The sequence below is a fragment of the Embleya sp. NPDC025285 genome (genome assembly GCF_055558835.1).
On sequence record NZ_JBVHLU010000031.1, the window covers coordinates 56,633 to 106,787 of the forward strand.

Genomic DNA, 50,155 nt, shown 5'->3' on the forward strand with positions numbered 1-50,155 from the left:
TGGCGGCACTGTTTGTCGCTCCCCGACAAATGGCCGCGGAGGCGACCCGTTCCCAACCCTTCCGGCGGTGCCACCGAGACCCCGGACGATATGCGTGCGAACCTGTACAAGTGAGCGACCAAGGCAGTATCCGGGTATTCCTCCTCGATGATCACGAAGTGGTGCGTCGGGGTGTACACGAGTTGTTGTCACTCGAGGACGACATCGACGTGATCGGCGAGGCCGGCACGGCCGCCGAGGCGCTGGTGCGCATCCCGGCGACCCGACCGCAGGTGGCGGTGCTCGACGTGCGTCTCCCGGACGGGAGCGGGGTCGAGGTGTGTCGCGAGATCCGCTCGCAACTGCCGGAGGTGCGCTGCCTGATGCTCACCTCGTTCGCCGACGACGAGGCGCTGTTCGACGCGATCATGGCGGGCGCCTCCGGCTACGTGCTGAAGGACATCCGCGGCTCCGACCTGGTCGGCGCGGTCCGCGACGTGGCCGCCGGCAAGTCGCTGCTCGACCCGGCGGCCACCGCCCGCGTCCTGGAACGCCTGCGCGGCGGCACCCGAGGCGACGAGCGCCTGGCGGCCCTGAGCGACCAGGAGCGCCGCATCCTGGACCTGATCGGCGAGGGCATGACCAACCGCCAGATCGGCACCGAGATGCACCTGGCCGAGAAGACGGTCAAGAACTACGTCTCCAGCCTCCTCGCCAAGCTCGGCATGGAACGCCGCGCCCAGGCAGCGGCATACGTGGCCCGCCAGAAGGCGGAACAGGGCCGATAGCCCGTTCGACGCGGTCGGGAAACGTCGGAGCCGGACCCGTGAGGGGGCCCGGCTCCGACGGTGATGGGGTGGATCAGTTGTCCGGGGTCTTGGTGAGGGCGAGGTCCGGGTGGTCGGGGGTCGGGTCCGGGTCCGCCTCCACCTCGATGCGAACGGATTCCCTGACGTCGATGGTGGGGGCCGGCTTGGCGGGGGCGGGGTTGGTGGCGGCCAGGAGTTGGCGGGCGATGCCCAGACCGGTGCCGCCCATGGTCAGGGCCTTGGCGAACAGGTCGCCCATGCCGTCGCCGCCGTTGAGCAGGACCATGTGGTCCACGTTGCCGAAGGCCTCGGCACCGGCCCGGACGATCTCCGGCCAGTTCTCCGCGAGTTGTTGGGCGACGACGGCCTCCTGGTTCTCGGCCAGCGCCGCCGCGCGGGCCGCGATCGCGGCCGCCTCGGCGAGGCCCTTGGCCTTGGCCGCCTCGGCCTGCGCCTTGCCGGTCGCCAAAGTCGCCTCGGCCGCGGCCAGACCGCGCACCTTCGTCGCCTCCGCGTCGGCGATCGCCGCCAACTCGGTCTCCCTGGCGCTCGCCTCGGCCGCCGAGATCCGCGCGTCGCGCTCGGCCTGGGCCCTGGTCCGGGTCTCGTACGCCTTCGCGTCGGCCGGCTTGCGTACGTCCGCCTGAAGTTGCTGCTCGCGCCGCATGGCCTCCAACTCGGCGACCCGGGTCTCCTGGACCACCACCTCCTGCTTCGCGGCGGCGTCCGCGAGCGGGCCCGCCTGGCGCGAGCGCGCGGTGGCCTCGTCCCGCTCGGCCTGGTATCCGGCCTGCTGGATCTCGCTGTCCCGGGTGGCCTGGGCCATCCGCGCCTTGGCGTCCTGCTCGGCCTCGGTGGCCTTGCGGGTGGCCAGCGCCTCGGCGATCCGCGCGTCCCGGATCACCGCGGCCGTGTGCGGCGCGGCCATGTTCTTGATGTAGCCGGTCGGGTCGTCGATCTCCTGGATCTGCAGGCTGTCCACGATCAGCCCGAGCTTTTCCATGTCCGATCCGGAGGCCGCGCGCACGTGCGCGGTGAGCTTCTCCCGGTCGCGGATCATGTCCTCGACGGTCAACCCGCCGACGATCGAGCGCAGATGGCCGGCCAGCACCTTACGGACCCGGGACTCCATCTGCTTCTGCTGGTCCAGGAAGCGACGGGCCGCGTTGGCGATCGAAACGTAGTCGTCGCCGATCTTGAAGATGACCACGCTCTGCACGCGCAGCGGGATGCCCTGGGTGGTGACGCATTCGACCGAGAGCTCCGCCTCGTTCAGATCCAGCGAGAGCTTGCGCACGGCCTGCACGAACGGCAGCACGAGCGTGCCGCGTCCGGTGACGATGCGAAATCCCATGCCCTCGCCCAGGCCCTCGGTGTGGTGCCGGGAGCCGGAGATGACGAGCGCCTCGTTGGGTTCGGCGACGCGCCACATGAGTTTGAAGACCACGATCAGGATCACGAGCAGACCGAGCACGGCGAGCACGGTATAGAGCACGGAGCATTCCCCCTTTGGCCTGTTCCGGAGTGTCCTCGCCCCCGGAGTGCGCGCCAAGAGGGAGCTCCCCAGGGGCAGTTGCACCCCGCCGGCCGGTCGGGGCCGGTCCCTGCCGGTCGCGCTCAGCCCGAGGTCGTCGCCGTGACCACGCCCACCGCGTGCTCGCGCTCCAGCAGTTCCCGGAACGGGCCGGGGGCGGTGCTCACCTGCGCCCACGTGCCGCGTTGCAGCACTCGGCCCTCGGCCAGCACGAGGATCTCGTCCACCGCGTCCAGGCCGGTGAGTCGGTGGGTCACCAGCAGTGTGGTGCGGCCACGGGTCGCGTCCAGCAGGTCGGCGGTCAGCGCGTCGGCCGTGGGCAGGTCGAGGTGTTCGGCCGGCTCGTCCAGCAGCAGGATCTCGAAGTCGGCGAGCAACGCGCGGGCCAGCGCGAGTCGTTGCCGCTGACCGCCGGACAGTCGCGCGCCGTGCTCGCCGACCATCGTGTCCAGCCCCTCGGGCAGCGTGTCGACCCAGTCCAGCAGCCGGGCGCGGGCCAGCGCCGCGCGGATCGCGTCCTCGTCGCAGTCCGGGCGGGCCAGTCGCAGGTTCTCCCGCAGCGAGCTGTCGAAGACGTGCGCGTCCTGCGCGCACAGCCCGACCACCCGCCGCACGTCGTCCCCGGCCAGATCGGTGATCGGCACGCCGGCCAGGGTCACCGAGCCTGCGGCCGGGTCCAGGAAGCGCAGCAGCACGTTGGCCAGCGTGGTCTTGCCCGAGCCGCTCGCCCCGACCACCGCGAGCCGCTTGCCCGGGGTGAGTTCGAGGTCGACGCCGGCCAGCGCGGGCGGGCCGTCCGGCGTCCAGCGGGCGTGCAGGTCGCGCACCACCAGCGGGCGCGGCGCGGCGGGCAGCCCCAGCGGAGCGGCCGGCTCGCCCACCGGTTCCGGCGCGTCGGTCACCTCGAACACCCGCGCCGCGGCCCGGCGCGAGCTCTGCAGGTGTCGGCCGGCGGCGGGCAGCACGACGGTGGCCTCGAACGCGGCGAGCGGGGTGAGCACCACCAGCGCGAGCAGCACGCCGCTCAACCGGTCGGCGTGCACCGCCGCGACGCCCACCAGCGCGGATGCCCACACCGTCGCGCCGGACACCAGCGCGGCCAGCCCGGCCCCGACGCCCGCGCCCCGGGCCTGTCCCGCCTCGGTCGCACGCAACCGCGCGTCCACCGCGTCCACCTCGGCCAGCCGGGCGGGCGCGCGGCCCGCCGCGATCAGTTCGGGGGTGCCGCGCAGCAGGTCGACCACGGCGCCGGCGAGTTCGCCGCGGACCGCGGCGACCCGGCGTTCGGCCCGCCGGGCGACCCGGCCGGCCAGCCACGGCACCAGGATCCCGGCGGCGAGCAGGCCGAGCAGCAGGACGCCGCCGGCCTCGGGCAGCACCAGCGCGACGGTGAGCACCGCGCCCGCGCCGACCACGGCCGCCACACACGCGGGCAACAGCGCGCGCAGGAAGAAGTCCTGTACCGCGTCCACGTCGGCGACCAGTCGCGAGAGCAGGTCGCCGCGCCGGAACGCGGGCAACCCCGCCGGCGCCAGCCGCTCGAGCCGCTCGTAGACCCGCACCCGCAGCCGGGCCAGGACCCGAAACGCCGCGTCGTGGCCGATCAGCCGCTCGGCGTAGCGGAACACCGCGCGCGAGACGCCGAACGCGCGCACGCCGGTGACCGCGACCATCAGGGTCAGTACCGGCGGATGCTCCGAGGCACGCGAGATCAACCACGCCGAGGTGGCCATCAGCCCGACCGAACTGCCCAGCGCGAGCACCCCGCACAACACCGCGAGCGCGAGCCGTCCGCGCAACGGTCGGGCGAGCGCGAGCAGTCGGCGACCGGGACCGATCCCGGCGCCGACCGACCGGTCCGCCGAAGGCTGCTCGAAGGGCGTCCGGAAGGGCTCCTTCGGGGATGGCTCGACGGGCTGCCCGACCGCCGGCACCTCCCCGGACGCCTCCGACGCCCGCGCGGCCTCGACCCGCGCCCGGGCCGCGACCGCCGCATGCGCGCCCTCCGAAGCCCCCGCACAAGCCCCCGCGCCCACGGCCACCACCCGGTCGGCCAACGGCAGCAGCGCCGGCCGATGCGCGACCAGCACGACCGTACGCCCGACCGCCAACCGCCGGACCGCGTCGACGATGTCCGCCTCGCCGGCCCCGTCCAGGTTCGAGGTCGGCTCGTCCAGGAGCAGGATCGGCCGGTCGGCCAGGAACGCCCGGGCCAGCGCGAGGCGCTGCCGCTGCCCGGCGGACAGGCCCGCGCCGTCCTCGCCGAGCGGCGCGTCCAGGCCGCCCGAGGCCGCCACGAATTCGGCCGCCCCGGCCGCGACCAGCGCGTCGTGTACCTCGGCGTCGCCCGCGTCCGGTCGGGCCAGGCGGACGTTGGCCCCGATCGTGCCCGCGAACAGGTAGGGCCGCTGCGGGACCCACGCGATCCGGGCCCGCCACGCGTCCGGGTCCAGCTCGGCCAGGTCCACGCCGCCCACGGTGATCCGGCCCGCCGTCGGCCGGACGAAACCGAGCAGCACCGCGAGCACGGTGGACTTGCCGCACCCGCTCGGCCCGGTCAGCGCGATCGTCTCGCCCGGTCGCACGGTCAGGTCCAAGTCGGCCGGCGCCGCGTCCGGGCGGCCTGGCCGGCGCACGCTCAGGCCGGTCAGTACCAGCTCGGCCGAGTGCGGGTCGGGCACCGGCGCGGTCCCGGCGGGTGCGTCCGGTGTGGTCTCCAGGACCGCGAACACCCGCTCGGCGGCGCTCACTCCCTCGACGCTGGCGTGGTACTCGGCGCCGACCTGACGCAGCGGCAGGTATGCCTCGGGCGCCAGGATCAGCACCACGAGCGCGGTCTCCAGGCTCAGATCGCCGTCGACCAGGCGCAGGCCGACACCGACCGCGACCAGCGCGACCGAGATGGTGGCGAGCAGTTCGAGTGCGAACGAGGACAGGAACGCGATCCGCAGCGTCTTCAGGGTGGCCCGACGGTAGTCGTCGGTGATCGTGCGGATCGACGCGGCCTGGGCCTTGGCCCGGCCGAACACCTTGAGCGTGGGCAGCCCGGCGACCACGTCCAGGAAGTGTCCGGCGAGCCGGTTCAGCACGCTCCACTGCCGGTCCATGTACTTCTGGGTGGCCATCCCGATCAGCGCCATGAACAGCGGGATCAGCGGCAGGGTGATCACGATCGTCACCGCCGAGATCCAGTCGCCGAACACCACCCGCGCGAGCACCGCCACCGGCACGGTGACGGACAGCACGAGCTGCGGCAGGTAGCGCGCGAAGTAGCCGTCGAGCGCGTCCACCCCCCGGGTGGCCAGCGTGGTCAACTCGCCCGAGCGCTCGTTGTCCAGCCAGGCCGGGCCGAGCCGGACCACGTGCGCGAGCAGTCGCGAACGCAGTTGCGACTTCACCGCCGCCGAGGTGCGGTGCGCGATCACCTCGGTGAGCCAGGAGATCGCCGAGCGGGCCGCGACCACCGCGGCGAGCAGGCCCAGCTCCGGCCACAGGTCGGCGACCGCGGCCCCTTCCTCGAAGGCCGCCACGATCACTCGGGCGAGCAGGCCCGCCTGGACGAGCACGAGACCCGCGCCCGCCGTGCCCAGCACCACGGTCAGGGCCAGAAAGCCCCGGGTGGCACGGGCGTGGGTCAGCAGGCGCGGATCTACAGGCTTCACGAGCCGCTCTTTCGTCGGTGCGTCTTCGGCGCGGTCCTACACGGTGCCGTGGTCGGCTATTTGCCGACCAGGTCGGCCGCCGCGGCACCGAAGGCCGGCTTGGTCGGGATGCTCTTCGTGCTGATCCGCTTGCGGAACACCCAGTACGTCCAGGCCTGGTAGCACAGCACGATCGGGGTCATGAAGGCGGCGACCCAGGTCATGATCTTGAGCGTGTACGGCGTCGAGGACGCGTTGTGGATGGTCAGGTTCCACGCCGAGTCCAGGCTGGAGGGCATCACGTTCGGGAACAGCGACAGGAACAGCATCGCCACCGCGGCGATCACTGTCACGCCCGACAGCGCGAAGGCCCAGCCCTCACGGCCGATCCGGTTCATCGCCAGCGCGGCGACCAGGGCGAGCACCGCGACGATCAGCGCGGCCAGGGTGCGGCCGTTGCCGTGCTGGGCCTGGGTCCAGATCAGGAACGCCGCCGCGAGCACGGCGGTGGCCAAGCCGACCTTGCCGGCCAGCGCGTTGGCCCGGGCCCGGATGTCGCCGTCGGTCTTGAGCGCGACGAACACCGCGCCGTGGAAGGTGAACAGCACCGTGGTGACCACGCCGCCCAGCAGCGCGTACGGGTTGAGCAGGTCGAGCAGGTTGCCGACGTACTCCTTCTCCGCGTCGATCTTCACCCCGCGGGTGATGTTCGCGAAGGCCACGCCCCACAGGAACGCGGGCACCAGCGAGCCCCAGAAGATCGCCTGTTCCCAGCCGCGCTTCCAGCGGTCCTCGTCGCGCTTGGCCCGGTACTCGAACGCGACCCCGCGCAGGATCAGCGCGACCAGGATCAGCAGCAGCGGCAGGTAGAAGCCGCTGAACAAGGTGGCGTACCACTCGGGGAAGGCCGCGAAGGTGGCCCCGCCCGCGGTGATCAGCCAGACCTCGTTGCCGTCCCACACCGGGCCGATGGTGTTGATCAGCACCCGGCGCTCGGTCTCGTTGCGAGCCAGCACCTTGGTCAGGATGCCGACGCCGAAGTCGAAGCCCTCGAGGAAGAAGTAGCCGATCCACAGGACGGCGATCAGCAGGAACCAGAATTCGTTGAGTCCCATGACACTCTCCCCTTAGTACGCGAAGGCGAGCGGACGTTCGGCGCCCTCGCCGTCGCCCGACGGATCGTCGGAGTCCTTGCTCACGGGCGGCTTGATCGGCTCGGGACCGGCCTTGACGTAGCGCCGGATCAGGCCCAGTTCGACCACCGCGAGTGCCCCGTACAGCAGCGTGAACACGATCAGCGAGGTCAGCACCTCACCGGTGGACACGCTCGGCGACACCCCGGCCTCGGTCTTGAGCACGCCGAACACCAGCCACGGCTGGCGGCCCATCTCGGTGAAGATCCAGCCGAACGAGTTGGCCGCGAACGGGAACGCGATGGTCCACAGGCCGATCCGGTACACCCACGGGTTGGTCGGCAGCTCGCGCTTCCGCCGGGTCAACCACAGGCCGACCAGCCCGATGCCGGCGGTGACCATGCCGACGCCGATCATCAGCCGGAACGACCAGTAGGTGACGAAGATGTTGGGGCGGTAGTCGCCGGGGCCGAACTTGACCACCGACTGCTCCTGGAGGTCGTTGATCCCGGGCAGCTCGGCGTCGAGATCGTTCTTGGCCAGGAAGGACAGCGCGCCGGGGACCTCGATGGCGACCTTGTTGTGGCCCCTGTTGACGTCGCCGTAGGAGAAGATCGAGAACGGCGCCGGCTTCGAGGTCTCCCACAGCGCCTCGGCCGAGGCCATCTTCATCGGCTGCTGCTCGTACATCAGCTTGCCCTGCATGTCACCGGTGAGCGCGAGGCCGATGCCCGCCAGTACCGAGACCCACAGGCCCAGCCGCAGCGACGGGCGGAACACCGCGACCTCGTTGCGCTTGCGCAGGTGCCAGCAACTGATCCCGATCAGGAAGCCGCCGGCGACCAGGAACGCGGCCGGGAGGATGTGCAGGAACGCGGCGATCGCGGTGTTGTTGGTGAGCACCGCAACGAAGTCGGTCAGCTCGGCGCGGCCGGTCTCCGGGTTGATCCGGTAGCCGACCGGGTGCTGCATCCACGAGTTCGCGGCCAGGATGAAGTAGGCCGACAGGATCGTGCCGATCGCGGCGGCCCAGATGGTGGCCAGGTGGATCTTCCTCGGCAGTCGTTCCCAGCCGAAGATCCACAACCCCAGGAAGGTCGACTCGAGGAAGAACGCGACCAGGGCCTCGATCGCGAGCGGGGCGCCGAAGATGTCGCCGACGAAGCGCGAGTAGTCGGACCAGTTCATCCCGAACTGGAACTCCTGCACGATGCCGGTGACCAGGCCGAGCGCGAAGTTGATCAGGAAGAGCTTGCCCCAGAACTTGGTGGCCCGGAGGTAGTGCTCCTTCCCGGTGCGCACCCACGCGGTCTGCAGACACGCGACAAGGATGGACAGACCCATCGTGAGCGGGACGAAGAGGAAGTGGTAGACGGTCGTGACGCCGAACTGCCACCGGGCTACGTCGAGTGTTTCGACGGCGAGGTCCATGGGCCCCTCATTCCTCCTGATCGCCGGTCGTGTCTCGCACGCGAGCGCACGTTTGGTTCACGATGCACACGGCGCCTCCGCGCATCCCGCCCGACACTTGGTCGAACAAACCCGGACGAACCGGGCGTGAAGCGCGGACCCACCACGGCAAAACTTTGTGAATGGGTTCACAAAGTCGAGCTTGTGCATCCGTTCACAAACACTAGCGAGCCCCCTCGGGGACCCCTTGAGGGGGGTACCCGAGAGGGCTCGAAGTGGTCCGAACGGACCCAAACGACGACGGCTCGCCGACCGCGCCGGCAGCGCGCTAGGCGGACATGAACCGCGCGGCCTGCTCCAGGAAGATCGTGTTCGCCTCGGTCTCGCCGATGGTGATCCGGCAACCCTCGCCCGAGAACGGACGCACGGTCACCCCGGCCGCCTCGCACAGCGCGGCGAACTCGTCGGTGCGCTCGCCCAGTCGCAGCCAGACGAAGTTGGCCTGGGAGTCGAAGACGGTCCAACCCTGGCCGATCAGCGTCTCCAGCACCCGCTCCCGCTCGGCGACCAACGCGTCGACCCGCTCCAGGAGTTCGCCCTCGGCGCCGATCGAGGCGATCGCTGCCACCTGGGCCAGCCGGTTCACCGAGAACGGCATCCCGGTCTTGCGCAGCTCGGCCGCCACCGGCTCGTGCGCGATGGCGAAGCCCACCCGCAGGCCGGCCAGACCGTACGCCTTCGAGAACGTGCGCAGCACCACCACGTTGGGCCGGTCCCGGTAGACGTCCACCCCGTCCGGGACCTGCTCGTCCCGGATGAACTCGCGGTACGCCTCGTCGAGCACGACCAGCACGTCACGCGGCACCCGGTCCAGGAAGCGCTCGAGCTCGGCGCGGTGGATCACCACGCCGGTCGGGTTGTTCGGGTTGCACACGAAGATCAGCCGGGTCCGCTCGGTGACGGCGGCGGCCATCGCGTCCAGGTCGTGGCTCTCGTCGGCGAGCAGCGGCACCGGCACCGGCGTCGCGCCCGCCAGCAGCACCAGCAGCGGGTACGCCTCGAAGGAACGCCACGCGAAGACGACCTCGTCGCCCTCGCCGGCCGTCGCGTTCACCAACTGCTGCGCCACCGTCACCGATCCGGTACCGGCCACGATGTGCGACGCGGGCACCCCGAATCGCTCGGCCAGCGCCTCGGCCAACTCCGCGTTGCTCGGGTCCGGGTAGCGATTTATCTCGCCGACGGCGTCGGCCACCACCTTGTGCACGCTGGGCAGCGGCGGGTACGGGTTCTCGTTGGAGGCGAGCTTGTACGACGGCAGGCCCTCCTCCACCACCGGCGCCCTGCCCGCCTTGTAGACGGGCACCCCCGCCAGGGCCGCCCGGAACCTCACAGCGGCGCCGTCGTCCTTACCTGGGGCGTTGTGCTGGGTCACGCCCGTCCTCCTCGCATACTGGTCGGGGTGCCTGGGCGCACGTCCCGGTCGTGTCAACTCTATGGTCCGCCGGCCGGGGAGGGCATTGTCGGGCCGCACGAGTCGGTCGCCGAAGGTTCAGCGGTAGGTATGGGGCGATACGTTTCTTCGTAAAGCAATGACATGAACCCGGCCAGGGCGGCGCATTCGGCCTAGTGTCGGGACGATGACAGCGCCAGATGTACCGCGTGTGGGGCGGCGGATCCGGGTGGGCATCCGGGACGTCGCGGCGGCCGCCGGGGTGTCGATCACGACCGTCTCCGACGCGCTCAACGGCAAGGGCCGACTGCCCGACACGACCCGACTGCACGTGCGCGAGGTCGCGGATCGGCTGGGCTACCGGCCCTCGGCCGCGGCGCGCACGCTGCGCACCGGTCGCTCGGGGCTGCTCGGGCTGACCACGACCATGCGCTCCACCGAGCCGTTCGCGCTCACCGAGTTCGCGTGGTTCGCCGAACTGGTCCGCTCGGCCACCGCGACCGCCCTGGACCTGGGCTACGCGCTGGTCGTGCTGCCCGCGTCCTCGCCGCACGACGTGTGGGGCAACGTCGCGCTGGACGGCACGATCGTGGTCGATCCCGCGGACGACGATCCGCTCGTGCACGAGCTGCTGCGCCGGGGGGTGCCCGTGGTCAGCGGCGGTCATCCGGGCTCCACCCCGGTGTACGGCTGGGTGGACAACGACCACGTGGCCGCGGTGTGTTCGGTGCTCGACCACCTCGCCGACGCGGGCGCCGCCCGGATCGGGCTGCTGGCCGCCTCGGACGGCCCGGGTGCGGCCAAGGGCGTCGCGGGCTACCGCGCGTGGTGCGCGGATCGGGGTGTGTCGCCGATCACCGAGGAGTACGAGGCGCGTACGCCCGGCGCCGGTCGGGCCGCCGCGACCCGGCTGCTCGACCTGGCCCCGGACGCGGTCTTCGGGCTGCACGAGGGGTGCGCGGCCGAATTGCTCACCGCCGCCCGGGCACGCGAACTGCGGGTGCCCGACGACCTGCTCCTGGCCTGCTGCGGCGAGGGGGCCGATCCGTCGGTGACCTCGCTGAGCCTGCAACCGGCGCTGGCCGGCGCGTGGGCGGTGGAACTGCTGGTGAGCGTGATCGACGATGCCGGGGCCGGGCCGCTGCTGCCCGCCCAGCGCACCGTGCCCACCCGGCTTTCGGTGCGCGACTCGTCCACTCGCCGCTGACCGCCGGGCACCCGCGCGGCCCGGTCGGCTCGGGTCGGGGCCGCCCGGTGGGACGGGCACCGCTGCGCGCACAATTGAGCGTGGTCCGTTCCGCCGTGCCCGCACGAGAGATACGGTCCAGGAATCATCCGAATCGGACCGGGTGAGCCGCAGCCGAACCCGGCCCGCGTGCGTCTTGGTTCACGACGGGTGTCGGCATCGCCGCCGTACGGTGGTGCGGATCTGAAGAAAGGACCCTTCTGGTGAGCAACGTCTCGGCTACACCGGCCCCGATGGGCGCCGCAGCGGAGCTGGACGCCCCGCTGTACGTGGTCGGTGACGTCCACGGTCATCTGGAGGAGCTCAAGGCCGCCCTGCGCGCCCGGGACCTGATCGACGCGGACGCGCACTGGTGCGGCGGCCGGGCCCGGCTGTGGTTCCTCGGCGACTTCACCGACCGCGGCCCGGACGGCATCGGCGTGGTCGAACTGGCGATGGCGCTGGCCCGCGAGTCCGCCGAGGTCGGCGGCAGCACCCGGATGTTGCTGGGCAACCACGAGATCCTGCTGCTGGGGGTGTTCCGCTTCGGCGACCACCCGGTGCCGGTGGCGGGCGGCTCGACCACGTTCCGCGAGATCTGGCTGCGCAACGGCGGCATGCAGTCCGACCTGGACCGCTTCACCGACGAACAGGCCGGCTGGCTGGCCGCGCAGCCGGTCGCCGCGGTGGTCGACGGGCACCTGCTGATCCACTCGGACAGCAACGCCTACCTCGAATACGGCGACACCATCGAGGAGGTGGACGGCGCGGTCGCGGACATACTGCGCGAGCCGGATCCGCTCTCGTGGTGGGACCTGTTCCGTAACCTGACCCGTCGCGGCGCCTTCATGGGCGAGGTCGGCCCGTACGCGGCGGCCGACCTGTTGAGCGAGCTGGGCGGCCGGCGCATCGTGCACGGCCACACCCCGATCCCGTACCAGACCGGCGAGGACCCCACGACGATCGTCGAGCCGCGCGTGTACGCGGACGGACAGGTGGTCAACCTGGACGGCGGGATCTACCTGGGCGGCCCGTGTCTGGTCGCGCGCCTGCCGCTGACCGCCACGCCGCCGAGCGCGGCGGCCGGTTCGTTGGAGGAGACGCAGGGTCGCGAATACGACCTGGGCGCCCTCGGCGGCAACACCGGAGACGAGCCGCGGTCGTAGGGAACTCCCTGCCCAAAAGCGGGGGATGCACCCTATCATCAATAAGTATCCGCCTCGACACCGTCAGGTGCTTTTGCGGGTCGTTGATCCACCGACAGCTTGCACGGGTCCCCTGACGGGCCCGGCGGACGCGGGACACGCCCGCGCGGCCTCATTCGGGGGATCCGATGCAACACTGGTTTGGAAGTGACGAGCACCGCCGTCAGTACGAGCAGTTCGTCGATGACGCGCTGCACCTGGAGGAGACCCTCTCCGGTCTTGCGGCGGTACCCAACCTGAACGTCGAGCAGTTGCGGACGGCCACGTTGGACGCGACCCCGTCGATCGCGGACGCGGCACGCGACGAGTACGACCGCTACGAACGTACAGAGCAGCGTTTCGAGTCCGGGATCCGACAGGACTTCGGCGCCTCGATGATCGAGGCCGGCGAGAGCTTCGGCTGGTTCGCGCTCGCCACCGCCATGGCGGTGATCGTGGCCGGCATCTCGGCGGTCGTCTTCCTGATCGTGGGCTACGTGCTGTTGCCGCTCACGATGGACGACTCGTCCATGCAGCACACGATGCAACTCGCCTCGATCGCGGCCGTGGGCATCTCGCTCGGGGCGGCGGCGATCGGGGGACTCGCGATGCTGGCGGTGGCCGCGCGCAATCGGGCCCGGCCGACCGGCGAGGTCGAGGTGTACCTGGCCCGCGAGGAATGGCGCCGGGCGATCCTGCACCGGGGCATCCTGCCGTTCATGCGCTCGCGTCTGCGCGAGGTCTCCGACGAGGGCACCACCCTCCTCGGCTGACCGACCGTCGGCGCCGGCTCTCCCACCCGCCCGGGGCGGGAGAGCCGGATCACGCCGTCCGGGGCGGGCCGGGCCACACAATGGTCGACATGGTCGGCAAACGCGGGAAGGTCACCGGGGGAATCGGTCCCGGATTGGTGGGCGAGGTCATGATCGAGGTGCGCGGCGGCGTGGAGGCGTTCCTCGCGTACCCGGCGCTGCCGGGCGAGGAGCACCCGGTGGGTTCGTTGGTGGTGATCGTGGAATACCTGCCGCCCCGCACGGTGTACGTGGCGGGGGCTTTCGGCTGAGCCGGGGCGGCGGGCATTGGCGCGTGCATCCGCGTGTGCGGACCGGTAGGCGTGCACCGTGCGAGGGGATCCGTACGCGTGTCCGGGGTGATTTGGTGGTTTCATCCGGATTTGCCCACGTAGGCTGCGTTCATGGTGAACGCCACCGGCAGCAGTGCCGACAGCGCCGACGAGCCCGGCGGGGCGGGTCGCTCCGATCCCACGCCCGGACCGGCCGCGCCGGCCTCGCTCGGTCTGGACGACCTGGTGGCCGAGGTGGTGGAGCGGCTCGGCTCGGCGGCGGCGGCCGGGGAGCGGCTCCAAGGGCTGCTCGAAGCCGTGATCGCGGTCGGCGCCGACCTGGACCTGCACACCACGCTGCGCCGGATCGTCGAGGCCGCCGCCGATCTGGTGGACGCGCGCTACGCCGCGCTCGGCGTGATCGGCACGGAGAACAACCTGTCCGACTTCATCACCGTCGGCATCGCCGACGCGGATCGCGAGCGGATCGGCGAACTCCCGCACGGGCGAGGCATCCTGGGCCTGCTGATCGAGCACCCGGAGCCGCTGCGCCTGGACGATCTGGCCCGACACGCGGCGTCCTACGGCTTTCCGCCGAACCACCCCGCGATGCACTCGTTCCTGGGTGTGCCGATCCGGGTGCGCGACGAGGTGTTCGGCAATCTGTACCTCACCGAGAAGCGCGGCCGACCGGGCTTCAGCGCCGAGGACCAGCAGGTCGTCCGGGCCCTCGCGGCGGCGGCCGGGGTGGCCATCGAGAACGCGCGCCTGTTCGAGAGCGCGGCCCGCCGGGAGAAGTGGATCATGGGCTCGGCGGACGTCACCACGGCGCTGCTGACCACGCAGGACCCGGACGAGGCGCTCGCGGTGGTGGCCGAACGCGCGCGCAGCCTGGCCGAGGCGGACTTCGCCGCGATGTACCTGCCGCAGCCGGACGGCTCGTACCTGGTCGAGGTCACCTCCGGCGAGGACCTCGCGGGCCTGGGCGGCACGGTGGTCGCGCAGGGCAGCCCGGTCGCGGAGGCGATCAACACCGGGCGCAGCATCTTCATCGCGGACATGAGCACCGACCCGAACGTGATGCTGGACCAGTCCCGCTGCTTCGGGCCGGGCCTGTTCGTACCGCTGATCGCCAACGAACGCATCCTCGGCGCGCTGGAGTTGGACAAGCGGATCGGCGCGGTGCCGTTCAACCGGACCGAGCGCTCGATGGCCCAGGCGTTCGGCGGCCAGGCGGCGATCGCGCTGATGCTGGCGAGCGCGCAGCGCGACCGGGAGCGGCTGGCGGTGTTCGAGGACCGCGATCGGATCGCCCGGGACCTGCACGACCTGGTCATCCAGCGGCTGTTCGCGACCGGGATGATGCTCCAGGGCGCGGCCAGACTGGCGCGGGTGCCGGCGGTGACCGCCCGGATCAACCAGGCGGTGGACGAACTCGACGCGACGATCCGCGAGGTGCGCAGCACCATCTTCGCGTTGCAGAACCCGCCGCGTGAGGGGACGACCGGGGTCCGCGGCCGGGTGTTGCGCGAGGCGAGCACGTCGGCCGCCACGCTCGGCTTCGAGCCGACGGTCACCTTCACGGGCCCGGTCGACTCGACCGTCCCGGACGAGGTCGCCGAGCAACTCCTCGCCGCACTGCGCGAGGCCCTGTCCAACGCCTCCCGCCACGCGCACGCGTCCCGGGTCGAGGTGAGCCTCGCGGTGACCGGCGGCACGGTCGAGCTGACGGTCACCGACGACGGTGTGGGCATCGCTCCCGGCGGTCGGCGCAGCGGGCTGGTCAACCTGGCCGCCCGCGCGGAGGAGTTGGGCGGTCAGGCGGCGTTCGGACCGGGGCCGGAGGGCCGCGGAACCACGGTGACCTGGTCGGTGCCGCTCCAGCGCGGGTCCTAGCCGGGAGACCCCGACCGATGCTTGGACACCCCCGCCTCGCCCACACAAGGGATTCCGTCATGCGCCTGAACCGCTCCCTCACCAACCCGTCCCACTGGGCAAGCGCCACCCTGATGACCACCCTCGCCCTGGGCACCTCGACCTCCGCCCGCCCCACCTCCCGGGCCCCACACCCCCACCCCGAGCCACCCGCACCCCATCACCCGGGACCCGCCCCCGCCCATGACCCCGGACGCCCACGGCCGGCTACGCCGGGATGTCGCGGATGTTGCGTTGCACAACGTCGGGCAGGACGCCGGCCGCGGCAACGAAGTCGTTGTCGTCGTGCAGCACGACCAGCCCGTGATGGGCCGCGATCGCACAGACCATCAGATCCGCGGACAGCGCCCGAACGGCGCCTCCGGCCGGCCGGCTCCTCCTTCGGTGGCAGGTCGGGTTTGATCTTTTGGCTGAGGACCGGGAGATCGGTGGCGTCGATGCTCTCGGTATGACTTCGGTGCCATCACCGACCGCGGCGATCGCGGTCCACGAACTGACCAAGCGTTACGGGCGGACGACAGTGGTCGACCGGCTCTCCTTCACCGTGCGGGAGGGCGCGGTGACCGGGTTCTTCGGTCCCAACGGGGCAGGCAAGACGACCGTGTTGAAGACGATCGTCGGGCTGGCCAGGCCCACCGCCGGTCACGTGTCCTTTCAAGGCGGCCCGGTGCCCGCCGACGCCCGGGCGCTGGGTGTGCACATCGAGCCGTGCGGAGCCCATCCCGGCCGGACCGGCCGGGCCCACCTGCGAGCCCTGGCGCTGCTTGCCGGGCTGCCGGCCGGCCGGGTCGACGAGGTGCTGGAAACCGTCGGGCTGGAGCAGGCCGCCGGGCGGCGGGTCGGCAAGTACTCGCTGGGCATGCGCCAACGCCTCGGCCTGGCCGGCGCGTTGCTCGGTGATCCCGAGGTGCTCGTCCTGGACGAGCCGGTCAACGGCCTGGACCCCCAGGCGATCCGCCGGCTGCGCACCCTGCTCCGCGACCGGGCCGCTCGCGGTCGCACCACCCTGCTCTCCAGCCACATGCTCGGCGAGGCCGCGCAGACGGTCGACGACGTCGTCGTCATCGACAAGGGTCGGCTGATCCACACCGGCACGATCGGCGATCTCGACCAGGGCGCCCTCTCGGTACGCACCCCCGAGCCCGAGCGGCTCTCGGCACTCGTCGAAGGCGCCGGCGGACGAATCCGGCCCGCGGACACCGGCGGGTTGTGGATCGAAGGGCTCACCGCCGCGGAGGTCGCCGGGCTGGCCCTGCGCGAACACATCCCCTTGGAGGAGATCACCGCACGGACCGCCTCCCTGGAGGACGTGTTCTTCGATCTGACCGAAGGCGGGACGCAAGCTCCGACGAAGGGCCGAAGCGCATGAGCCGGCTGTTGCGAGGCGAGTTGCTCAAGACCCTCACCACCCGCTCGATCCACGGCTTCGTGGCCGGCGGCGTCGCGTTCACCGTGCTCAACGTCGTGATCGTCGCGGTGGCGTCGGGCCGGCTGGACGAGGTGGCCGAGAAGGAGGAGGCGCTGGCCGGGCTGCCGGTCCTGTTGATGTTGTGGGGACTCGTCGGCGCGGCCGGCGAGTACCGCCACCGCACCGCCGCACCCGCGGCGCTGGTGGCCCGGCGCGACCGCGGCCTGGTCCTGCTCGCCCGGATCGGCGCCTACGCGGTGACGGGTCTGTCGATCGGGGCACTGCTGGTCGCCGTGTCCGTCGGGCTCGCCCTGCCGCTGCTCGCCGACCATCCGGGAGCCGACCTCGCCCCGGGGGAGGTCGCCTCGGTCGCGGCGGGCAACCTGGCCGCGTTCGTGCTGTCTGCGATCATGGGTGCCGCCATCGGGGCGATGGTGCGCAGCCCGGTCGTGGGGGTGGTCGTGGTGTTGCTGGTGAACTTCGCGGTGCTTCCGCTGGTCGCCGATGTCGCCGAATCCGCCGCCAACTACACGCCGTTCGGGGCCGCCGGTGTGCTGGCGCGGTCGACCCACCACACGACGCTGTCGGCCGGTGCCGCCGCGGTGGTCCTCGGCGCCTGGGCGGTCGCGCTGGTGATCGCGGCCGTCGCCGGCGAGCGTCGGCGTGACCTGGCATGAACCCGGTTCTCCGGTACGTGCGAGCGGCGCGCCGGTGGATCCGAGCGCGCCGCTCGGCCGTGTTCGACGCCGTCGTCGCGGTGGTGACCACGAGCGTCGAGGTCGGACTGACCTTCGAGGACTCGACACCCGTCCCGACGCTGCCCCTCGCACTCGTCTTCCTCACCGGTGCGCTCCTGCTCGCCCGACGGCGCGCGACCCTCACCGTGCTGGTGCTCGTCTGCTCGATCGAGGCGCTGCTCGCGGCGACCGGCGCCTACCCCGGCGGGGCGCCGGTGTTGGTGGCCCTCTACACCGTCGCCGAACTGCGGAATCGGCGTGTTTCGGTGGCCGCCCTCGCGCCGACGGCGCTGGTCCTGATGCTGGCGAGCATCGCCTCGATCCCCGTCTCCGTCGTCGCGTGGGGCCTGGGCACCTACGCGCAGACCCGACGGCGCTACACCGAGGCCCTGGAGGAGCGCACGACCCACCTGGAGCGCGAGCGCGAGCAGCTCTCGGTGATCGTGGCGCAGCGCGAGCGCGCGGCGATAGCCCGCGAACTGCACGACATCATCGCCCATTCGGTCACCGTGACCCTGGTGGGCGTACGCGGTGCGCGCGACGTACTGCGCACCGCGCCGGACGTGGCCGACGACACCCTGGGGCGGGTCGAGAGCAACGCCGAGCAGAGCCTGGTCGAGTTGCGCCGGATGTTGCTCCTGCTGCGCGAGCCGGACCAGGGTGTGCGGATGCGTCCGCAGCCCTCGCTGGCCCAACTGCCCGCGCTCGTCGCCTCGTACGGCGAGGCCGGGCTGCCCGCGCGCCTGCAGGTCACCGGCACGTCCCGACCGCTGGCCGGCGGCGTCGAGCTGTCGGTCTACCGCATCGTCGAGGAGGCACTGACCAACGTGCTCAAACACGCCCGCCCCACGCACGTCGCGGTAACGCTCGACTTCGACCGCACCCATCTGCGGGTCGCGGTCGTCAACGACGGCGAGCGGGTGTCCGCACCCTCGTCCGGCGGCCACGGCATCGTCGGCATGCGCGAGCGGATCGGTGTCCTCGGCGGCGAACTGGAGGCCCGGCCCGGCGCGAACGGCGGGTTCGAGGTGGCGGCCCGACTGCCGCTGGGGGATCCCGCATGAGCATCCGCCTGCTCATCGTCGACGACCAGGAGCTGATCAGGACCGGCCTTCGCCTGTTCCTGCAGACGCAGGACGACCTCGTCGTGGTCGGCGAGGCCGAGGACGGCGACGAGGCGATCGAACTGGCGGGCGCCCTGCGTCCGGACGTGGTGCTCATGGACATCCGGATGCCGCGGATGGACGGCGTCGAGGCCACCGCCCGCCTGCACGCCGCCGGCATCTCGCCACCGCCGCGCGTGCTGATCCTGACCACGTTCGACCTGGACGAGTACGTCTTCGGCGCGTTGCGCGCCGGCGCCGCGGGGTTTCTGCTCAAGGACGCCTCGCGCGCCCGCCTCGTGGAGGCCATCCGCGTCGTCCACGACGGGGAGGCGTTGCTCTCGCCCTCGATCACCCGCCGCCTGATCGAGAACTTCGCCACCCGCACCGAACCGCTCCGCTCCTCGCCCGCGCTCCTGGCGGGCCTGACCCCGCGCGAACGAGAAGCCCTGTTCCTGGTCGCCCGCGGCCTGTCCAACAGCGAGATCGCCGCCCGTCTGGTGGTCACCGAGGCGACCGTGAAGAGCCATGTGGGCAGCATGTTCGCCAAACTGGGCCTGCGGGATCGCGCGCAGGCGGTCGTCTTCGCCTACGAGCACGGCGTCATCGTCGCCGGCGAGAGCGACCGGCCCGGACCGGCCTGACGACGCCCCGGAAGCCGGCCCGCTCCCGGGACGTCGCCGACGCGTGCGTCAGTCGGCCAACGGCAGATAGACGCGGTTGCCCGAGGCGGCGAACTCCTGCGACTTGGCCCGCATCCCGGCCTCGGCGTCCACCTCCGACGCGACGGCACCATCGCCGTGCTCCGCGCGGATGTCGTGCGAGATCCGCATCGAACAGAACTTCGGTCCGCACATCGAGCAGAAGTGGGCCGTCTTGGCCGGCTCCGCCGGGAGCGTCGCGTCGTGGTAGGCGCGCGCGGTGTCCGGATCCATCGCCAGGTCGAACTGGTCCTGCCAACGGAACTCGAAACGGGCGTCGGAGAGCGCGTCGTCCCAGGCCTGCGCACCCGGGTGCCCCTTGGCCAGGTCCGCCGCGTGCGCCGCGATCCGGTAGGCGATCACGCCCGCCTTGACGTCGTCGCGGTCCGGCAGGCCCAGGTGCTCCTTCGGCGTCACGTAGCAGAGCATCGCAGTGCCCCACATGCCGATCATCGCCGCGCCGATCGCCGACGTGATGTGGTCGTAGCCGGGGGCGACGTCCGTGGTCAGCGGACCGAGTGTGTAGAACGGCGCCTCGTCGCAGATGCGTTGCTGGAGGTCGACGTTCTCCTTGATCTTGTGCATCGGCACATGGCCGGGGCCCTCGATCATCACCTGGACGTCCATCGAACGGGAGATCCGGCCCAACTCGCCCAGCGTCTCCAACTCGGCGAACTGCGCCGCGTCGTTGGCGTCCGCGATGGAGCCCGGGCGCAGACCGTCGCCGAGCGAGTAGGTCACGTCGTACGCGCGCAGGATCTCGGTCAGCTCGGCGAAGTGCGTGTAGAGGAAGTTCTCCCGGTGGTGCGCCAGGCACCACGCGGCCATGATCGAGCCGCCGCGCGAGACGATCCCGGTCTTGCGACGGGCCGTCAGCGGCACGTAGCGCAGCAGCACGCCGGCATGCACCGTCATGTAGTCCACGCCCTGCTCGCACTGCTCGATCACGGTGTCGCGGTAGAGCTCCCAGGTGAGTTCCTCGGGCTTGCCGTTCACCTTCTCCAGTGCCTGGTACAGCGGCACCGTGCCGATCGGGACCGGCGAGTTGCGCACGATCCACTCGCGCGTGGTGTGGATGTCCTTGCCGGTGGACAGGTCCATCACCGTGTCCGCGCCCCACCGGATCGCCCACACCAGCTTGTCGGTCTCCTCCTCGATCGAGGAGGTCACCGCCGAGTTGCCGATGTTCGCGTTGACCTTGACCAGGAAGTTCTTGCCGATCACCATCGGCTCGATCTCCGGGTGGTTGATGTTCGCGGGCAGCACCGCGCGACCGGCGGCGATCTCGTCCCGGACCAGCTCGGGCGTCAGGCCCTCGCGGATCGCCACGAACTCCATCTCCGGGGTGACCAGTCCGCGCCGTGCGTAGGCGAGTTGGGTCACCGCCTCGGCCCCGGACGCGCGCCTGGGCCGGGCCCCGGCGCCGGGCACCGCGAAACCGGCCGGGGTGAGCGCGCCGATCCGCCCGTCGTAGCGGACGGTGTCGCCGCGCTCCTCGATCCAGGCCTCCCGCAGCGCGGGCAGGCCGCGCCGCACGTCCACCTCGAAGGCGGGGTCGGTGTACGGGCCCGAGGTGTCGTACAGGCGAACCGTCTCGCCGTTGGTCAGATGCACCGTGCGTACCGGAACGCGCAGGTCCTCGCGCGATCCGGGGACGTAGCCGCGGTGGTGGGCGGGGGAAATCGGTCCGCTGGTGACCGTGTCCGCGGCGGCCGGGTCGGCAACCGGGACAGCGGGCAGCGATGTGTCGTGCGAGGTCATGGAAAGGCTCCCTACGCCGGCATTACCCGGTCAGGTTCTGCGGTCGGCGCGGCCTCAGCGCCCTCTCAGCCCGGTGCCCCGAGCTCCCGTGTATCTCCGTGTGGTGCGCCCCTACCCTGACACACCGCCGGTCGCACGACCAGCGTCGGGTTTCAGCCGAGCGGATCCCGCGGTTCGCGGCCGACCACCGCGGTACGCGCGAGCACGACCATCCCGACCGTGACGAGCAGCCCCACGACACCCTTGACGATGAGCATCAGGAAGGCCGAGAACAGCCAGATCAGCAACCAGCACAGCAGCACCAGCGCGAGCACCGGCACACCGACCCGCACCCACTGCGGCCATGTCTCCATCGTTCAACCCCCAGTCACGCGATCCCACGCGAGACGTGCGTGCGGGGACCACATTCCCCGCAAGGACACGTCGTATCCGGGCGGACCGGTTCCGGCCGGACCGAATCCGGCCGGCCGGGCGTCGCGACGACCGGCCCGATCCGCTCAGACCGGCCAGCGCTCGCCGCGCCACGCGGCGTCCCAGAACATCCACTCGTAGCGGGCCGTGGTGGTGAAGTGTTCGATCATCCGAGCCCGCTCGGTCGCCGAGAGGTCCTCGCCGATCCGGTCCACCAGATCGAGCACCGCGCGCACCGTCTCCTGGAACTCCTCGGCGCCGTAGGTGGCTATCCACCGCCCGTACAGCTCGTCGGGCGAGCCCTTGGCCAGCAGCGCGTCGCCCACGCGGGCGTAGATCCAGTAGCAGGGCAGCACCGCGGCCACACCTTCGGCGAACGAGCCGTTGTGCACGGTGGCGAGCAGGTAGCTGACGTAGGCCCGGGTGCTGGGCAACACCGGCTCGGTCGCGGTCGCGTCCGCCACCGAGCTGCCGAAGTCGACCATGAAGCCCTCGTGCAACGAGCGCTCGGCGGCGATCGCACCGGCCGCGTCGCCGGCGAACTGCACGGTCGTCGCCTCGTCCGGCGCCTTGGCCGCGCACACCGCGAGCGCCTTGGCGTAGTCGCGCAGGTAGTGCGAGTCCTGCACGACGTAGTGCCGAAACGCCTCGCGCGGCAGCGTGCCGTCGGTCAGCCCGTGGATGAACGGGTGCTCGAGGATCGCCGCGTAGACGTCCTCGATCGCGGCCCAGAGCTCGTCGCGCAGCGCCATCAGGTCTACTCCCGATCGTCGGATCCCGGGATCCGAATCCCGGATCCCAAGATGCGATTGTCGTACACGGGTCCGGGCCCGCCCGTGGGTGCGCCCCTCGCGCGCGCCGCGCGCATCGCGCTCAGCCCTCCGGCGGCGAGAAGAACACCAACACGCGCAGCGGCTCGGTGATCCGGTGGAAGTGGTGCCGCACGCCGGCCGGTACGTACACGACGCTGCCGCGCGCGACGTCGGTGGACTCGTCGCCGACGGTCAGCGTGGCCCGACCGCTGATCACCACGTACGCCTCGTCCTGACGGTGCGGCTTCTGCGTGTCGGTCTCGCCCGGTTCGAGGGCGTACAGGCCCATCGAGAAGTTCCGCTCGCTGAGGAACTTCAGGTACGCGCCCTGCTCGAACGCGCGCTCGGCGTCCAGATCATCGAGGCGAAAGACCTTCATGTGACCAAACTCCTTACCGACACGAACAGACTTTCCCATCATGCTCAAGCGGGAGGCATCCACCGGATGCCAGCATCAAGATATGAAAAGCCTGGTCGTCAAACTGGTTGTCAACGCGCTGGCCATCTGGTTCGCCAGCTGGTTCGTACACGGAATCGATCTCGCCGACGGTGCGTCGGCCGGCAGCAAGGCCAAGACGATAGTCGTGGTCGCGCTCATCTTCGGGATCGTCAACGCCGTCATCAAACCGCTGGTGAAGCTGTTCTCACTCCCACTGTTCGTGCTCACCCTCGGACTGATCACGTTCGTGATCAACGCGTTGATGTTGTGGCTGACCGAGGCGATCTCGAACAAGCTGGACCTCGACTTCCACATCGACGGCTTCTGGGCCGCGCTGCTCGGCGCCCTGGTGATCAGCATCGTGAGCTGGTTCCTGAGCCTGATCCTGGACCGCGACTGAGGTCCGCGGGCGCGGTCTCGGCACGGCGTCGCCCGAGGGCACGCCGAGGAGCCGCGCAACGTTTCACGTGAAACAGGCAGCGAAGGAGTCGTGATGGCCACCGAGTGGAGCGACGGTACCCGGGCGGTCCGGGCCGGCAGTCCGGGCCACGCCCCCGGCGACCCCTTCCTGCCCGGACCCGTCTTCGCCGGTACGTACCACCTGCCCGGCGAGGTGAACGGTCCCTACCAATACGGGCGTTACGCGAACCCGACCTGGACCGGCCTGGAGGCGGCGATCGGCGACCTGGAGGGCGCCGCCGACACCGTCACGTTCGCGTCCGGGATGGCCGCCGTCTCGGCCGTCCTGATCGGGCTCACCACGCCGGGCGACGTGGTCGTACTGCCGTCCGACGGCTACCCGGCCACCCGCACGCTCGGCGAGCACCTCGCCGCACGCGGGATCACCGTGCGCCTGGTGCCGACCGCCGGCGCCGAACTCGAAGGGGCCCTGCCCGGCGCCCGCCTGGTGTGGCTGGAGACACCGAGCAACCCGGGCCTGGACGTGTGCGACATCGAGCGGATCGCCACGCTCGCCCACGCGCGGGAGACCCTGGTGGCCGTGGACAACACGCTGGCCACCCCCCTGGGCCAACTCCCGCTCGCGCTCGGCGCGGACATCTCCGCGGCCAGCGGCACCAAGGCACTGACCGGGCACAGCGACCTACTGCTCGGGTACGTCGCCTGCGCGAACGCCGAACTCGCCGCCCGCGTGCGGTCCTGGCGCTCGCTCACCGGCGCGGTGCCCGGGCCGATGGAGGCCTGGTTGGCGCATCGCTCGTTGTCCACCCTCCAGTTGCGGGTGGACCGCCAGGCGGCCAACGCGCTGGCCGTCGCCGAGGCGCTGCTCGGCCGCACCGACGTCGCCGACGTTCGGCACCCCGCACTCGCGGGCGATCCGGCCTACGATGTGGCAACCCGTCGGATGCGGCGGTTCGGCTGCGTCGTGAGCTTCACGCTCGCCGACGCGGACACCGCTCGCCGGTTCCTGGGCGCCCTCGAACTGGTCGCCGACGCCACCAGTTTCGGTGGCGTGCACAGTATGGCCGAACGTCGCGCGCGCTGGGCCGGCAACGATGTGCCGGAGGGATTCGTCAGGTTCTCGGCCGGTTGCGAGGACACCGCGGATCTCATCGCGGACATCCTGCGCGCCCTGGACGCCGCCTCCCCGGGCTGACCTGCGACTTCGGGCAAGATCACGTGATGTCCCCGACTCTCGGGAGTGGTCGGGGGACACGAGACGGGGGACCCGTGGACCTGACGCTGTTGCGCACTTTCCTGGCCGTACACCGCGCGGGTTCGTTCACCCGGGCCTCCGCGTCGCTCGGGCTCTCGCAGCCGGCGATAACCGCGCAGATCCGCACGCTGGAGAAGCAGGTCGGCAAGCAGTTGTTCGAGCGGCTGCCGCGCGGGGTCGCGCCCACCGGCCCCGCCGACGAGCTCGCCCGCCGGCTCGCGCCGCACCTGGACGCGATCGAGGAGATCGCGGCCCGCGAGGTGCGCGGCGTGGACCCGATGCGGCGCACCGTGCACCTGGGCGGCCCGACCGAACTGACCGCCCTGCGTGTGCTGCCGTCGCTGGCCGACCTGGTCCGGCGCGGTCTGCGGTTACGGGTGACCCTGGGCCCCGGCGACGTGCTGCTCACGGGCCTGGCGGCGGCCCGGCACGACCTGGTGATCTCCGACGTGCGACCGCGGGCACGCGGGATAGTGGGGACGCCGCTCACCGACGAGGAGTACGTCCTGATCGGCGCGCCGCACTGGGCCGCACGGCTGCCGCAGAGCCGGATCCTGGCCCAGGGGCCGACCGCCCTGGAGGGGGTGCCGCTGGTCTGCGAGGCGGAGGAGCAGCCGCTGATCCGGCGCTACTGGTCGACCGTGTTCGACGCGAAGCCCACCGCCCCGGCCGCGGTGACGGTGCCCGACCTACGTGCCGTACTGGAGTGCGTACGCGCCGGGCACGGCATCGCGGTGCTGCCGCGCTATCTGTGCGCCGAGGCGCTGGACCGGCGCGCGGTGGTCGCCCTCCTGGAGCCGGAACTGCCGCCACTGCACACGGTGTTCCTGGCGGTGCGGGAGGGTACTTTGAGCCAACCGCACATCGCGCACCTGCACGGCGAGCTGATCGCGCGCGCCGCGCGCTGGGCGTGATCCCGAACGTGCGGCCGGGCAGGCATAAACCCCCCGTGTCGCCGGAAAGGGAGACTTCAGACGGGGGCAACGCCGCAAGAAAGCAGAGGGCACCGACGATGCGTTCAGTGGTGAAGCGGACGGCACGCGCGATCCTGCTCGACGACGAGGATCACATGGTGCTGATCAAACGCACCAAGCCGGACAGCCCCCCGTACTGGATCACCCCCGGCGGCGGCGTCGAGCCCGAGGACACCACGGTGTCCGAGGCGTTGCGGCGCGAGGTGTTCGAGGAACTCGGCGGCAAGATCGGCCGTCCGGTGCCCGCGTTCGTGGACACCGTGCCCGAGCCGGGCGGGGTCAAGGTCCAGCACTTCTTCGCCTGCCGGCTCGAATCGATGGATCCCGCGCTGCGGCACGGCCCCGAGGTGGACGAACCGAACGGCGAGTACGACATCGTCCGGGTGCCCTTCACCCCCGCCGGGCTGGCCTCGGTGGGCCTGGTGCCGGCGAGCCTGGCGGCCTACCTGCGGGCCAACATCGAGGGCATCCACACCCTGCTCGCGGGCGACCTGGGCTAGAGCGGTCCGGGTCCCGCCCCGGGAGCGCAGCGGGGCGCGGTGCTCAGCCGCGTCCCGGCCGGACCATGCCCGACTCGTAGGCGATCACCACGAGCTGCGCGCGATCGCGCGCGCCGAGCTTGACCATCGCCCGGCTGACGTGGGTCTTGGCGGTCAACGGCGAGACGAACAGGTGCTCGGCGATCTCGTCGTTGCTCATCCCGGCCGCCACCAGCGAGAGCACCTCGCGCTCGCGGTCGGTGAGCGCCTCCAGCCGGTCCGGCGCGGCCACCTTGGGCTCGGGCTGGGACAGGAAGCGGGCCACCAGCGCGCGGGTGGCCCCCGGCGAGAGCAACGCGTCGCCGGTCGCCACGGTCTTGATCGCCTTGAGCAGGTCCTCGGGATCGGTGTCCTTGACCAGGAAGCCGCTGGCCCCGGCCCGCAGCGCCTCGAAGACGTACTCGTCCACCTCGAACGTGGTCAGCACCAACACCCGTACGCCCGCGAGCTCGTCGTCGTGGACGATCCGGCGGGTGGCCTCCAGGCCGTCCATGCCGGGCATCCGGATGTCCATCAGCACCACGTCCGGCCGCGTCTCCTTGGCCAGGGTGAGCGCCTCGGCGCCGTTCGCCGCCTCGCCGACCACCTCCAGCTCGGGGTCGCTGCCGACCAGCACCTTGAAGCCCGACCGGACCAGCAGTTGGTCGTCCGCGATCAGCACGCGCACCGTCATGAGGAATCTCCGTCCCGACGCGCGGTGAGCGCGCCCTTGTGGTGCGGCAGCACCGCGTGTACCGAAAAACCGCCATTGGGGCCGGGTCCCACCGCGAGCGAACCGCCGACGGCGACCGCCCGTTCCCGCATGCCGAGCAGCCCGTGTCCGGTGCCGTCGGCGCTCTTGCCCCGTCCCGTCTGGGGCGTGCCCCGGCCGTCGTCGAGCACGTCGACCTCGACCGCGTGCTCGCCGTACACGACCCGCACGATCGCGGACGCGCCGTCGCCGCCGTGCTTCATCGCGTTGGTCAGCGACTCCTGGACGATCCGGTACAGCGCGAGGCCGACCGGCGCGGACGGGGTCCGGGCCTCGCCGGACTCCTCCAGGAGCACCGGCAGACCCGCGTTGCGGTAGGACGCCACCAGCGCGTCCACGTCGTCCACCCCCGGGGTCGGTTCGGTGGGCAGGTCGTTGTCGCCGTCCTGGCGCAGCACGCCGAGCGTCGTGCGCAGCTCGGCCAGCGCGTCCCGGCTGGCCACCTTGATGTGCACCAGCGCCTCCTTGGCCTGCGGCACGTCCCGGTCGATCACGTGCGCGGCCACGCCCGCCTGGATGTTGATCATCGCGATGCTGTGCGCGACCACGTCGTGCAACTCGCGGGCGATCCGCATGCGCTCGGCGGTGACCCGGCGTCGGGCCTCGTCCTCGCGCTCGTGCTCGGCGCGGGCCAGTCGCGCCTGCACCTCGGCCCAGTAGGCCCGCTTGGCGCGGACCGCCTCGCCGATCGCGACCGGCAGGTACATCCAGATCCCGGAGAGGTACTTCTCCGGGGACAGGAACCCGTCCGGGGTCAGACCTATCCGCATCCCGGTGTGCACCACCGCGACCGCCGAGGCGATCAGCACCGAGCGGCGCAGTTGCCCGCTGGCCGCCACCGTGTACAACGCGACCATGGTCGGGATCAGGATCGGGCCGTCCAGGCCGTCGGCGGCCAGGTAGAACACCTGGCCCGCCTCGGTCAGCGCCAGCACCGTGAGCGGCCACCGCAGCCGGCCGAACAGCACCAGGCAGGTGAGGCCGGCGATGCTCAGGTTGAGCGCGTCGGGGTGCCCGACGTTGTGGTCCTGGGTGGAGCCGCCGACCGAGCCGCCGATCACGCACATCAACACCAGCGCGACCAGGCACACCTCGCCGACCCAGGGTCGACAGGGCAACCAGCGCGCGAAGGTCTTGGGCGCCGGCAGCAGCCAGGGCTCGACCGGCTCGCTCGTACGGGGGCCCGCCGCGGACGCGGGAAGGCCCCGCACGGCGGCTCGCGCGGGGCCTTCCTTGGGCATGCGTTCTCCTCGGTCCACCGGGTCAGCGGTCCCCGGTGAATACCGGCTCCCTGTCCTCGTCGCCTCGGCCCACCGGCTTCGGCGCACGATCGGCGTGTCCGGGCCACCACGCCGCGTGCCCGATCAACGCGGTCACGGAGGGAACCCGGAACATCGACACCACGAACGCCGAGACGCAGATCCCGACCGAGACCGCGAAGCCCATCCGGGTCAGCATGTCGATGCCGGCCATCCTGGGCGACGCGAACGTCCCCGCCAGGATGACACCTGCGGCGGCGGTCGGTGAAGGACGCGGTCCGGCCGCCGACCATCGCCCGGGTGCCGTCGGGCCGGTGCGCGTGCACGAAGTCGCGCAGATCGGCGCGAACACCACCCGGGCCCTGCGGCCATCAACCGGCCGGCGGTGATCTTCCAGGGGTTGTGAACGACGAGTCGGCCCAGTCGCCCGAACATCGGTCTCTCCTCGGTTGCGTGCGCGATCCCACGGTGTGACCGGCCCCCGAGCACACCTTGTGATCGAATTCACAAAGCGCCGATCGCGCACGAGCCGAGAGAACGCCGGTGGTGTCGGCCTCGACGGTAGGCGGGCCGGAACGGACACTTCAATTGAAATCGGGGCCGCGCACACAAGTTCCGCCCCCGGGACTACAAGGGTGCACCGCCCCCGCAGACGTGGGAGTGGCGGCGTACTACAGCGGGAGTATCGAAAATTCGCGCCCGGGGATGCACGACATGTACTCGTCCCGGTGGGCGAACCACGCGGGCCACCGGCCCGCGGCGGCCCGAAGAACGAAAAGGGCGCGGGGCCGGGACCGACCGCGACAGTGCGCGCCAAGCCGGCGCCCATTCGATCCCAAGCGGCGCCGACCATGATCGAAGGCATGCGGCGGGCCCGGCAACCCCGTGATCGGGCCCGCCGCACCGGGAGCGGTTCGGAGCCTTCCGAGGGGGGAGGGGCTCCGGACCCAACTCCCCGGCACCCGCCGCCCGCCGAGACCCGGCCACGCCCGCCGCCGCCCACCGGGACGGGGATGTCCGGCGGGCGGCGGTTGCGGTGCTTGCGGTGGCGGTGGCAGTGCCGGCGGGGCGACGACCCTGGCGCCGAATCTCCCCGCGGGGTCCATGATCGCGATGTCCTCTCGCCGTTGCCCCCGCGAGACCACCTCGGCCCCACATCGACGAGTCTGCCGGTGCGCCGTGCGGCGAACACTGCGCCGAACCCTCGACCCGAGGTGGGTCCAGATCCACTCCCGCTAGGCGCACCCGCCCGGGCCCCGGTCCATGGCGTGGCCGCCCCATGGCGCGGATCCAGAGCTGCGCCGGCCCGCGCCTCTGCCGAAAGTCGTGCTGGAGCCCTGTCGAACGAGCGATGCCGCGCCCCGAGGCCGGCTCCTAGCGTCGTCCCGGACGACAAAGGAGCACGATGATCAGGCTGGAACGACTGACCAAACGCTACGGCGCACACACCGCCGTCGACGCACTCACGCTCACCGTCGAGGGCGGACTGGTGACCGGCTTCCTGGGTCCCAACGGCGCGGGCAAGTCGACCACGATGCGGATGATCCTGGGCCTGGACCGACCGACCTCGGGACACGCCTCGATCGACGGCCGCCCGTACGCCCGCCTGCACCGCCCGCTGCACGAGGTCGGCGCGCTGCTCGACGCCAAGGCGGTGCACCCCGGGCGGACCGCGCGAGCACACCTGCGCACGTTGGCGCGGACCCACGAGATCCCGCTCCGACGGGTGGACGAGGTCCTGGACCGGGTCGGCCTGACCGAGGTCGCGAACCGCCGCGCGGGCCTGTTCTCGCTCGGCATGAGCCAACGGCTCGGCGTGGCCGGCGCACTGCTCGGCGACCCCCGGACGCTGATCCTGGACGAGCCGATCAACGGCCTCGACCCGGACGGCGTGCGCTGGATCCGCGAGCTGATCCGCTCCCTCGCGGCGGAGGGGCGGGCGGTGTTCGTCTCCAGCCACCTGATGAGCGAGATGGAGCAGACCGCGGATCGGCTCGTCGTGGTGGGCCGGGGACGGCTGATCGCCGACGCGCCGATCGCCGAGGTGATCGACGCGGCCGGTGCCTCCGGGGTGCTGGTCCGCAGCCCGGACCGGGCGGGTCTGGACCGGCTGACCGAGTACCTGCTCGAAACCGGCGCCCGGATGGTGCCGACCGACGAGGACTCCCGCGGCTACACCGGCGCCTCGATCGAGGAGGTCGGCCGGGCCGCACACGCACTCGGCGTGCCGCTGTACGAACTGAGCCACCGGCGGGCCTCGTTGGAGCAGGCATACCTGGAACTGACGGCGAAGGCGGTGGAGTATGCGGCAGGCTGAGGCGCGAACCCGGGTTTGGGAACAGGGTCGGGGCGGGCCGCTCGCGCTGCGCTCCGCGGTGGGCTCGGAATGGATCAAGCTGTGGTCGGTGCGCTCCACGTGGTGGTCGGTCGCCGCCTCGGTGTTCCTGATGACCGTGTGCGCGGGAATCATCGGCATGGACTTCGCCAACGACGTGGAGCGCGGGGAGACCAAGGACGGTCTGACCATGGCCGTGGGCGAACCCGCGACCGGCTCGGTCCTGCTCGCCCAATTCGCCGTCGTCGCACTCGCGATGGCGGTGATCACGGCCGAGTTCGCGACCGGGTCCATCCGCACCACACTGACCGCCGACCCGCGCCGGGGCAGGATGCTCTTCGCGAAGACGGCGGTCGTGGTCGCGGTGACCACACCGCTGGCCGCGCTGCTCGCGGTCGCCGGCGTGGGCATCGGCCGCTTCACGCTCGGCTCGTACGCCATCACCTCGTCCGGCGCGGTGGCCGGCGACATCGCCGCGATCACCGCCTACCTGGTGCTCACCGCGATCCTGACCGTCGGCCTGGGCGCCCTGTTGCGCAGCCCGGTGGCCACGCTGAGCGTCGTGCTCACGATGATGCTCGCGCTCCCGATGCTGATCGCCACCGAAGCCGCCGACATCCTCCCCGGCCGCGCCGGAATGAACCTCCTCGACGGCGACGCCACCGCCGCCGCGATTCTCGCCGCCTGGGCCATGGCCGCCCAAGTCGCAGGCTGGGCAGCCCTGCACCGCCGCGACATCTGACCACCGCCGCGCCGACCGACCCCCGCCCCGGGCACGCCTGGGGTGGGGTCGTCCCGTCCCTCCAGTCAGCTCTGCGCCATGTCCACGAACCGCGAATAGTGCCCCTGAAAGGCCACGGTGATCGTCGCCGTCGGCCCATTACGGTGCTTGGCCACGATCAGGTCCGCCTCCCCGGCCCGCGGCGACTCCTTCTCATAGGCGTCCTCGCGGTGCAACAAAATGACCATGTCGGCATCTTGTTCGATAGATCCTGATTCACGAAGGTCGGAAACCATCGGCTTCTTGTCGGTGCGCTGTTCCGGGCCACGGTTGAGCTGGGACATCGCGACCACCGGGACCTCCAGCTCCTTGGCCAGGAGCTTGAGGTTCCGCGACATCTCGGAGACCTCCTGCTGGCGGTTCTCGGCCCGCCGCGAGCCGCCCGACTGCATGAGCTGGAGGTAGTCGATAATCACCAGCCGCAGGTCGTGCTTCTGCTTGAGCCGGCGACACTTGGCCCGAATCTCCATCATCGACAGGTTCGGCGAGTCGTCGATGTACATCGGCGCCGCCGTGACCTCACCCATCTTGCGCGAGAGCCGCGTCCAGTCGTCGTCCGTCATGCTCCCCGAGCGCATGTGGTGCAACGCGACCCGAGCCTCCGCCGACAGCAGACGCATCATGATCTCGTTGCGCCCCATCTCCAGCGAGAAGATCACACTCGCAAGATTGTTTTTGATCGAACACGCACGTGCAATGTCCAATCCGAGGGTGGAATTGTGGGTGGGAATCCACGAGCGGCCCGCCAGGTAGAGGTGGCTGTCGTTGTCCACCTCCACGCAGCGCACCGGTACCGAGTCGACGCGCCGCACCGCGCTGATGTAGCGCAGCCGAGTGGTCGGGTAGGCCAGGGTGCTCTGCCGGGCGATCTTGCGCGGCAGCCGGAAGACCTTGTCCGCCGGCGTGAAGTTCACTTGGTAGCAGACCGACGATTCGGCAGTGCGGCCCTTGACCGGCTTCGTACGCATCGTCGCGCGATAGCCCAGACTCAGCACGAGTTCGAGAACACCCTTGGCGAGCCTGCGGCTGGTCACCGCGAACTGCACGGTGCCGCTCGGGCTCACGTACCCGTCGGTGTCGAGCAGTCCGGCGAGGAGATCGCGCCGCTGCTGTTCGGAGGCCCGCAGGTAGACCTCGGGAATGTGCTTGTCGTGCAGGACACCAAGCGTGCGCAGGATGGCCGGAACCGTACCGTGTCGGTCGCGGCAGGACTGACACCGCAGCAATCCGCTGGAGGGTCCTCCACAGTCGGGGCAGGACGGATCGCCGACCGGCGCCGAGACCGCCTTGGCCTTGCCACCACAGGACTTGCCGCACGAGCGCACCTGCGAGGTGCGGGGCACGAACGGCTTTCCGCAGACCACGCACGCACGTTCCTCGACGGCCGCCGGTTCCGGAAGGCGTAGGTTGTACAGCAGGGGACTCCCGGTCGGGACGGCTCGAATGCCGCTCCGCTCGATGTTGTCGATTATTTCCGGATCTGCCGTGGTGAACCGGCTCCCCGCGCTGTGCCCGTCGCCCAACCAGGCCCCCAGCACATAGGGCGGCAACATCAGGTCCCGCTCCGGGAAACGCGCGGGCGCGGCCACCCGCACGGCATGGTTCAACCGCCGGTCGGCCGTCTCGCACCGCACGGTGGCCGCGATCTCCTCGGTGGTCCGGACCGTCCCGGCTACCGCCGGCGCGTCGGTCCGGCCGTGGACCGCGCGACGCTCGGCCCGGGTCTGGGTCACCCACTGGTGGGCGCCGTCCGCAACGATCACCGCACCATCGGAGAACTCGACCTCGTAGCACGGTCGATCGATCAACATCTCGGTCGCCGCCACCACCCGGGTCGGCGCCCCGTCGGCTCCGATCAGCAGGTCGCCAACCCGCACCTCACCCATCGTGGTCCACCCGGTCGGCGTCGGTAGGGGAGTGTCCAGCGCCAGCGCCTTGCCCATGGCCGGACGGGCGGCGATGACGATCATCTGGCCGGAGTGGAGGCCGTTGGTGAGGGAGTCGAGGTCGGTGAAGCCGGTGGGGATGCCGGACATCTGGCCGCCGCGAGAGCTGATCGCCTCGATCTCGTCGAGCGCGCCCTCCATGATGTCGGCCAGCGGCGCGTAGTCCTCGGTGGTGCGCTGCTCGGTGACCTTGTAGACCTCGGCCTGGGCGTTGTTGACGATGTCGTCGACCTCGCCGTCGGCCGCGTAACCCATCTGCACGATGCGCGTGCCCGCCTCGACCAGGCGGCGCAGCACCGCCTGTTCGCGCACGATGCGGGCGTAGTACTCGGCGTTCGCCGCCGTGGGCACCGACGAGATCAGGGTGTGCAGGTACGGGGCGCCGCCCACCCGGCCGATCTCGGTGCGCTTGGTCAGTTCGGCGGCGACGGTGACCGCGTCGGCCGGTTCGCCCCGGGCGTACAGGTCCAGGATCGCGTTGTAGACGAGTTCGTGGGCGGGCCGATAGAAGTCGATCGGCTTGAGGTTCTCCACGACGTCGGCGATCGCGTCCTTGGACAACATCATGCCGCCGAGGACCGATTGTTCGGCGGCGATGTCCTGGGGTGGGGTCCGCTCGAATCCTTCGCGGGCCGGCTCGGGCCTGGCCTCTTCGAACTCGGAGACGCTCATGCCCGGGGTCTCCTTTCACAAAGGCTCGCGCGAGATCGCACCGCAATACACCGTGTCCTTCATACGCCACACGGCCGACAGTTCCGCCGCACGACGCGGCATGCGGCCCTTCACCGTACGGGTGGACCCTGGGACCGCCAAGACGGTCATACACAGGCCCTGTGGATAACTGTGGATAACCTGTGGAGAGAGGCGGGTCGAGCTGTGCACAAGCTGTGCGCAGTCGACCGCCAACGCTTCGCAATCATGTGCACAAACCCGGTCTGACCTGCGATTTCTCTATCCACCGGCTGTGTATGTGAAAAACTGTTGGGCGAATCATGCGGCTATCGCCCCACGTGTGCACCCGCGTACGCCCCGCGCTCGCCGGTAATGACCAGGAGCGCATTGTGACCCTTACCTGTGGATGACTACGGTGGACGCGTGCCGTCCACGGTCCCGTCCCCACCCCCAGAGCCGCCCACCGGCGAGCCGCCCGTCCCCGAGCGGCTCGGCACCGGGGATCGCGGCACCGAGCAGCCCACCCGCGAGCCCGCGACCCCGCCGGCGCCCGCCGACCGGGCCCGGCGCCGCGCACACGACCGCGACATCTTGCGCCTGGCGATACCCGCCTTCTTCGCCCTCGTCGCCGAGCCGCTGTTCGTGCTCGTCGACTCGGCGATCGTCGGCCGCCTGGGCACACCCCAGTTGGCCGGCCTCGGCGTCGCGGGCGCGGTGCTGACCACCCTGGTCAACCTGTGCGTGTTCCTCGCCTACGCGACCACCGCCGCCGTCGCCCGCCTGATCGGCGCGGGCGACCCGCGCGCCGCGATCCGCCAGGGCCTGGACGGGCTGTGGCTGGCCGCACTGCTGGGCACCGCCCTGCTCGTGGTCGGCTTGGTCGCCGCCCCGTGGGTGGTCGCGGCGTTCGGCGCCTCGGACAGCGCGACGCCGCACGCGGTGACCTATCTGCGGATCGGTTCGCTGGGCATCCCGGCGATGCTGATCGTGCTCGCCGCCACCGGCGTGCTGCGCGGGCTCCAGGACACCCGGACCCCGCTCGTGGTCGCGGTACTCGGCTTCGGCGCCAACCTGCTGCTCAACATCGTGTTCGTGTACGGCCTGCACTGGGGCATCGCCGGATCCGCGTGGGGCACGGTGCTCGCGCAGACCGGGATGGCCCTGGTCTACCTGGTCCGCGTCGTCCGCGGCGCCCGCCGACACGGCGCGTCGTTGCGACCGGACCCCGCCGGCATACGCGCGTCCGCGAGCGCCGGCGCGCCGCTGTTCGTACGCACCGTCAGCCTGCGCGCGATCCTCGTCGTGGCCACCGTGGCCGCCACCCACATGGGCGACACCTCGATCGCCACGCACCAGGTCGCCTGGCAGGTGTGGACCTTCCTCGCCTTCGCGATGGACGCCCTGGCCATCGCGGCCCAGGCGATAGTGGGCCGGGCGCTGGGCGCCGGGGACGCGGCCGGGGCCCGCGCGGCGACTCGCCGGATGCTGGTGTGGGGGGTCTGGACCGGCGTGTCGTTCGCGATCGTGGTGGTCCTGGCCCGCCCGCTGTACATCCCGCTGTTCACCGCCGACCCGGCGGTGCGCGACCTGCTGGCGGGCACGCTGCTCGCGGTCGCCGTGCTCCAGCCGCTCGCCGGCGCGGTGTTCGTGCTGGACGGAGTGTTGATAGGCGCGGGCGACGGCCGCTACCTCGCGCTCACCATGCCGATCGTGCTGGCCGTCTTCTGCGCGGTGCTGGGCACCGTACTGGCCCTGGGCGGCGGCCTGATCGCGGTCTGGTGGTGGGCGATCGGCACGTTCATGCTCACCCGCCTGGTCGTGCTCGGCCGGCGCGCGCACGGCGACGCGTGGCTGGTGACGGGCAAACGCTGAGGTCGGGCACACCCTGGCGGCACGCACGGCGGTCGGGCCGAGAGCGGCCGGACCGGGCTTCGCGAACATCCGACCGGGGCCGGAAGGCCGGACCTCGACGCGCCGCCGACTCCCGCACCCCGTCCCCGTCGCGTCCCCGACGCCGGGCATGCCCGCCGTCGACGTGAACCGGCGCAGTCGCGGTGGGTTGCCGACCACGAACACCGCTGGCTCGGACTCACGCCCCGACGACCTCGTAGCCCGCCTCCACGACGGCCGCGCGCACCGCGTCCGCGTCCACGGGCGCCTCGGAGGTCACGGTCACCAGGCCGGAGGCCAACTCGACCTTGACGTCGGTCACGCCCGAGACCTCGGAGACCTCCTCGGTGACCGACGATACGCAGTGGCCGCAGGTCATCCCGCTGACGGTGAAGGTGGCGGTGCTCATGACGGTGATCCTTTCGTCGATACGAGGACCATGATCGGCCCCACGACGATGAATTTATACCCCCCTAGGGTATCCAGGCAAGTCGCCGGACCCACCCGTCCGTGGGATTCCGACCACCCCACCGCCCGAACTCCACCGCCCGCCCGGATCACGCCCGCCCACCCGGTGTCGCCCCCGCTCAGTCCGTCCGCCGCGCGGACCGCACCGGTTCCCGCACCGGCCGTCCGACCCGAAACACCGCCCACGGAACCGCCCCCACCCGATCCGCCAACTCCCCGCAGGTGCGCCCGCAGTCGATGAGCTGGCTGAGCGGATGCGTCGCGTACCCGTGCCGGGCCAACGTCAACCAGCAGCGCAACAGCCCCCGCCCCGCTTCGAGCAGGTGCTTCGGCTCTGCGGGCACCGTCGGCGCGGTCACCACCAGCACGGTTCCGTCGTAGCGCATCACCCCCCGCGACGCCGCCGCCAACGCCCGGGCCAACCCGACCCGGCGCAGCACCCGATGGGCGGCCGGACTCAGCGCCGCGCGCAACGCCCGCTCCTCGACCCGGGACAGCGCGAGCGCCGGCCCGGTCAGCCCGTCCCGCGCGTCCGGGTGCCCGGCCGGCACCGGCCGCAGCCGCAACCACCGCCGCAACTCGGCGACCAGCGCCGGATCCGCGAACAACCACCGGTCCGCCTCCTCCGACAACGGCGCCAGCGCCCGGGTCCCGCCGCGCCACAGCCCGGCCGACCCGGCGAACGCGTCGCCCGCCTCCGCGAACACCGCGTCCGGCAGCGCCCCCGGCTCGTACGCCCCGCGCGCGCTGCGCCGCCCCGCCAGGTCCGCCGCCGTGAACGGCGTCGGATGACACTCGTACGCCCGCACGAAACGAGCCACCGGGCCCCGCTCCGACGCGCCGGTCCACTCCACCCGCAGCGGCACGCCCAGGTCCGCCGACGCGATCAGGAACGCCTCCGTGAACGCCCCGAGTGCCAGGAACAGGTCCCGCCGGGTGGGGTCGCCGACCGGCAGCTCGCGCGCGGCGTCCCAGGACAGCGCGTAACCCAGGGCGCCGCTCGGCGACACCGTCCACGGCTGGGTGTTGTGCGCGCTCGGCGCCCGCCCGGCCGCCCTCAACAGCTCCTCGAGTTGCCCGCTCACGACGCGCTCCCCAGCGATCGCACGTAGAACGTATGCCCGTGCAGCTCGCGTCCGCCGATCCGGCGATACTGCGCCGCCGAGGCCTTGTTGTCGTCCTCGACCCAGGTGCTGCGCAACGCGTGGTAGCCGCCCGCCCGCAGCGCCCGGTACTGCTCGCGCGCGAGCAGCGTCAGATAGCCGCGCCCCTGGGCCGCCGGCACGGTCCCCTTGATGATCAGCACGGCCTCGCGGCGATGGCGCCCGCGCGTGGCCAGCAGACGTAGCTGGTTGCCCAGGTGCAGATCGCCGCCGATCCGCATCAGGAACTCCGAGATGTCCGGCACCGCGAGGGTGAACGCGATCGGCTCGCCCGCCCGCTCCAGCCACAGCAGCAGCGACTCGTCCAACAGATGCGCCAAGCCGTCCGTCTGCGCCCGCAGTTCGTCGAGTTCGATCGGCGTGTAGTAGCCGAGCTGCCCGAAGCTCGCGTTCAACATCGAGTGCAGGATCGGCAGTTGCTCGGCCAGCCGACGACGTGATCCGCGCCGGATCACCAACCGCTCGGTGGCGATCCGCGCGTCGTCGAACACGTACGTCTCGTCGGGGTCGTCGGTGCGCTCGCGCAGATCCGGGCAGATCCAGGTGGAGGCGGAGAACCTCCTCGCGAAGCCGGCCCGTTCGTAGGTCTCGGGATAACGCGCCGGATTCCACGCCGAGTCCACGAAGCCGCGCTCGGTGAACCCGGAGGTGATCACCCCGCCGGTCTGGTTCGGCAACAGCGCCACCGGTCCGAACAGGCGGTCGCGACCGGCCCGCGCGGCCCGCCGCTCCATCAGGTCCACCAGGACGGCGAACACCTCGGGATCGTCGCTGAACTCGGTGAGCCCGAAGAGCTGATGCCGCCCGCGCAATTTGGCGTCGAAGCGCCCGTCGGTGTGCAGGCAGGTCCGCCCCACGACGCGCCCGGCCCGATCCCGCACCACGTACAACTCGATCCCGGCCCGCTGCCACTGCCGCACCTGACCGCGCAAAACCGGTACGTAGCGGTCCTTCGGGTGCAGCCGCAGCGGGAGTTCGCAGAAGTCGCGCAGCGCGCGCCGGGACTCGACCCGCTCCACCGTCGGTATCACGACTTCGCCTTCCGGTGCACCGGCGCGCCGGTCTCCTCGCGGCCGATCGGGGTGAACTCCTCGATGTGCGCCATGCCGTCGCCCTCGGCCCGCCACTCGCCGTTGCTGTAGCCGGCCGGCTGCGCGTCGAAGAGCCGGATGAAGCCCGCCGTGCCGTTGCGGTCGTCGTGATCGGTCATCCAGCACATCAGGTCGCGGTGCGCCTTGGAACGGGCGAACCGCAACATCGCGTCTTGATCCGCGAACACCGCGACCGTACCGAGTGTGAACGGGCCCTGGCGGTAGACCTTGTGCCAGCGGTAGCCCTCCATGCGCTTCATCGTGCGCACCATCCGCAACCACGGCCGGGCCAACGACAACAACGACCGCAGCCCGCTGTAGTGCGTGGCTCCGATGAACAACGCCTCGCCGCGCGCCTGCGGCGGTGCCGCCGAGAAGTCGGTGGTCCTCATCGCTGCTCCCCCTCCACGAGGTAGACGTTCTTGATCTTGGTGGTGCCGTGCAGGAACGGCCCGGTGCCGAAGTCGTGTACGAGCACCCGCACGTCGGCCGCCGTCGGGTCCTCCGCGAGCGACTGGGCGAAATCCCGGCTGACCCGGGCCAGATGGCGCACCACACCCTCCCGGCACACCCGGGCGAGCTTCTCCCGGTCCGCGTCGTCGAGCGAGGTCCCGTCGCGCAGTTGGAGGTTGACCACGGGCCGGCTCTCCAGGTCGGCGTACTCGTCGACGGTCAGGCAGAAACCCTCCAGGTGCGCCGCCATCGGGTTGTCCTGATAGAGCCCGTACTCGACGTCCTGCGGATAGATGTTGGCGCCCATGTAGGAGATCGTGCTGTCCTTGCGCCCGAACAGCAGCAACATCGGCAGCCGCATGCCCTCGACCCGCGCCGCGCGTTCCCAGCCGACCCAGGCCTGCGCGTCCGGCCGGATCATCTCCTCGACCTCGGCGAAGGTCAGCAGCCGGCCCTCGTCGCCGATGTTGTAGCGCACCTTGGGACTCATCACCGCGGTCGAGTTGATCGTGCAGATCACCTCGTCGTCGGCGTTGGTCTCCAGGTACGTCTCCAGCGGGTTGTACTGGAACACCATCGGCACCCGCCCCTCGTCCGGCCCGAGCACGCGCGCCCGCAGCCGCTCGTCGGTCAGCAGCCGCTTGCGCAGCCACACCGTCGCGTCGCTCTCGCCGGCCATCCCGATGGTCAGGTCCGAGGCCCCGTAGCCCGAGCGCACCTTGACGAACCGCTCCTCCAGATAGTCGCGCAACGCCTCGGTCATGCCCTCGCCGCCGACGAAGCCGTACATCGCGTGCCGCCGCCAGTCGAAGCCCTCGGCGTCGAGCCGGTCGCGCAGATGCTTGAGGAAGGGCGGGTACGCGGTGACCAGGTAGGTGAAGCGCGGCCCGAAGTGGCGCAGCGTGTCCACGATCTTGTCGATGTCGGGCCCGGTGTTCTTGACCATCGCCACCCGGGCCATCGCGATGCCGGTGTTGGTCCCGGTGGCCCACGCGCCCATCGAGTAGGCGTTGATCACGAACAACTTGCGTCGGGGGAACACCAGCGAGGTGTAGCCGGCCACGTTGCGGTGCACCGACTTGAGTTCGCGCCGCGAGCGCAGCCAGTTGTGCGGTGTCCCGGAGGAGCCGGAGGACTCGTCCACGACCGTCCCGGCCACCTCCAGCGTGCCCAGCCAGCACCGGGTGTCCTCGGGGTACGCCTTGACGTAGTTCTCCTTGGACGTCTCCGGGTAGGAGGTGAGGTCGAACCAGCGGAAGCGCCAACGGTGCCGGCGCAGGAAGTCGCGGTACGCGGGCACGTCGAGCGCGGCGAACTGGCAGGTCATCCACGCGTGCCGGCGGGCGAACCGCTGCATCCACGGCCGATAGTTGCGCGCGGTCCAGCGCCAGACGACGGGATGGACGCGGTAGAGCTGATACAGACCGGTCAGCGCGAAGCTGACCACACGCAGCAACCACTGTCGGATGAACCTGGCCATGACCGTCCGCCCCTTTGCCCCGCCGGACCGCCCGGCGTGTGTCTCCAGCGTGCGACGGAAGGGGTGTTCGGGACATGAGTACCACTACTCAGTCGACTACTCGGAAACGCCGAACGGCCCGACCCCGGAAGGGGTCGGGCCGTTCGGGTGCTTCAGGTCAGGCGGGCACGACGTCGAGGTCGAGCGCGGCCGAAACCTCCTGGTGGAGGCGGACCGTGATGCGGTGCGACCCGACGGTCTTGATCGGCGTACCGATCTCGACGCGACGCTTGTCGATGTCCGGACCGCCGGCGGCCTTGATGGCCGACACGACGTCCGCGACGGTGACCGAGCCGAAGAGTCGGCCCGTCTCGCCGGCGCGCGTCTGGAGCGTCACCTTGAGACCCGCGAGCTGACCCTTGACCTCGGCGGCCTGGTCGAGCGTGCGGATCTCGCGGACCTTGCGGGCGCGACGGATGGCCGCCACGTCCTTCTCGCCGCCACGGCTCCAGCGGATCGCGTAGCCGCGCGGGATGAGGTAGTTGCGGCCGTAGCCGTCCTTGACCTCGATGATGTCGCCGGGCTCACCGAGACCGGTCACCTCGTGGGTGAGGATGAGCTTCATGACAAGATCACCCTTTCTCAGCGAGCAGTGCTGGTGTACGGCAGCAGCGCCATCTCGCGGCTGTTCTTGACAGCCACGGCGACGTCACGCTGGTGCTGCGTGCAGTTACCGGTCACGCGACGAGCGCGGATCTTCCCGCGGTCGGAGATGAACTTCCGCAGCAGGTTGGTGTCCTTGTAGTCCACATAGGAGATCTTCTCCTTGCAGAACACGCAGACCTTCTTCTTAGGCTTGCGCGCAGGCGCCTTCGCCATTGTGCTCTCCAGATCGTTTCAGAAGTCTTCAGCTCGGGGTGCGAACCGATCCCTCGGCCTTGCGGCCTAGAAGGGGGGTTCGTCCGAGTAGCCGCCCGGCGGGGGACCCCAGCCCCCCGCGCCGCCGCCCTGCTGCTGGCCGCCCCCTGCGGGAGTGGCCCACGGGTCGTCGGCGGGTGCGCCACCGCCCTGCTGGGGACGGCCGCCGTAGCCACCGCCACCCTGCTGTCCGCCGCCCTGTTGGCCGCCGTAACCGCCACCGCCCTGCTGCTGACCGCCGCCGTAACCACCCTGGCCGCCGCCTCCGCGGCTGGTCTTGGTGATCTTGGCGGTGGCCCACTTCAGGGTCGGGCCGATCTCGTCGACCTCGAGCTCCACGACGGTGCGCTTCTCGCCCTCTTTGGTCTCGTAGGACCGCTGCTTCAGCCGGCCCTGGACGATGACGCCCGTGCCGCGCTGGAGGGATTCCGCGACGTTCTCCGCCAGCTGCTTCCAGGCCGAACAACGGAGGAACAGCGCTTCGCCGTCCTTCCACTCGTTCGTCTGACGGTCGAACGTGCGCGGCGTGGACGCCACGGTGAAGTTCGCGACAGCGGCACCGCTGGGCGTGAAGCGCAGTTCCGGGTCGGCAGTCAGGTTTCCGACAACAGTGATGATGGTCTCGCCTGCCATGCTGACCCCTTCGCTGATTTCAGCGCAGTGCTGCGTTTCGACGTGCGGTGTGGTTGGTGGTGCGCGCGAGCTCGGACTAGCGCTGGTCGGGGCGCAGGACCTTGGTCCGCAGCACCGACTCGTTGAGGTTCATCTGACGGTCGAGTTCCTTGACGGTCGCGGGCTCCGCGGCCAGGTCCACGACGGCGTAGATGCCCTCGGACTTCTTCTTGATCTCGTACGAGAGCCGGCGACGGCCCCACGTGTCGATCTTCTCGACCTTGCCACCGTCGTTGCGGATGACATTGAGGAACTGCTCGAGCAGCGGCGTGACCGCGCGCTCTTCGAGGTCCGCGTCGAGGATGACCATGAGTTCGTAGCTACGCATGTGAACACCCACCTCCTGTGGACTGATCGGCCACGGAATCTCCGTGGCAGGAGGGCTTGCGTAAATGCCGCCACGCCAAGGCGGCCCCCGATCCGAAAACGCACGGGGGTGCCGAGAAGGCAGCGGACGGTACAGCGTACCCGGCCCCACACACACTCTTGAAATCCGAGCATGACGCCCGTCACCCTGGGGGATGGATATACGGACAAAAGGTCCGTACCGCAGTCACTCACCGGAGGTGCGTGATGGCACATACGATCCGCCGTACGGGAACCGCCGCGACCGCGGGAGCGCACCGGCCCCGGCTGACCCTCAACTCCGACGGCCGTGCCCATCCGCGCGAGAACGCGCTGGTGGCCGCAGTGGTGCTGTTCGCGCTGGTGGCGGGCATCTGCGCGTTCTTCGAGGGGATGCACATCCTGGGCGCGTGGACCGCGCTCGCGGGCGTGCTGACCGGACTGGTCAGTCAGATGTTCTCGGCGACTACCGCAGAGCGTGTGGTCACGGTGCTCGCGCTGGGTGTGTCCGCCGTCGCCCTGTTCATGAACATGTTCCACGGCGGACTGTACTGAGCACCCGCACCCGTATCCGGCGACTCACACGGCCAGCAGTCGCCGGATCTCCGGTTCGGCCAGTTCGCGGCCGGCGCCCTCGCGCACCACGACGCCCGCGTCCAGGACCGTGAAGCGGTCCGCCAGGCGCTCCGCGAAGTCCAGATACTGCTCGACGAGCAGCACCGCGAGGCCGCGCTCGCGGTGCAGCCGCTCGATGACGTCCTCGATCTCGGTCACGATCGAGGGCTGGATGCCCTCGGTGGGCTCGTCCAGGATCAGCATCGCCGGTTCGGTGACCAGGGTGCGGGCGATGGCGAGCTGTTGTTGCTGGCCGCCGGAGAGGAAGCCGGCGGGTCGGTTCAGCAGCGGGCGCAGACGCGGGAACAGATCCAACACCTCGTCCGGCACGCCCGCGTCCCGGCCGCCGCTCGCCTCCCGGGTCACCCGCAGGTTTTCCCGCACACTGAGCCGGTCGAAGCTCTCGTGCCCCTGCGGCACGTAGCCCAGGCCCAGCCGGACCCGCTCGTGGGTCGGCAGCCGGGTGATGTCGCGGCCGCGGAACCGGACCCGGCCGGCGCGTACCGGCAACACGCCCATGATCGTTTCGAGCAGCGTGGTCTTGCCGACGCCGTTGCGGCCCATGACGCACACGAGCGAGCCCGCTGCGACGGTGAGGTCGACGCCGAACAACACCCGGGCCCGGCCGTAGCCGGCCTCCAGGCCGGCCACCTCCAACATCGCGTCCATCAGGACACCGCCTCCCGCTCGTGGGCCTCGCCGGCCGTCCGGGTCCGCGCCTCGCGCGAGCGGCCGAGATAGACCTCCCGCACGGTCGGATCCGCCTGGACCGAGGCCATGTCGCCCTCGGTGAGCACCCGCCCCTCGTGCAGCACCGTCACCGTGGACGCGTAGGTGCGGACGAACTCCATGTCGTGTTCGACCACGATCACCGTGCGGTCCCGGGCGATCGCGGTCAGCAGTGCGCCGGTGCGCTCGCGCTCGTCCCGGGACATGCCCGCCACCGGCTCGTCGAGCAGCAGCAGGCGCGGCTCCTGGGCGAGCAGCATGGCGATCTCCAGCCACTGCCGCTGCCCGTGCGAGAGCACGCCGGCCGGGCGGTCGGCCAGGTCGATCAGGCCGGTGTCCGCCAGCGCCGCCTCGACCGCGGTGCCGCGTCCGCGCCGTCGTCGCAGCAGACGGTGCAGGCCGAGCCGGAACGAGCCGGCCAGGTCGACGTTCTCCTCGACGGTCAATTCCTCGAAGACCACCGCGGTCTGGAAGGTGCGACCGATGCCCGCCCGGACCACCTGATGCTCGCGCCGGCCGACCAACTCGGTGCCGGCGAAGCGCACGCTGCCCTCGGTGGGCCGGGTCAGACCGGTGACGATGTCGATCAGGGTGGTCTTGCCCGCCCCGTTGGGACCGATCAGAAAGCGCAGCTCGCCCTCCTCGACGGTCAGGTCGACGCCGTCGATCGCGCGGAATCCGCCGAACACCACACCCAGACCCCGCACGCTCAGCAGTGGCTCGCTCATCCGGACACCTCCTCGGCGGTACGGGGGCGCGCCGGCGCACTCGTGCGCGTCGAGCGGCGGCGGGCGATCGTGTCCCGGATCTGCCCGACCAGGCCGAGGGCACCCTTGGGCGCGAACGCCATCACCACGATGAACAGGACGCCCTGGAGGTAGAGCCAGCCGTCCGCGTAGTTCTCCGAGAACGTGGTCTTGGCGTAGTTGAGCAGGACCGCGCCCAGGATCGCGCCGGCCAACGCGTACCGACCGCCGACCGCGACCGCGAAGACCAGTTCCAGCGAGGGCACCACCCCCAGCAGGGCGGGCGAGATGATGCCGACCACCGGAACGAACAGCGCGCCGGCGATGCCCGCGGAGATCGCGGACAGGGTGAAGGCGACGGTCTTGACCAGCGCCGGGTCGTAGCCCAGGAAGCGCACCCGGTCCTCGCCGTCGCGCACCGCCACCAGGAGCCGGCCGAACCGGCTCGCCACGACCTGCCGAAAGCCCAGATAGAGCAGGCCGAGCACGATCGCCACGACGAAGTACAACGTGCGCCGGTCCGCGTCGGCGGCCAGGTCCAGGCCGAAGAAGGTGCCGAAGTCGGTCAGCCCGTTGGTGCCGCCGGTCAGGGCCTGTTGACCGACCAGCCAGATGGTGAACGCGGCGGCGAGCGCCTGGGTGAGGATGGCGAAGTAGGCACCGCGTACCCGACGGCCGAAGACCAGCAGGCCCAGCAGCGCGGCGACGGTGCCCGGCAGCAGCACCACCATGGCCAGGGCGAACCATGGTTGGCGGAACGGCTCCCACACCATCGGGAGTCGGTCGACCCCGCTCCAGACCATGAAGTCGGGCAGTTGCCCGGGACCCGCCTCGGCGAGTTTGAGGTGCATCGCCATCGCGTAGCCGCCGAGGCCGAAGAACACCCCCTGGCCCAGGGTCAACATCCCGCCCTTGCCCCAGGCCAGCCCGATGCCGAGCGCGGCGATCGCGAAGCACAGGTATTTGGCCAGGAGTTCGAGGCGGAAGGGACTCAACGTCGCGGGTGCGACGGCGAACACGAGCAGGGCGGTGGCGATGAAGCCGACCGTCCCGCGCCAGTTCTCGGATCGGGCCCATCGTCCGCCCGCGCGGCCGCTCACGTCAGCGCCCGCGAGCGCAGCACGAACAGGCCCTGCGGACGCAGTTGCAGGAAGCCGATGACGACCGCGAAGACCAGCACCTTGGCCAGCGAGGCGTCCGACCAGTACTCCAGGTAGCTGTTCATCAGGCCCAGCGCGAAGGCCGCGATCACCGCGCCCTCCAGCCGGCCCAGCCCACCCGCCACGACCACCAGGAACGCGTCGACGATGTAGTACGTGCCGAGCGAGGGCCCGACCGGGCCGACCAGGGTCAGCGCGACACCGGCCACGCCGGCCAGGCCGGATCCGATGAAGAAGGTGCGCTGGTCCACCCGCCCGGTGTCGATCCCGCCGCACGCGGCGAGCCGGCGGTTCTGCATCACCGCCTGCATCCGCCGACCCTGGCGGGTGCGGTCCAGGTAGATCCGGATCGCAGCCACGCAGAGCAGCGCCAGCACCAGGATGAACACCCGGGCGTACTGGATCCGGACGCCGAACACCTCGTTCCCGCCGACCAGCCAATCGGGCGCCACCACCTGGACGTTGGGGGCACCGAACAGATCCCGCGCGACCTGCTGGAGCACCAGCGACACGCCCCAGGTGAGCAGCAGCGTGTCCAGCGGCCGGCCGTAGAAGCGGCGGATCAGCACCCGCTCCAGGATCAGTCCCATGGTGCCCGCGACCACGAACGCCACGGGGAGGGCGACCGGTACGGCCTGACCCTTCAGACCGAGTGCCGCCACCGGCGCCTGCACCATGTACGCGGTGTAGGCGCCGGCCATGATGAATTCGCCGTGGGCCATGTTGATCACGCCCATCTGACCGAAGGTGAAGGTCAGGCCGAGCGCGATCAGCAGCAGGACGGCGCCGATCGCGAGGCCGATCGGCAATTGGTTCAGGAATGCGTGCACCGGGTGATACCTCCTGTCTCCGTGGTCCCCTGTGCCTGTCTCCCGGGTCGCGTCGCCGGACCGGGTCGAGCCGCCGGGCCGGGTCGGGTCGCGTCGCCGGACCGGCCGCGTCACCCGACTAGGACAGGCCCGAGGCCCACGGATAGGCCTTGAGGTAGGGATCCGGCTTGATCGGCGCCCCGGAGTTCCAGACCTCCTTGATCAGGCCGTCCGGCTGGACCACACCGATCCGCGCGGTCTTGTGCACGTGTTGGGTCGCGCCGTCGATGGTGACCCGGCCTTCGGGCGCGTCGATCCAGACGCCGTCCGCGGCCTTCTTCACCGCCTCGGGATCGAAGCTCTGTGCCTTCTCGACCGCGGCCTTCCACAGGTGGACCGAGTTGTAGCCGGCCTCCATCGGGTCCGAAGTGACCTTGTCCGCGCCGTACTTGGCCTTGTAGGCGGCGACGAATTCGGTGTTCCGCGGGGTTTCGGTGCTCTGGTAGTAGTTCCAGGCGACCGGCTGACCGACGATGTTGTCCGGGCCGATGCCCCGGACCTCCTCCTCGGCGACGCTGACCGAGAGCACGGGCATGCTCGCCGCGCCGACGCCGTTGCCGCGCAGTTGCTTGAAGAACGCCACGTTGCTGTCGCCGTTGAGGGTGTTGAACACCGCATCGGGCTTGGCCGACTCGACCTTGTTGATCAGGGTGCTGTACTCGGTGTGGCCCAGCGGCGTGTACTCCTCGCCGACCACCTCCATGCCGTTCGCCTTCGCGTACGCCTTGATGATCTTGTTGGCGGTGCGCGGGAAGACGTAGTCGCTGCCGACCAGGAAGATCTTCTTCTTGCCCTGGCTCTTGAGGTAGTCCAGGCCCGGCACGATCTGCTGGTTGGTGGTCGCCCCGGTGTAGAAGATGTACGGCGAGCTCTCCAGGCCCTCGTACTGCACGGGGTAGAAGAGCAGTTGTCGGTTCTTCTCGAACACCGGCAACATCGCCTTGCGGCTCGCCGAGGTCCACCCGCCGAAGGTCACCGCGACCCGGTCCCGGGAGATCAGCTTCTGCGCCTTCTCGGCGAAGGTCGGCCAGTCGGAGGCGCCGTCCTCGGTGACCGGTGAGATCTTCTTGCCGAGCACGCCGCCCTTGGCGTTGATCTCGTCGATCGCGAGCAGGACCGAGTTCTTCACGGTCACCTCGGAGATGGCCATGGTGCCGCTGAGCGAGTGCAGCACTCCGACCTTGATCGAGTCCCCGCCGACGTCCGGACCGGCGGCACCCTTCTTCGCGGTGCTCTCGTCGGCGGCGCAGGAGGTGACGAGCAGGGCGGCCAGCGACAGGGCGGCGACGCGCGCCCAGGGTCGGTAAACCGTGATTTTCCGCACGATGCCGGGACTCCTTCGGTTCCGAGGGATGACGTACCGGAGTCTGGCGAGACGCGGTTTCCCCGCCGAGTCGCGATTGTTAAGCGACGATTGCTGATTACTGACACAGTCAAGCGTCTGTTTCGACGCCGAAAGACCGAATTGTTCGCGTACCGTCCCGCGTGTGCCGCCCGGCACGATCCATAGCGCCCAAAGGCGCAGTAACCTCTGTCACGGCCGAACCGATTTCGAGGAGCTCTTACATGTCTTTGCGCCTGAGGACGCTCACCGCCGAGGAGCATCTCGCCTTCATCAAGGGCAGGCCCTCCGTGAGCTTTCTTCAGTGCCCTTCCTGGGGCGCGGTGAAGAGTGAATGGCGGTCCGAGAGCATCGGTTGGATCGACGAATCGGGCGCGGTGGTGGGCGCGGCACTCGTGCTGTACCGGCAACTGCCGAAGATAAAGCGCTATCTCGCGTACATGCCGGAGGGGCCGGTCATCGACTGGTTCGACGGCGATCTGCGCAAGTGGCTCGACCCGATGCTCGCGCATCTCAAGAGCCGCGGTTCGTTCTCGGTCAAGATGGGCCCGCCGGTGGTGATCGCCCGCTGGGAGGCGGACACGATCAAGAAGGCGATCGCGGCCAAGTCGGCGAACCGACTGCGCGATCTGACCCCGGACTGGACCGACGAGCGCGGCGCGGAGCTGGAGCGGCAACTGCGCGGCCTGGGCTGGCAGCAGGACGCGTCGGGCGGCGCCGGCTTCGGCGACGTGCAGCCGCGCTACGTGTTCCAGGTGCCGCTGGTCCGGCGCAGCCTCGACGACGTGCACGCGGGCTTCAACCAGTTGTGGCGACGCAACATCAAGAAGGCCACGAAGGCCGGCGTCGACGTGGTCCAGGGCGGCTACGACGACCTGCCCGTCTTCCACGAGGTCTACAAGGTCACCGCCGTGCGCGACCACTTCACGCCGCGCCCGCTGGCCTACTTCCAGGGCATGTGGAAGGCGCTCAACGCCGAGGACCCCGAACGCATGCGGCTGTACCTGGCCAAGCACGAGGGCGAGGTGCTCGCGTCCACCACGATGGTCACGGTGGGCGACCACGTCTGGTACTCGTACGGCGCCTCGGCCAACCACAAGCGCGAGGTGCGTCCCTCGAACGCGATCCAGTGGCGGATGTTGCGCGACGCGTACGCGCTCGGCGCCTCGGCGTACGACCTGCGCGGCATCAGCGACACCCTGGACGAGAACGACCACCTCTTCGGTCTCATCCAGTTCAAGCTCGGCACCGGCGGCCAGGCCGTCGAATACCTCGGCGAGTGGGACTTCCCGCTCAACAAGATGCTGCACAAGGCACTCGACATGTACATGTCGCGTCGCTGACGCAACGCCGGCGGCACCTGTGTCGTCGGCTGTTACGTGATGATCATCGTGACGCGGCCGGCGTCGCGTGTCCCCCGCCTCCGCCCTGTGTTCCCAAGGGCAAGCCCCGCACACGGAAGGCCCCGAAGCGCCCATGTCGCTCACGCTCTACGTCGACGCTGCCCGCTGGCGCAAGCACCAGGACGAGGTACGCGACACGTTCCCCGGTCTCGTACCGGTGATGAAGGGCAACGGGTACGGGTTCACCAATCCCAGGCTGGCCGAGGAGGCCACCCGGATGTGCGTGGACACCGTGGCCGTGGGGACCACGTACGAGGCCGCGGTGGTCAAGGACCACTTCGACGGCAAGGTGCTGGTGCTCACGCCGTATCTGCGCGGCGAGGAGGCGGTCCCGCTGCCGGACCGCACCATCCGCACGGTGTCCTCGGTGCAGGCCGCCCGGGACCTGGTGGGCTGCCGGGTGGTGGTCGCGTGCATGACCACGATGAAGCGCGACGGGGTCACCGAGGAGGAGCTGGTCAAGCTCCGCACCGGGATGGACGACGTGCGCCTGGAGGGCTTCTCGCTGCACCTGCCGCTGGACCACCCGGACGGGTACGACCCGGTGGCCGAGGTGGTGGGCTGGGTCGAGCGGCTGCGCGCGGCGCGGCTGCCGGTGCGCACGATGTACGTCAGCCACCTGAAGGCGGCCGAGCTCGCGGCGTTGCGCGAGCGGCACCCGGACACCGAGTTCCGACCGCGGATCGGCACCGACCTGTGGCTGGGCGACCACGACGTGCTGGCCAGTCGCGGGACGGTGTTGGACGTGGTGCGCATCGCGCGCGGCGAGCGGTTCGGCTATCGCCAGCGCAAGGCGCCCAGTGACGGGCACCTGGTGGTGGTCAGCGGCGGCACCGCGCAGGGTGTGGGCCTGGAGGCCCCCAAGACCGTGCGCGGGGTGATGCCGCGCGCCAAGGGCGTGGCCCGGGCCGGCCTGGCCACCGTCAACCGCTCGTTGTCCCCGTTCACCTGGGCGGGCAAGCAGCGCTGGTTCGCCGAGCCGCCGCACATGCAGGTCAGCCTGCTGTTCCTGGCCAACGACGTGGCGCCGCCCAAGCCCGGCGACGAGTTGGAGGCCGCGCTGCGGCACACCACGACACACTTCGACCGGATCGCCCTGCGCTGAGCCGTCCGAACGACGAGGCGGGCTCGGTCGCGGCGGGCGAACCGCCGCGACCGAGGC

At 70.9% G+C, this 50,155-nt stretch carries 47 protein-coding genes and 1 pseudogene; 20 read left to right on the forward strand and 28 right to left on the reverse strand.

Annotation, left to right across the window (positions count from 1 at the left end; genetic code table 11):
- The first annotated feature begins 110 nt into the window (after nucleotides 1–110).
- Nucleotides 111–767, forward strand: a complete 657-nt coding sequence (locus ACZ4FV_RS22045) for a response regulator (protein WP_465323103.1) — start codon at nucleotides 111–113, stop codon at nucleotides 765–767.
- A gap of 73 nt (nucleotides 768–840) precedes the next feature.
- On the opposite strand, the gene ACZ4FV_RS22050 is transcribed toward ACZ4FV_RS22045, so the two are convergent.
- From ACZ4FV_RS22050 to hisC, 5 genes are all read right to left on the reverse strand, one after another.
- Entirely contained in the window at nucleotides 841–2,220 is a 1,380-nt protein-coding gene (locus ACZ4FV_RS22050) for a flotillin family protein (RefSeq protein ID WP_395867975.1), read from the reverse strand.
- Nucleotides 2,221–2,405: 185 nt separating this feature from the next.
- Nucleotides 2,406–5,984, reverse strand: a complete 3,579-nt coding sequence (gene cydD, locus ACZ4FV_RS22055) for a thiol reductant ABC exporter subunit CydD (RefSeq protein WP_465323104.1) — start codon at nucleotides 5,982–5,984, stop codon at nucleotides 2,406–2,408.
- Between the two features lie 56 nt (nucleotides 5,985–6,040).
- On the reverse strand, nucleotides 6,041–7,078 hold the full coding sequence (gene cydB, locus ACZ4FV_RS22060; RefSeq protein WP_402234869.1) for a cytochrome d ubiquinol oxidase subunit II: 1,038 nt from the start codon (nucleotides 7,076–7,078) through the stop codon (nucleotides 6,041–6,043).
- Between the two features lie 12 nt (nucleotides 7,079–7,090).
- On the reverse strand, nucleotides 7,091–8,527 hold the full coding sequence (locus tag ACZ4FV_RS22065) for a cytochrome ubiquinol oxidase subunit I (protein WP_395867867.1): 1,437 nt from the start codon (nucleotides 8,525–8,527) through the stop codon (nucleotides 7,091–7,093).
- Between the two features lie 307 nt (nucleotides 8,528–8,834).
- A complete protein-coding gene (gene hisC / locus ACZ4FV_RS22070) occupies nucleotides 8,835–9,899 on the reverse strand; it encodes a histidinol-phosphate transaminase (protein WP_402234928.1) in 1,065 nt (354 codons plus the stop codon).
- A 247-nt stretch (nucleotides 9,900–10,146) separates the two neighbouring features.
- Between hisC and ACZ4FV_RS22075 the strand changes: the two genes are divergently transcribed.
- From ACZ4FV_RS22075 to ACZ4FV_RS22095, 5 genes are all read left to right on the forward strand, one after another.
- Nucleotides 10,147–11,166, forward strand: coding sequence for a LacI family DNA-binding transcriptional regulator (locus ACZ4FV_RS22075; RefSeq protein WP_395867865.1), 1,020 nt, complete (start codon nucleotides 10,147–10,149; stop codon nucleotides 11,164–11,166).
- A 242-nt stretch (nucleotides 11,167–11,408) separates the two neighbouring features.
- Nucleotides 11,409–12,350 (forward strand): metallophosphoesterase family protein, encoded by a 942-nt coding sequence (locus ACZ4FV_RS22080; RefSeq protein WP_395867863.1) that lies wholly within the window; start codon nucleotides 11,409–11,411, stop codon nucleotides 12,348–12,350.
- Between the two features lie 167 nt (nucleotides 12,351–12,517).
- Nucleotides 12,518–13,141, forward strand: coding sequence for a hypothetical protein (locus ACZ4FV_RS22085; RefSeq protein ID WP_395867860.1), 624 nt, complete (start codon nucleotides 12,518–12,520; stop codon nucleotides 13,139–13,141).
- An 80-nt stretch (nucleotides 13,142–13,221) separates the two neighbouring features.
- Nucleotides 13,222–13,431, forward strand: coding sequence for a hypothetical protein (locus ACZ4FV_RS22090; RefSeq protein ID WP_395867858.1), 210 nt, complete (start codon nucleotides 13,222–13,224; stop codon nucleotides 13,429–13,431).
- Between the two features lie 132 nt (nucleotides 13,432–13,563).
- Nucleotides 13,564–15,327, forward strand: a complete 1,764-nt coding sequence (locus ACZ4FV_RS22095; protein ID WP_402234865.1) for a GAF domain-containing sensor histidine kinase — start codon at nucleotides 13,564–13,566, stop codon at nucleotides 15,325–15,327.
- 246 nt (nucleotides 15,328–15,573) lie between these two features.
- Here the strand turns inward: ACZ4FV_RS22095 and ACZ4FV_RS22100 are convergent, their stop codons facing one another.
- Entirely contained in the window at nucleotides 15,574–15,696 is a 123-nt protein-coding gene (locus ACZ4FV_RS22100) for a PIN domain-containing protein (RefSeq protein WP_395867854.1), read from the reverse strand.
- 118 nt (nucleotides 15,697–15,814) lie between these two features.
- Here ACZ4FV_RS22100 and ACZ4FV_RS22105 point away from each other — a divergent pair, with 118 nt between their 5' ends.
- The 4 genes from ACZ4FV_RS22105 to ACZ4FV_RS22120 are packed head-to-tail and all read left to right on the forward strand — an operon-like array spanning nucleotide 15,815 to nucleotide 19,258.
- Nucleotides 15,815–16,735, forward strand: coding sequence for an ABC transporter ATP-binding protein (locus ACZ4FV_RS22105; RefSeq protein ID WP_395867853.1), 921 nt, complete (start codon nucleotides 15,815–15,817; stop codon nucleotides 16,733–16,735).
- Entirely contained in the window at nucleotides 16,732–17,451 is a 720-nt protein-coding gene (locus ACZ4FV_RS22110) for an ABC transporter permease (RefSeq protein WP_395867851.1), read from the forward strand. Before ACZ4FV_RS22105 ends, ACZ4FV_RS22110 begins: the two co-directional genes overlap by 4 nt.
- On the forward strand, nucleotides 17,448–18,575 hold the full coding sequence (locus tag ACZ4FV_RS22115; protein WP_465323105.1) for a sensor histidine kinase: 1,128 nt from the start codon (nucleotides 17,448–17,450) through the stop codon (nucleotides 18,573–18,575). Before ACZ4FV_RS22110 ends, ACZ4FV_RS22115 begins: the two co-directional genes overlap by 4 nt.
- Nucleotides 18,572–19,258: a response regulator gene (locus ACZ4FV_RS22120; RefSeq protein WP_402234858.1), complete on the forward strand. Its 687-nt coding sequence runs from the start codon at nucleotides 18,572–18,574 to the stop codon at nucleotides 19,256–19,258. Before ACZ4FV_RS22115 ends, ACZ4FV_RS22120 begins: the two co-directional genes overlap by 4 nt.
- A 48-nt stretch (nucleotides 19,259–19,306) precedes the next feature.
- Here the strand turns inward: ACZ4FV_RS22120 and thiC are convergent, their stop codons facing one another.
- The 4 genes from thiC to ACZ4FV_RS22140 form a co-directional block, all read right to left on the reverse strand.
- Nucleotides 19,307–21,076 carry a phosphomethylpyrimidine synthase ThiC gene (thiC, locus tag ACZ4FV_RS22125; RefSeq protein ID WP_395867844.1) on the reverse strand — a complete coding sequence of 590 codons (1,770 nt, stop codon included), beginning with the start codon at nucleotides 21,074–21,076 and terminating at the stop codon, nucleotides 19,307–19,309.
- Nucleotides 21,077–21,228: 152 nt separating this feature from the next.
- On the reverse strand, nucleotides 21,229–21,429 hold the full coding sequence (locus ACZ4FV_RS22130) for a hypothetical protein (RefSeq protein ID WP_395867842.1): 201 nt from the start codon (nucleotides 21,427–21,429) through the stop codon (nucleotides 21,229–21,231).
- Between the two features lie 144 nt (nucleotides 21,430–21,573).
- Nucleotides 21,574–22,239: a thiaminase II gene (gene tenA, locus ACZ4FV_RS22135; protein ID WP_395867840.1), complete on the reverse strand. Its 666-nt coding sequence runs from the start codon at nucleotides 22,237–22,239 to the stop codon at nucleotides 21,574–21,576.
- Nucleotides 22,240–22,360: 121 nt separating this feature from the next.
- Nucleotides 22,361–22,678: a cupin domain-containing protein gene (locus ACZ4FV_RS22140; protein ID WP_402234853.1), complete on the reverse strand. Its 318-nt coding sequence runs from the start codon at nucleotides 22,676–22,678 to the stop codon at nucleotides 22,361–22,363.
- An 82-nt stretch (nucleotides 22,679–22,760) separates the two neighbouring features.
- Here ACZ4FV_RS22140 and ACZ4FV_RS22145 point away from each other — a divergent pair, with 82 nt between their 5' ends.
- From ACZ4FV_RS22145 to ACZ4FV_RS22160, 4 genes are all read left to right on the forward strand, one after another.
- Nucleotides 22,761–23,138, forward strand: coding sequence for a phage holin family protein (locus ACZ4FV_RS22145; protein ID WP_395867836.1), 378 nt, complete (start codon nucleotides 22,761–22,763; stop codon nucleotides 23,136–23,138).
- Between the two features lie 93 nt (nucleotides 23,139–23,231).
- A complete protein-coding gene (locus ACZ4FV_RS22150) occupies nucleotides 23,232–24,353 on the forward strand; it encodes a cystathionine gamma-lyase (protein WP_465323106.1) in 1,122 nt (373 codons plus the stop codon).
- A gap of 74 nt (nucleotides 24,354–24,427) precedes the next feature.
- On the forward strand, nucleotides 24,428–25,327 hold the full coding sequence (locus ACZ4FV_RS22155; protein WP_402234850.1) for a LysR family transcriptional regulator: 900 nt from the start codon (nucleotides 24,428–24,430) through the stop codon (nucleotides 25,325–25,327).
- 98 nt (nucleotides 25,328–25,425) lie between these two features.
- Entirely contained in the window at nucleotides 25,426–25,887 is a 462-nt protein-coding gene (locus tag ACZ4FV_RS22160; protein ID WP_395867830.1) for an NUDIX hydrolase, read from the forward strand.
- A 43-nt stretch (nucleotides 25,888–25,930) separates the two neighbouring features.
- On the opposite strand, the gene ACZ4FV_RS22165 is transcribed toward ACZ4FV_RS22160, so the two are convergent.
- From ACZ4FV_RS22165 to ACZ4FV_RS22175, 3 genes and pseudogenes are all read right to left on the reverse strand, one after another.
- Nucleotides 25,931–26,599 carry a response regulator gene (locus ACZ4FV_RS22165; protein ID WP_395867828.1) on the reverse strand — a complete coding sequence of 223 codons (669 nt, stop codon included), beginning with the start codon at nucleotides 26,597–26,599 and terminating at the stop codon, nucleotides 25,931–25,933.
- Complete coding sequence (locus tag ACZ4FV_RS22170; RefSeq protein WP_395867826.1) at nucleotides 26,596–27,918, reverse strand: sensor histidine kinase; 1,323 nt, start codon at nucleotides 27,916–27,918, stop codon at nucleotides 26,596–26,598. Before ACZ4FV_RS22170 ends, ACZ4FV_RS22165 begins: the two co-directional genes overlap by 4 nt.
- A 22-nt stretch (nucleotides 27,919–27,940) precedes the next feature.
- A pseudogene (locus tag ACZ4FV_RS22175) lies at nucleotides 27,941–28,219 on the reverse strand (MMPL family transporter); the annotation flags it as partial.
- Between the two features lie 1,122 nt (nucleotides 28,220–29,341).
- Between ACZ4FV_RS22175 and ACZ4FV_RS22180 the strand changes: the two are divergent.
- Together ACZ4FV_RS22180 and ACZ4FV_RS22185 are read left to right on the forward strand one after the other, a co-directional pair.
- A complete protein-coding gene (locus tag ACZ4FV_RS22180) occupies nucleotides 29,342–30,253 on the forward strand; it encodes an ATP-binding cassette domain-containing protein (RefSeq protein WP_395867824.1) in 912 nt (303 codons plus the stop codon).
- Nucleotides 30,240–31,013 (forward strand): hypothetical protein, encoded by a 774-nt coding sequence (locus ACZ4FV_RS22185; RefSeq protein WP_395867822.1) that lies wholly within the window; start codon nucleotides 30,240–30,242, stop codon nucleotides 31,011–31,013. Before ACZ4FV_RS22180 ends, ACZ4FV_RS22185 begins: the two co-directional genes overlap by 14 nt.
- 65 nt (nucleotides 31,014–31,078) lie before the next feature.
- Here ACZ4FV_RS22185 and dnaB read toward each other — a convergent pair whose 3' ends face one another.
- The gene (dnaB, locus tag ACZ4FV_RS22190; RefSeq protein WP_465323107.1) at nucleotides 31,079–33,670 is read right to left on the reverse strand and encodes a replicative DNA helicase; all 2,592 of its coding nucleotides are present in this window, start codon (nucleotides 33,668–33,670) and stop codon (nucleotides 31,079–31,081) included.
- Between the two features lie 588 nt (nucleotides 33,671–34,258).
- Between dnaB and ACZ4FV_RS22195 the strand changes: the two genes are divergently transcribed.
- The gene (locus ACZ4FV_RS22195) at nucleotides 34,259–35,542 is read left to right on the forward strand and encodes an MATE family efflux transporter (protein ID WP_395867969.1); all 1,284 of its coding nucleotides are present in this window, start codon (nucleotides 34,259–34,261) and stop codon (nucleotides 35,540–35,542) included.
- Nucleotides 35,543–35,759: 217 nt separating this feature from the next.
- Here the strand turns inward: ACZ4FV_RS22195 and ACZ4FV_RS22200 are convergent, their stop codons facing one another.
- From ACZ4FV_RS22200 to rpsF, 9 genes are all read right to left on the reverse strand, one after another.
- A complete protein-coding gene (locus ACZ4FV_RS22200; protein ID WP_395867818.1) occupies nucleotides 35,760–35,969 on the reverse strand; it encodes a heavy-metal-associated domain-containing protein in 210 nt (69 codons plus the stop codon).
- A gap of 178 nt (nucleotides 35,970–36,147) precedes the next feature.
- Nucleotides 36,148–37,113, reverse strand: coding sequence for a nitroreductase family protein (locus tag ACZ4FV_RS22205; RefSeq protein WP_465323108.1), 966 nt, complete (start codon nucleotides 37,111–37,113; stop codon nucleotides 36,148–36,150).
- On the reverse strand, nucleotides 37,110–38,222 hold the full coding sequence (locus tag ACZ4FV_RS22210; protein WP_465323109.1) for a hypothetical protein: 1,113 nt from the start codon (nucleotides 38,220–38,222) through the stop codon (nucleotides 37,110–37,112). The genes ACZ4FV_RS22205 and ACZ4FV_RS22210 overlap by 4 nt, the downstream gene beginning before the upstream one ends.
- Nucleotides 38,219–38,674, reverse strand: a complete 456-nt coding sequence (locus tag ACZ4FV_RS22215; RefSeq protein ID WP_402234835.1) for a DUF4188 domain-containing protein — start codon at nucleotides 38,672–38,674, stop codon at nucleotides 38,219–38,221. Before ACZ4FV_RS22215 ends, ACZ4FV_RS22210 begins: the two co-directional genes overlap by 4 nt.
- A complete protein-coding gene (locus ACZ4FV_RS22220) occupies nucleotides 38,671–40,215 on the reverse strand; it encodes a phenylacetate--CoA ligase family protein (RefSeq protein ID WP_395867810.1) in 1,545 nt (514 codons plus the stop codon). Before ACZ4FV_RS22220 ends, ACZ4FV_RS22215 begins: the two co-directional genes overlap by 4 nt.
- Before the next feature lie 157 nt (nucleotides 40,216–40,372).
- Complete coding sequence (gene rplI, locus ACZ4FV_RS22225) at nucleotides 40,373–40,819, reverse strand: 50S ribosomal protein L9 (protein ID WP_020557175.1); 447 nt, start codon at nucleotides 40,817–40,819, stop codon at nucleotides 40,373–40,375.
- Nucleotides 40,820–40,836: 17 nt separating this feature from the next.
- A complete protein-coding gene (rpsR, locus tag ACZ4FV_RS22230) occupies nucleotides 40,837–41,073 on the reverse strand; it encodes a 30S ribosomal protein S18 (protein ID WP_020557174.1) in 237 nt (78 codons plus the stop codon).
- 66 nt (nucleotides 41,074–41,139) lie between these two features.
- On the reverse strand, nucleotides 41,140–41,745 hold the full coding sequence (locus ACZ4FV_RS22235) for a single-stranded DNA-binding protein (protein ID WP_402234830.1): 606 nt from the start codon (nucleotides 41,743–41,745) through the stop codon (nucleotides 41,140–41,142).
- A 76-nt stretch (nucleotides 41,746–41,821) separates the two neighbouring features.
- Entirely contained in the window at nucleotides 41,822–42,112 is a 291-nt protein-coding gene (gene rpsF / locus ACZ4FV_RS22240) for a 30S ribosomal protein S6 (protein WP_020557172.1), read from the reverse strand.
- A 245-nt stretch (nucleotides 42,113–42,357) separates the two neighbouring features.
- Here rpsF and ACZ4FV_RS22245 point away from each other — a divergent pair, with 245 nt between their 5' ends.
- Nucleotides 42,358–42,684 (forward strand): hypothetical protein, encoded by a 327-nt coding sequence (locus tag ACZ4FV_RS22245; RefSeq protein WP_395867807.1) that lies wholly within the window; start codon nucleotides 42,358–42,360, stop codon nucleotides 42,682–42,684.
- Between the two features lie 24 nt (nucleotides 42,685–42,708).
- On the opposite strand, the gene urtE is transcribed toward ACZ4FV_RS22245, so the two are convergent.
- The 5 genes from urtE to urtA form a co-directional block, all read right to left on the reverse strand.
- A complete protein-coding gene (gene urtE, locus ACZ4FV_RS22250) occupies nucleotides 42,709–43,404 on the reverse strand; it encodes an urea ABC transporter ATP-binding subunit UrtE (RefSeq protein WP_402234922.1) in 696 nt (231 codons plus the stop codon).
- Between the two features lie 8 nt (nucleotides 43,405–43,412).
- Entirely contained in the window at nucleotides 43,413–44,201 is a 789-nt protein-coding gene (urtD, locus tag ACZ4FV_RS22255) for an urea ABC transporter ATP-binding protein UrtD (protein ID WP_395867805.1), read from the reverse strand.
- Complete coding sequence (urtC, locus tag ACZ4FV_RS22260; RefSeq protein WP_395867803.1) at nucleotides 44,198–45,319, reverse strand: urea ABC transporter permease subunit UrtC; 1,122 nt, start codon at nucleotides 45,317–45,319, stop codon at nucleotides 44,198–44,200. The genes urtD and urtC overlap by 4 nt, the downstream gene beginning before the upstream one ends.
- On the reverse strand, nucleotides 45,316–46,209 hold the full coding sequence (urtB, locus tag ACZ4FV_RS22265) for an urea ABC transporter permease subunit UrtB (RefSeq protein WP_395867801.1): 894 nt from the start codon (nucleotides 46,207–46,209) through the stop codon (nucleotides 45,316–45,318). The genes urtC and urtB overlap by 4 nt, the downstream gene beginning before the upstream one ends.
- A gap of 118 nt (nucleotides 46,210–46,327) precedes the next feature.
- Nucleotides 46,328–47,572, reverse strand: a complete 1,245-nt coding sequence (gene urtA / locus ACZ4FV_RS22270) for an urea ABC transporter substrate-binding protein (RefSeq protein ID WP_395867799.1) — start codon at nucleotides 47,570–47,572, stop codon at nucleotides 46,328–46,330.
- Between the two features lie 242 nt (nucleotides 47,573–47,814).
- Between urtA and ACZ4FV_RS22275 the strand changes: the two genes are divergently transcribed.
- Both ACZ4FV_RS22275 and ACZ4FV_RS22280 read left to right on the forward strand, forming a co-directional pair.
- Nucleotides 47,815–48,933 carry a lipid II:glycine glycyltransferase FemX gene (locus ACZ4FV_RS22275; protein WP_395867797.1) on the forward strand — a complete coding sequence of 373 codons (1,119 nt, stop codon included), beginning with the start codon at nucleotides 47,815–47,817 and terminating at the stop codon, nucleotides 48,931–48,933.
- Between the two features lie 133 nt (nucleotides 48,934–49,066).
- Nucleotides 49,067–50,098 carry an alanine racemase gene (locus ACZ4FV_RS22280; protein WP_395867795.1) on the forward strand — a complete coding sequence of 344 codons (1,032 nt, stop codon included), beginning with the start codon at nucleotides 49,067–49,069 and terminating at the stop codon, nucleotides 50,096–50,098.
- Nucleotides 50,099–50,155: the final 57 nt, after the last annotated feature.

Coding starts and splice junctions, on each gene's coding strand:
- ACZ4FV_RS22090 (WP_395867858.1), top strand. CDS start 13,222: ATGGTCGACATGGTCGGCAAACGCGGGAAGGTCACCGGGGGAATCGGT.
- rpsF (WP_020557172.1), bottom strand. CDS start 42,112: ATGCGTAGCTACGAACTCATGGTCATCCTCGACGCGGACCTCGAAGAG.
- ACZ4FV_RS22120 (WP_402234858.1), top strand. CDS start 18,572: ATGAGCATCCGCCTGCTCATCGTCGACGACCAGGAGCTGATCAGGACC.
- dnaB (WP_465323107.1), bottom strand. CDS start 33,670: ATGAGCGTCTCCGAGTTCGAAGAGGCCAGGCCCGAGCCGGCCCGCGAA.
- rplI (WP_020557175.1), bottom strand. CDS start 40,819: ATGAAGCTCATCCTCACCCACGAGGTGACCGGTCTCGGTGAGCCCGGC.
- urtE (WP_402234922.1), bottom strand. CDS start 43,404: ATGTTGGAGGTGGCCGGCCTGGAGGCCGGCTACGGCCGGGCCCGGGTG.
- ACZ4FV_RS22085 (WP_395867860.1), top strand. CDS start 12,518: ATGCAACACTGGTTTGGAAGTGACGAGCACCGCCGTCAGTACGAGCAG.
- ACZ4FV_RS22065 (WP_395867867.1), bottom strand. CDS start 8,527: ATGGACCTCGCCGTCGAAACACTCGACGTAGCCCGGTGGCAGTTCGGC.
- ACZ4FV_RS22075 (WP_395867865.1), top strand. CDS start 10,147: ATGACAGCGCCAGATGTACCGCGTGTGGGGCGGCGGATCCGGGTGGGC.
- ACZ4FV_RS22150 (WP_465323106.1), top strand. CDS start 23,232: ATGGCCACCGAGTGGAGCGACGGTACCCGGGCGGTCCGGGCCGGCAGT.
- ACZ4FV_RS22165 (WP_395867828.1), bottom strand. CDS start 26,599: ATGACGGTGCGCGTGCTGATCGCGGACGACCAACTGCTGGTCCGGTCG.
- ACZ4FV_RS22110 (WP_395867851.1), top strand. CDS start 16,732: ATGAGCCGGCTGTTGCGAGGCGAGTTGCTCAAGACCCTCACCACCCGC.
- ACZ4FV_RS22130 (WP_395867842.1), bottom strand. CDS start 21,429: ATGGAGACATGGCCGCAGTGGGTGCGGGTCGGTGTGCCGGTGCTCGCG.
- thiC (WP_395867844.1), bottom strand. CDS start 21,076: ATGACCTCGCACGACACATCGCTGCCCGCTGTCCCGGTTGCCGACCCG.
- ACZ4FV_RS22170 (WP_395867826.1), bottom strand. CDS start 27,918: ATGCCCAAGGAAGGCCCCGCGCGAGCCGCCGTGCGGGGCCTTCCCGCG.
- cydB (WP_402234869.1), bottom strand. CDS start 7,078: ATGGGACTCAACGAATTCTGGTTCCTGCTGATCGCCGTCCTGTGGATC.
- ACZ4FV_RS22160 (WP_395867830.1), top strand. CDS start 25,426: ATGCGTTCAGTGGTGAAGCGGACGGCACGCGCGATCCTGCTCGACGAC.
- ACZ4FV_RS22100 (WP_395867854.1), bottom strand. CDS start 15,696: ATGGTCTGTGCGATCGCGGCCCATCACGGGCTGGTCGTGCTGCACGAC.
- ACZ4FV_RS22220 (WP_395867810.1), bottom strand. CDS start 40,215: ATGGCCAGGTTCATCCGACAGTGGTTGCTGCGTGTGGTCAGCTTCGCG.
- ACZ4FV_RS22050 (WP_395867975.1), bottom strand. CDS start 2,220: ATGTGGCGCGTCGCCGAACCCAACGAGGCGCTCGTCATCTCCGGCTCC.
- urtD (WP_395867805.1), bottom strand. CDS start 44,201: ATGAGCGAGCCACTGCTGAGCGTGCGGGGTCTGGGTGTGGTGTTCGGC.
- ACZ4FV_RS22235 (WP_402234830.1), bottom strand. CDS start 41,745: ATGGCAGGCGAGACCATCATCACTGTTGTCGGAAACCTGACTGCCGAC.
- ACZ4FV_RS22095 (WP_402234865.1), top strand. CDS start 13,564: ATGGTGAACGCCACCGGCAGCAGTGCCGACAGCGCCGACGAGCCCGGC.
- ACZ4FV_RS22105 (WP_395867853.1), top strand. CDS start 15,815: ATGACTTCGGTGCCATCACCGACCGCGGCGATCGCGGTCCACGAACTG.
- ACZ4FV_RS22275 (WP_395867797.1), top strand. CDS start 47,815: ATGTCTTTGCGCCTGAGGACGCTCACCGCCGAGGAGCATCTCGCCTTC.
- ACZ4FV_RS22280 (WP_395867795.1), top strand. CDS start 49,067: ATGTCGCTCACGCTCTACGTCGACGCTGCCCGCTGGCGCAAGCACCAG.
- ACZ4FV_RS22215 (WP_402234835.1), bottom strand. CDS start 38,674: ATGAGGACCACCGACTTCTCGGCGGCACCGCCGCAGGCGCGCGGCGAG.
- ACZ4FV_RS22200 (WP_395867818.1), bottom strand. CDS start 35,969: ATGAGCACCGCCACCTTCACCGTCAGCGGGATGACCTGCGGCCACTGC.
- ACZ4FV_RS22140 (WP_402234853.1), bottom strand. CDS start 22,678: ATGAAGGTCTTTCGCCTCGATGATCTGGACGCCGAGCGCGCGTTCGAG.
- ACZ4FV_RS22180 (WP_395867824.1), top strand. CDS start 29,342: ATGATCAGGCTGGAACGACTGACCAAACGCTACGGCGCACACACCGCC.
- tenA (WP_395867840.1), bottom strand. CDS start 22,239: ATGGCGCTGCGCGACGAGCTCTGGGCCGCGATCGAGGACGTCTACGCG.
- ACZ4FV_RS22245 (WP_395867807.1), top strand. CDS start 42,358: ATGGCACATACGATCCGCCGTACGGGAACCGCCGCGACCGCGGGAGCG.
- ACZ4FV_RS22145 (WP_395867836.1), top strand. CDS start 22,761: ATGAAAAGCCTGGTCGTCAAACTGGTTGTCAACGCGCTGGCCATCTGG.
- ACZ4FV_RS22115 (WP_465323105.1), top strand. CDS start 17,448: ATGAACCCGGTTCTCCGGTACGTGCGAGCGGCGCGCCGGTGGATCCGA.
- rpsR (WP_020557174.1), bottom strand. CDS start 41,073: ATGGCGAAGGCGCCTGCGCGCAAGCCTAAGAAGAAGGTCTGCGTGTTC.
- ACZ4FV_RS22185 (WP_395867822.1), top strand. CDS start 30,240: ATGCGGCAGGCTGAGGCGCGAACCCGGGTTTGGGAACAGGGTCGGGGC.